At 63.2% G+C, this 56755-nt stretch carries 51 protein-coding genes and 1 pseudogene (2 of these 52 cut by a window edge); 28 read left to right on the forward strand and 24 right to left on the reverse strand.

Features of this window, described 5'->3' with window-relative positions:
• Positions 1-216, reverse strand: the 5' portion of a protein-coding gene (locus NKJ12_RS01950; protein WP_352686222.1) for an N-acetylmuramic acid 6-phosphate etherase. 744 nt of this gene lie to the left of the window's left edge; the window shows 216 of its 960 coding nt (coding positions 1-216); its start codon is at positions 214-216; its stop codon lies off the left edge, out of view.
• A 199-nt stretch (positions 217-415) separates the two neighbouring features.
• Between NKJ12_RS01950 and NKJ12_RS01955 the strand changes: the two genes are divergently transcribed.
• Genes NKJ12_RS01955 through nagA form a run of 4 tightly spaced genes read left to right on the forward strand, consistent with a single transcriptional unit; the run spans position 416 to position 4273 of the window.
• Positions 416-1297 carry a glucosamine kinase nucleotide-binding domain-containing protein gene (locus NKJ12_RS01955; protein ID WP_352476905.1) on the forward strand — a complete coding sequence of 294 codons (882 nt, stop codon included), beginning with the start codon at positions 416-418 and terminating at the stop codon, positions 1295-1297.
• Complete coding sequence (locus NKJ12_RS01960; protein ID WP_352507073.1) at positions 1294-2076, forward strand: GntR family transcriptional regulator; 783 nt, start codon at positions 1294-1296, stop codon at positions 2074-2076. Before NKJ12_RS01955 ends, NKJ12_RS01960 begins: the two co-directional genes overlap by 4 nt.
• Positions 2073-3104, forward strand: a complete 1032-nt coding sequence (locus NKJ12_RS01965; RefSeq protein ID WP_352686219.1) for an SIS domain-containing protein — start codon at positions 2073-2075, stop codon at positions 3102-3104. Before NKJ12_RS01960 ends, NKJ12_RS01965 begins: the two co-directional genes overlap by 4 nt.
• A complete protein-coding gene (gene nagA / locus NKJ12_RS01970; RefSeq protein ID WP_352701092.1) occupies positions 3101-4273 on the forward strand; it encodes an N-acetylglucosamine-6-phosphate deacetylase in 1173 nt (390 codons plus the stop codon). The genes NKJ12_RS01965 and nagA overlap by 4 nt, the downstream gene beginning before the upstream one ends.
• 2 nt (positions 4274-4275) lie before the next feature.
• Here nagA and NKJ12_RS01975 read toward each other — a convergent pair whose 3' ends face one another.
• Genes NKJ12_RS01975 through NKJ12_RS01985 form a run of 3 tightly spaced genes read right to left on the reverse strand, consistent with a single transcriptional unit; the run spans position 4276 to position 6888 of the window.
• Positions 4276-5799, reverse strand: coding sequence for a malonate--CoA ligase (locus NKJ12_RS01975; RefSeq protein WP_352701093.1), 1524 nt, complete (start codon positions 5797-5799; stop codon positions 4276-4278).
• Positions 5800-5839: 40 nt separating this feature from the next.
• Entirely contained in the window at positions 5840-6517 is a 678-nt protein-coding gene (gene rpe, locus NKJ12_RS01980; RefSeq protein ID WP_352701094.1) for a ribulose-phosphate 3-epimerase, read from the reverse strand.
• Between the two features lie 41 nt (positions 6518-6558).
• On the reverse strand, positions 6559-6888 hold the full coding sequence (locus NKJ12_RS01985; protein WP_352701095.1) for a hypothetical protein: 330 nt from the start codon (positions 6886-6888) through the stop codon (positions 6559-6561).
• 411 nt (positions 6889-7299) lie between these two features.
• Here NKJ12_RS01985 and dnaK point away from each other — a divergent pair, with 411 nt between their 5' ends.
• The 3 genes from dnaK to pmtA all read left to right on the forward strand — a co-directional run bounded on the left by dnaK (position 7300) and on the right by pmtA (position 11275).
• A complete protein-coding gene (dnaK, locus tag NKJ12_RS01990) occupies positions 7300-9216 on the forward strand; it encodes a molecular chaperone DnaK (RefSeq protein WP_023679851.1) in 1917 nt (638 codons plus the stop codon).
• A 211-nt stretch (positions 9217-9427) separates the two neighbouring features.
• On the forward strand, positions 9428-10564 hold the full coding sequence (gene dnaJ / locus NKJ12_RS01995; RefSeq protein ID WP_254815727.1) for a molecular chaperone DnaJ: 1137 nt from the start codon (positions 9428-9430) through the stop codon (positions 10562-10564).
• A 111-nt stretch (positions 10565-10675) separates the two neighbouring features.
• Positions 10676-11275, forward strand: coding sequence for a phospholipid N-methyltransferase PmtA (gene pmtA / locus NKJ12_RS02000; RefSeq protein ID WP_352476898.1), 600 nt, complete (start codon positions 10676-10678; stop codon positions 11273-11275).
• 26 nt (positions 11276-11301) lie between these two features.
• Here the strand turns inward: pmtA and NKJ12_RS02005 are convergent, their stop codons facing one another.
• Complete coding sequence (locus tag NKJ12_RS02005; protein ID WP_352701097.1) at positions 11302-12297, reverse strand: alpha/beta hydrolase; 996 nt, start codon at positions 12295-12297, stop codon at positions 11302-11304.
• A 128-nt stretch (positions 12298-12425) separates the two neighbouring features.
• On the opposite strand from NKJ12_RS02005, the gene NKJ12_RS02010 reads away from it, so the two are divergent.
• The 3 genes from NKJ12_RS02010 to NKJ12_RS02020 are packed head-to-tail and all read left to right on the forward strand — an operon-like array spanning position 12426 to position 14047.
• Positions 12426-13022 (forward strand): NADPH-dependent FMN reductase, encoded by a 597-nt coding sequence (locus NKJ12_RS02010; RefSeq protein WP_352701098.1) that lies wholly within the window; start codon positions 12426-12428, stop codon positions 13020-13022.
• Positions 13019-13732: an orotidine-5'-phosphate decarboxylase gene (gene pyrF, locus NKJ12_RS02015; protein WP_254815723.1), complete on the forward strand. Its 714-nt coding sequence runs from the start codon at positions 13019-13021 to the stop codon at positions 13730-13732. The genes NKJ12_RS02010 and pyrF overlap by 4 nt, the downstream gene beginning before the upstream one ends.
• 27 nt (positions 13733-13759) lie before the next feature.
• On the forward strand, positions 13760-14047 hold the full coding sequence (locus NKJ12_RS02020; RefSeq protein WP_254815722.1) for a DUF1330 domain-containing protein: 288 nt from the start codon (positions 13760-13762) through the stop codon (positions 14045-14047).
• Here NKJ12_RS02020 and NKJ12_RS02025 read toward each other — a convergent pair.
• The 6 genes from NKJ12_RS02025 to NKJ12_RS02050 all read right to left on the reverse strand — a co-directional run bounded on the left by NKJ12_RS02025 (position 14044) and on the right by NKJ12_RS02050 (position 20377).
• The gene (locus NKJ12_RS02025; RefSeq protein ID WP_352701099.1) at positions 14044-15102 is read right to left on the reverse strand and encodes a D-alanine--D-alanine ligase family protein; all 1059 of its coding nucleotides are present in this window, start codon (positions 15100-15102) and stop codon (positions 14044-14046) included. The genes NKJ12_RS02020 and NKJ12_RS02025 overlap by 4 nt on opposite strands.
• Before the next feature lie 106 nt (positions 15103-15208).
• On the reverse strand, positions 15209-16090 hold the full coding sequence (locus tag NKJ12_RS02030; protein WP_352701100.1) for an SMP-30/gluconolactonase/LRE family protein: 882 nt from the start codon (positions 16088-16090) through the stop codon (positions 15209-15211).
• On the reverse strand, positions 16090-16728 hold the full coding sequence (locus NKJ12_RS02035) for a 2-dehydro-3-deoxy-6-phosphogalactonate aldolase (protein WP_352701102.1): 639 nt from the start codon (positions 16726-16728) through the stop codon (positions 16090-16092). Before NKJ12_RS02035 ends, NKJ12_RS02030 begins: the two co-directional genes overlap by 1 nt.
• On the reverse strand, positions 16725-17675 hold the full coding sequence (locus NKJ12_RS02040) for a 2-dehydro-3-deoxygalactonokinase (protein ID WP_352507090.1): 951 nt from the start codon (positions 17673-17675) through the stop codon (positions 16725-16727). Before NKJ12_RS02040 ends, NKJ12_RS02035 begins: the two co-directional genes overlap by 4 nt.
• The gene (locus NKJ12_RS02045; RefSeq protein WP_352701103.1) at positions 17675-18442 is read right to left on the reverse strand and encodes an SDR family NAD(P)-dependent oxidoreductase; all 768 of its coding nucleotides are present in this window, start codon (positions 18440-18442) and stop codon (positions 17675-17677) included. The genes NKJ12_RS02040 and NKJ12_RS02045 overlap by 1 nt, the downstream gene beginning before the upstream one ends.
• Before the next feature lie 132 nt (positions 18443-18574).
• A complete protein-coding gene (locus NKJ12_RS02050; protein ID WP_352701104.1) occupies positions 18575-20377 on the reverse strand; it encodes a GtrA family protein in 1803 nt (600 codons plus the stop codon).
• Positions 20378-20506: 129 nt separating this feature from the next.
• On the opposite strand from NKJ12_RS02050, the gene NKJ12_RS02055 reads away from it, so the two are divergent.
• From NKJ12_RS02055 to NKJ12_RS02070, 4 genes are all read left to right on the forward strand, one after another.
• Positions 20507-21514, forward strand: a complete 1008-nt coding sequence (locus tag NKJ12_RS02055; protein ID WP_352701105.1) for a glycosyltransferase — start codon at positions 20507-20509, stop codon at positions 21512-21514.
• Between the two features lie 8 nt (positions 21515-21522).
• A complete protein-coding gene (locus NKJ12_RS02060) occupies positions 21523-21897 on the forward strand; it encodes a GtrA family protein (RefSeq protein ID WP_352701106.1) in 375 nt (124 codons plus the stop codon).
• A 220-nt stretch (positions 21898-22117) separates the two neighbouring features.
• On the forward strand, positions 22118-23059 hold the full coding sequence (gene gshB, locus NKJ12_RS02065; protein ID WP_352701107.1) for a glutathione synthase: 942 nt from the start codon (positions 22118-22120) through the stop codon (positions 23057-23059).
• A gap of 162 nt (positions 23060-23221) precedes the next feature.
• Complete coding sequence (locus NKJ12_RS02070; RefSeq protein WP_352686193.1) at positions 23222-24754, forward strand: YifB family Mg chelatase-like AAA ATPase; 1533 nt, start codon at positions 23222-23224, stop codon at positions 24752-24754.
• Positions 24755-24977: 223 nt separating this feature from the next.
• On the opposite strand, the gene NKJ12_RS02075 is transcribed toward NKJ12_RS02070, so the two are convergent.
• From NKJ12_RS02075 to NKJ12_RS02095, 5 genes are all read right to left on the reverse strand, one after another.
• On the reverse strand, positions 24978-27152 hold the full coding sequence (locus tag NKJ12_RS02075; RefSeq protein ID WP_352691908.1) for a malate synthase G: 2175 nt from the start codon (positions 27150-27152) through the stop codon (positions 24978-24980).
• A 254-nt stretch (positions 27153-27406) separates the two neighbouring features.
• A complete protein-coding gene (locus tag NKJ12_RS02080; protein ID WP_352691906.1) occupies positions 27407-29434 on the reverse strand; it encodes a hydantoinase/oxoprolinase N-terminal domain-containing protein in 2028 nt (675 codons plus the stop codon).
• A 254-nt stretch (positions 29435-29688) separates the two neighbouring features.
• A complete protein-coding gene (locus tag NKJ12_RS02085) occupies positions 29689-30312 on the reverse strand; it encodes a CDGSH iron-sulfur domain-containing protein (RefSeq protein WP_352701108.1) in 624 nt (207 codons plus the stop codon).
• A gap of 435 nt (positions 30313-30747) precedes the next feature.
• A complete protein-coding gene (locus tag NKJ12_RS02090; RefSeq protein ID WP_352614221.1) occupies positions 30748-31122 on the reverse strand; it encodes a hypothetical protein in 375 nt (124 codons plus the stop codon).
• A gap of 266 nt (positions 31123-31388) precedes the next feature.
• The gene (locus NKJ12_RS02095) at positions 31389-31901 is read right to left on the reverse strand and encodes a hypothetical protein (RefSeq protein ID WP_352701110.1); all 513 of its coding nucleotides are present in this window, start codon (positions 31899-31901) and stop codon (positions 31389-31391) included.
• A gap of 629 nt (positions 31902-32530) precedes the next feature.
• Here NKJ12_RS02095 and NKJ12_RS02100 point away from each other — a divergent pair.
• Both NKJ12_RS02100 and NKJ12_RS02105 read left to right on the forward strand, forming a co-directional pair.
• Positions 32531-33586, forward strand: a complete 1056-nt coding sequence (locus NKJ12_RS02100; RefSeq protein WP_352701111.1) for a DUF262 domain-containing protein — start codon at positions 32531-32533, stop codon at positions 33584-33586.
• Entirely contained in the window at positions 33583-34302 is a 720-nt protein-coding gene (locus NKJ12_RS02105; protein ID WP_352701112.1) for a RelA/SpoT-related domain-containing protein, read from the forward strand. The genes NKJ12_RS02100 and NKJ12_RS02105 overlap by 4 nt, the downstream gene beginning before the upstream one ends.
• A 227-nt stretch (positions 34303-34529) precedes the next feature.
• On the opposite strand, the gene NKJ12_RS02110 is transcribed toward NKJ12_RS02105, so the two are convergent.
• Both NKJ12_RS02110 and lepA read right to left on the reverse strand, forming a co-directional pair.
• Positions 34530-36254: an HsdM family class I SAM-dependent methyltransferase gene (locus NKJ12_RS02110; RefSeq protein WP_352701113.1), complete on the reverse strand. Its 1725-nt coding sequence runs from the start codon at positions 36252-36254 to the stop codon at positions 34530-34532.
• Between the two features lie 31 nt (positions 36255-36285).
• Positions 36286-38091: a translation elongation factor 4 gene (gene lepA / locus NKJ12_RS02115; protein WP_352701114.1), complete on the reverse strand. Its 1806-nt coding sequence runs from the start codon at positions 38089-38091 to the stop codon at positions 36286-36288.
• 159 nt (positions 38092-38250) lie between these two features.
• Here lepA and NKJ12_RS02120 point away from each other — a divergent pair, with 159 nt between their 5' ends.
• The 4 genes from NKJ12_RS02120 to msrA all read left to right on the forward strand — a co-directional run bounded on the left by NKJ12_RS02120 (position 38251) and on the right by msrA (position 41576).
• Positions 38251-39315, forward strand: a complete 1065-nt coding sequence (locus NKJ12_RS02120; RefSeq protein ID WP_352691878.1) for a TadE/TadG family type IV pilus assembly protein — start codon at positions 38251-38253, stop codon at positions 39313-39315.
• A gap of 343 nt (positions 39316-39658) precedes the next feature.
• On the forward strand, positions 39659-40369 hold the full coding sequence (locus tag NKJ12_RS02125; protein WP_352509387.1) for a DUF1223 domain-containing protein: 711 nt from the start codon (positions 39659-39661) through the stop codon (positions 40367-40369).
• A gap of 78 nt (positions 40370-40447) precedes the next feature.
• Positions 40448-40771 carry a hypothetical protein gene (locus tag NKJ12_RS02130; RefSeq protein WP_502904048.1) on the forward strand — a complete coding sequence of 108 codons (324 nt, stop codon included), beginning with the start codon at positions 40448-40450 and terminating at the stop codon, positions 40769-40771.
• A gap of 76 nt (positions 40772-40847) precedes the next feature.
• Positions 40848-41576, forward strand: coding sequence for a peptide-methionine (S)-S-oxide reductase MsrA (msrA, locus tag NKJ12_RS02135; RefSeq protein WP_352476876.1), 729 nt, complete (start codon positions 40848-40850; stop codon positions 41574-41576).
• Between the two features lie 228 nt (positions 41577-41804).
• On the opposite strand, the gene NKJ12_RS02140 is transcribed toward msrA, so the two are convergent.
• The 4 genes from NKJ12_RS02140 to NKJ12_RS02155 form a co-directional block, all read right to left on the reverse strand.
• Positions 41805-42731 carry a mechanosensitive ion channel family protein gene (locus tag NKJ12_RS02140; protein WP_352701115.1) on the reverse strand — a complete coding sequence of 309 codons (927 nt, stop codon included), beginning with the start codon at positions 42729-42731 and terminating at the stop codon, positions 41805-41807.
• 38 nt (positions 42732-42769) lie between these two features.
• Positions 42770-44311: a hypothetical protein gene (locus NKJ12_RS02145; RefSeq protein ID WP_352701116.1), complete on the reverse strand. Its 1542-nt coding sequence runs from the start codon at positions 44309-44311 to the stop codon at positions 42770-42772.
• Between the two features lie 138 nt (positions 44312-44449).
• Complete coding sequence (locus NKJ12_RS02150) at positions 44450-45454, reverse strand: cytochrome d ubiquinol oxidase subunit II (protein ID WP_352509391.1); 1005 nt, start codon at positions 45452-45454, stop codon at positions 44450-44452.
• A complete protein-coding gene (locus NKJ12_RS02155) occupies positions 45451-46824 on the reverse strand; it encodes a cytochrome ubiquinol oxidase subunit I (protein ID WP_352701117.1) in 1374 nt (457 codons plus the stop codon). The genes NKJ12_RS02150 and NKJ12_RS02155 overlap by 4 nt, the downstream gene beginning before the upstream one ends.
• Before the next feature lie 263 nt (positions 46825-47087).
• On the opposite strand from NKJ12_RS02155, the gene NKJ12_RS02160 reads away from it, so the two are divergent.
• The 4 genes and pseudogenes from NKJ12_RS02160 (at position 47088) to NKJ12_RS02175 (ending at position 50094) form a co-directional block, all read left to right on the forward strand.
• Entirely contained in the window at positions 47088-48014 is a 927-nt protein-coding gene (locus NKJ12_RS02160) for an ABC transporter ATP-binding protein (RefSeq protein ID WP_352509392.1), read from the forward strand.
• 14 nt (positions 48015-48028) lie between these two features.
• Positions 48029-48790, forward strand: a complete 762-nt coding sequence (locus NKJ12_RS02165) for an ABC transporter permease (RefSeq protein WP_352509411.1) — start codon at positions 48029-48031, stop codon at positions 48788-48790.
• A 134-nt stretch (positions 48791-48924) separates the two neighbouring features.
• A pseudogene (locus NKJ12_RS02170) lies at positions 48925-49414 on the forward strand (MarR family winged helix-turn-helix transcriptional regulator).
• Entirely contained in the window at positions 49414-50094 is a 681-nt protein-coding gene (locus tag NKJ12_RS02175) for a GNAT family N-acetyltransferase (RefSeq protein ID WP_352701118.1), read from the forward strand. The pseudogene NKJ12_RS02170 and the gene NKJ12_RS02175 overlap by 1 nt, the downstream one beginning before the upstream one ends.
• Before the next feature lie 103 nt (positions 50095-50197).
• Here NKJ12_RS02175 and NKJ12_RS02180 read toward each other — a convergent pair whose 3' ends face one another.
• The gene (locus tag NKJ12_RS02180; RefSeq protein ID WP_352701119.1) at positions 50198-52204 is read right to left on the reverse strand and encodes a PhoX family protein; all 2007 of its coding nucleotides are present in this window, start codon (positions 52202-52204) and stop codon (positions 50198-50200) included.
• Positions 52205-52406: 202 nt separating this feature from the next.
• Between NKJ12_RS02180 and NKJ12_RS02185 the strand changes: the two genes are divergently transcribed.
• The 4 genes from NKJ12_RS02185 to NKJ12_RS02200 all read left to right on the forward strand — a co-directional run bounded on the left by NKJ12_RS02185 (position 52407) and on the right by NKJ12_RS02200 (position 55937).
• Positions 52407-52745, forward strand: coding sequence for a hypothetical protein (locus NKJ12_RS02185; RefSeq protein WP_023679017.1), 339 nt, complete (start codon positions 52407-52409; stop codon positions 52743-52745).
• 14 nt (positions 52746-52759) lie between these two features.
• Positions 52760-53461, forward strand: coding sequence for a phosphatase PAP2 family protein (locus tag NKJ12_RS02190; RefSeq protein WP_254818036.1), 702 nt, complete (start codon positions 52760-52762; stop codon positions 53459-53461).
• 313 nt (positions 53462-53774) lie between these two features.
• Positions 53775-54044 carry a helix-turn-helix domain-containing protein gene (locus NKJ12_RS02195; RefSeq protein WP_292656925.1) on the forward strand — a complete coding sequence of 90 codons (270 nt, stop codon included), beginning with the start codon at positions 53775-53777 and terminating at the stop codon, positions 54042-54044.
• A 180-nt stretch (positions 54045-54224) separates the two neighbouring features.
• A complete protein-coding gene (locus NKJ12_RS02200) occupies positions 54225-55937 on the forward strand; it encodes a SulP family inorganic anion transporter (protein ID WP_352701120.1) in 1713 nt (570 codons plus the stop codon).
• A 16-nt stretch (positions 55938-55953) separates the two neighbouring features.
• On the opposite strand, the gene NKJ12_RS02205 is transcribed toward NKJ12_RS02200, so the two are convergent.
• Positions 55954-56755, reverse strand: the 3' portion of a protein-coding gene (locus NKJ12_RS02205; RefSeq protein ID WP_352701121.1) for an SMP-30/gluconolactonase/LRE family protein. It continues 59 nt past the right edge of the window; only the last 802 of its 861 coding nucleotides appear in the window; its start codon lies beyond the right edge, outside the window; the stop codon is at positions 55954-55956.

The raw sequence follows: 56755 nt of genomic DNA on the forward strand, positions 1-56755 counted from the left end.
GCCCGAGCTGCCGGCGGCCGCATAGGCGAGCTTGCCGCCGCTTTTCAGCCGGGTTGCGATAATTTCGGCGGCCGCGGCAATGGCAGGAATGGCGCCGCGTACGGCCTTGGCGGCCTCGATCTGTGCGTTGGCCAAAGAGGAAAGGATGGCGTCCGGGGCCTGGATGTCCAGTCCCTCGGCATTGCGGTGAAGCGCTTCGGTGCGCGTTTCGGCCATCCGCTGTCCTCCAATCCAGAAAACAATACCAAAAAAATACCACTTGTCCACACGCATTTATGAAATCCCTGCGTCGGGATAGGCCTGCAGACGAAATCCGCTGATTTCTCAACAAACTAGGCCTTAACTTTTTTGAAATGGAAATTAACCCTTGGCTATTGGTATTTTATTGGTATTATCCGCCCCGAGGAGAAATCGCGTGAAATTCGTGCTCGGCATCGATGGCGGCGGCACCAGCTGCAGGGCGGCCCTTGCAACGGCCGACGGCAGCGTCCTCGGCCGCGCCAAAAGCGGCGCCGCCAACATCCGCACCGATCTCACCGGCGCCAGGACGAACATCGTCGATGCGGCGCAGCAGGCCTTTGTCGCCGCGGGCAGGGATCCCGCACTGATCCCGCAAACGCCGGCCGTTCTCGGCCTGGCCGGCGCCAATGTCGGCACCTATAGGCAGCAGCTCGAAGCGATCCTGCCGTTCCGCATCAGCCGTGTCGAGACCGACGCCGAAATCGCGCTGGAAGGTGCGGTCGGCTCCGGCGACGGCGCCATGGCCATCCTCGGCACCGGCACCGCCTATATGGCGCGCAGACAAGGCAAGTCGCGCGCCATCGGCGGCTGGGGGTTCCAGGTCGGCGACCAGGGCAGCGGCGCCCGCATCGGCCGCGACCTGCTCGAGCAGACGCTGCTCGCCTATGACGGCATCCGCGAAGGCTCGCCGCTGACGCAGGCCATGCTCGCCATCTTCCGCAACAATCCCGAGGATGTGGTCGAATTCACCACCAACGCCAAGCCCGGCGATTTCGGCGGCTTCGCGCCCAAGGTGTTCGAACACGCCGAAAAAGGCGACGTCGTCGCTATCTGGATCCTCGACAAGGCGGTCGCCGATGTCGAGGCAGCGCTTGGCGTACTCGACCTGGGCGGCGACGATCCGCTCTGCCTGCTCGGCGGGCTGGCGCCGCTTTACGCGCCGCGCCTGTCGGCCCGCTACCGGGCGCTGCTGAAACCGCCGCTCGACGACGCGCTGGGCGGCGCGGTGCAGATGGCGGTTCGGATTTTCGCAAACACGGCGGAGACAGCGCGATGAGCGAGGCCGCCGACCAGATATTCACGGCGCTGAAACAATCGTCGCAAAGCGGCGCGCCGCTCTATCTGCAGCTGAGGAAGAGCATCGAGGATGCGGTCAAACGCGGGCTGATCGGACCGGGCGATGCGCTGCCTTCCGAGCGCGACATCGCCAGCAAGGCCGACATTTCGCGCGTCACCGTGCGCAAGGCGGTGCAGGACCTGGTCAAGGGCGGCATCCTCGTCCAGCGCCATGGTTCCGGCACCTTCGTTGCGCCGCGCATGGAGCGCGTCGAGCAGTCGCTGTCGATGCTGACCTCGTTTACCGAAGACATGGCGCGGCGCGGCATGGCGGTGCGTTCAGCCTGGCTCGACCGCGGCCTCTATCCGCCGTCGCCCGACGAGATGATGGTGCTCGGCCTGGCATCGAACGAATTGGTGGCGCGCGTGGCGCGCCTGCGCATTGCCAACGACACGCCGCTGGCGATCGAGCGCGCCTCGCTATCAACAAGCGTGCTGCCCGATCCGGCGGCGATCGGTTCGTCGCTCTACGCGGCGCTGGAACAGACCGGCAACAGACCGGTGCGGGCGGTGCAGCGCATTTCCGCCACCAATCTCGGCGATGGCGATGCGCATCTGCTCGAAGTGCCGCCAGGCATTGCCGGGCTGCATATCGAGCGTATCTCCTATCTGGCGAGCGGCAAGGTGATCGAGTTCACCCGCTCCATCTACAGAGGCGACGCCTATGATTTTGTCGCCGAACTCCGGCTAAGCGGGCCGGGCGAAGAGGGCCGGTCATGAGCGCAACAATTACCCATATGCGGCGCGAGATCGACGAGATCCCGGAGGCCACCGCGCGCCTGCTCGACGGCTCGGCCGCGGTGCTGACCGAGGCCGGGCGCGACATTCGCGAGCGCGACCCGAATTTCGTCGTCACCGTGGCGCGCGGTTCGTCCGACCATGCCGCGACCTTCATGAAATATGCCGTGGAGCTGACCGCCGGGCTGGCGGTTGCATCGGTCGGCCCGTCGATCGCCTCGATCTATGGCGCCAAGCTGAAGCTGGGCGGCTCGGCCTGCCTGGCGATCTCGCAGTCCGGCAAGAGCCCGGACATCGTCGCAATGGCGCAGGCGGCGCGGGCCGGCGGGTCGCTGACCGTCGCCATCACCAACACTGCCGATTCGCCGCTCGCGCGAGCCTCGGATTACGCGATCGACATCCTGGCCGGACCGGAGCGCAGCGTTGCGGCGACGAAGACCTTCGTCAATTCGGCCGTCGCAGGGCTCGCCTTGATGGCGCATTGCACCGGCGACGACAAACTTCTGGCAGCACTTGCCCGCCTGCCGGAGCATTTTCGCAAGGCGATCGCGTGCGACTGGATGGCGCTGGCTGCGGCACTCGAGACGCCGAAATCGCTGTTCATCCTTGGCCGTGGCCCGTCGGCGGCGATCGCCAACGAGGCGGCGCTGAAATTCAAGGAAACCTGCGCCATGCACGCGGAAGCCTATAGTGCCGCCGAGGTCATGCACGGCCCGCTGGCGCTGGTCGGTCCCGGCTTCCCGGTGCTGGCTCTGGCTGCTCGCGATGCGTCCGAACCGTCGGTGGCTGATGCCGCCGACAGCCTGGCCGGCAAGGGCGCCGCCGTCTTTGTGACGTCGAACAAGGCAAGGAGCGCACAGCCGCTGCCGCATGTCGCAACCGGTCATCCGCTGACCGATCCACTGACGCTGATCGTGTCGTTCTATGGTTTCGTCGAGGCTTTTGCCCGCCATCGCGGCCTCGACCCCGACACGCCGCCCAATCTGCGCAAGGTGACGGAAACGCTATGAGCGATCGCTTTGCCCTGACCGGCGCCCGGATTTTCGATGGCGACGACTGGCACGACAATGCGGCGCTTGTCGTGCGCGACGGCCTCGTCGAGGCCATCGTTGCCGCCGGGGCTATTCCACCCGGTGTTGCGCGTATCGAGACTGGTGGCGGCATGCTGGCGCCTGGCTTCGTCGATTTACAGGTCAATGGTGGCGGCGGCGTCATGCTCAACGACCATCCCGACGTCGCCACGATCGAGACCATCTGCCGGGCGCACGCACCCTTCGGCACGGCGGCGCTGTTGCCGACGCTGATCACCGACACGTCCGAGATCACCGCCGCCGCGGTTGCGGCCGGAGCCGAGGCGGCACGGAGGAAGATGCCAGGGTTCCTGGGCCTGCATCTTGAAGGGCCGCATCTTTCGATCGCCCGCAAGGGCGCGCATGACCCGGCCCTGATCCGGCCGATGCTAGGCCCCGACCAGGCGATGCTGATCGCCGCACGGAAAAACCTGCCCGTGCTGCTGACGACGGTGGCGCCCGAATCCGTCGAGCCCGACCAGGTGTCGGCACTTAGCAAAGCCGGCATTGTCGTCAGCATCGGCCATTCCGATACCGGCTATGCCACGGCTCGCGCCTTTGCCGAGGCCGGCGCAACGGTGGTCACCCATCTGTTCAATGCGATGAGCCAGATCGGCAATCGCGAGCCAGGGCTGGCGGGCGCGGCAATCGATACCGGCACATTCTATGCCGGCATCATCGCCGACGGTATCCATGTCGATCCGGCCACCATGGCCATCGCCTTGCGTGCCAAGCAGGGGCCGGGCAAGATCCTGCTCGTCACCGACGCCATGGCGACGATCGGCACCGACATGACCTCGTTCACGCTGAACGGCCGCACCATCCACCGCAAGGATGGCAGGCTGACACTTGCCGACGGCACGCTGGCGGGCGCCGATCTCGACATGATTTCCGCGGTGCGCTTCATGCACCGCGTCGTCGGTCTCGACCTCGACGAGGCCTTGCGCATGGCCTCGCTCTATCCGGCGCAAGCGATCGGCCAGTCGCACTGGCTCGGGCGTTTCGCCAAAGGCACCGCCGCCAACATCGTTTCGCTGTCGGACGATGTGGACATTAAAAGCGTGTGGATCGATGGCGCCAGGGTTTTTGCAACCAGCCCTGCTCGTTAGGGTTAGCCGGCTTTGGACGTATAGAGGTCCTTGTAGGTTTCGCGCAGCAGGTTCTTCTGCACCTTGCCCATCGTGTTGCGTGGCAGCTCGTCGACGAAGATCACCCGTTTCGGATGCTTGTACCTGGCGAGGCGCCCGGCGATGGCCTCGATGAGCCCCGCGGCGCTGATGGTCGAGCCCGGCGCCCGCACCACGACCGCGGTGACGCCTTCGCCGAAATCCGGATGGGCGACGCCGATGACAGCGCTTTCGGCAACACCAGGCAGCGCGTCGATCTCGCTCTCGACTTCCTTTGGATAGATATTGTAGCCGCCCGAAATGATCAGGTCCTTGCCGCGACCGACGATGTGGACATAGCCGTCGGCATCGATCAGCCCCAGATCGCCGGTGATGAAGAAACCATCGTCACGGAATTCGGCCCTGGTCTTTTCCGGCATGCGCCAGTAGCCGCAAAAGACGTTCGGGCCCTTGACCTCGATCATGCCGACCTCGCCCCGGGCAAGTGTTTCGCCGCCGTCGGGATCGGCGATGCGCAGGGAGACGCCGGGCAACGGGAAGCCAACCGTGCCGGCACGCCGCTCGCCCTCGTAAGGGTTCGACGTGTTCATGTTGGTCTCGGTCATGCCGTAGCGCTCGAGGATGGCGTGGCCGGTGCGCTCTCGCCAGGCTCTGTGCGTCTCGGCCAAAAGCGGCGCCGATCCGGAAATGAACAAGCGGATGTTTTTCGCCGCTTGCCGGTTCAAACCGTCCTGCTGCAGCAGGCGGACGTAGAAGGTCGGCACGCCCATCAGGACGGTGGCGCGCCGCAGCAGCGAGACGATGCGGGCCGGGTCGAATTTGGTGTCGAACAGCATCGAGGCGCCGGCCATCAGGACGACGTTGGTGGCGACGAAAAGGCCATGCGTGTGGAAAACCGGCAGCGCGTGAACCAGCACGTCTGCGGCGGTGAAGCGCCAGAGGTCGACGAGCACCCGCGCATTCGAGGCGAGGTTTTCGTGGCTGAGCATGGCGCCCTTCGAACGGCCGGTTGTGCCGGACGTGTAGAGGATCGCAGCAAGGTCGTCCGGTCCGCGCGCCACATCGTGGAAGTCCACGGCCGCCTCAGAGGCGCGATCGGTCAACGAACCCTCGCCCTTGCTGCCGAGTGTCGCGACCGCAGCGCCCGAGGCCTGCGCCAAGGCGCCGATTTCGCTCGCTCGCGTCGGGTCGCAGACGACCAGCCGCGGCTCGGCATCCCTGAAGAAATAGTCGAGCTCGGTCAGCGTGAAGGCGGTGTTGAGCGGCAGGAAGATCGCGCCGGCACGCAGGCAGGCGAGATAAAGGAAAATGGCCTCCGGGCTCTTCTCGACCTGAACGGCGACGCGGTCGCCGGCTTCGACGCCGAGCCGCGACAGCGCATGCGCCAGTTGTGCGGAGCGCGCCAGCATTTCGCCATAGCTGATCGAGCGCCCGTCCTCTGCCTCCATCAAAAGGCGTCCGGGCGCGGGCATCCGGGCACGGAAAGCATCGAACAGATGGTTGCTCATAAGTCCCCCCGAGCGGCTGACTCCGGCCGGACGGCGGCGGTCAGCCGGCCGCCTTGTCCGCCGCCGTCCTGATTGCCTCGATGTTTGCCCGGTAGGCTTCGACGCTGCCGCCCTTGAAGATGGCCGCACCGGCGACCAGCACGCTGGCGCCGGCGGCAGTGACCAGGGGCGCAGTTTCGGGCGAGATGCCGCCGTCGATCTCGATCCTGATCGGCCTGCCGCCGATCAGCGCCTTCACCCGCTTCACCTTGTCGACGATCGCCGGAATGAAGGCCTGGCCGCCGAACCCCGGATTGACCGTCATGATCAGGATCAGATCAAGCCGGTCAAGCACGTATTCGATCATCGTCTCCGGTGTCGCGGGGTTGAGTGACACGCCGGCCTTCTTGCCAAGGTTTTTGATCGTTTGCAGCGACCGGTCGAGATGTGGCCCGGCTTCGGCGTGCACCGTGATGCCGTCGCAGCCGGCGTCGGCGAAGGCGGCCAGATAAGGATCGGCCGGGGCGATCATCAGATGGCAGTCGAAGAAGGCCTTGGTGCGGTTGCGGATCGCCTTGATCACCGGCGGCCCGAAGGTGATGTTCGGGACGAAATGCCCGTCCATGACGTCGAGGTGGATCCAGTCGGCGCCGGCGGCGGCCACCGCCTCGACCTCGTCGCCGAGCTTCGAGAAATCGGAAGCCAGCACCGATGGCGCAATCAGGGTTTTTTGAGCCATGTCCGCTTCCCGTTGTTGAGCCCGCCTTCGCCGTAATCGTCTCAACGCCGCTTGTCGACAGGAATCCGGCGTCGATATCGCATCTGCGCAGAAGGAGAGAAGCGGTGGCGAGCCACTTCTCTCCTGTGCAGACGTTTCCTCTCCTCCAGTGCAAGGACTTTCCAGAGCAAGGCCTGGATTTCAGTTCGGATGAACCGCGGTCTGGCCGTCCATGACAGGAAGAGCTTGCCGTTGCCTGGTTTCACCTTCTGCAGATCGGGCTTCTTCAGCCCAGCGGCGAGCGCCAAGATCGACAATCCGCTGGCAGCCTGGATGGCGCGGCGCAAACAGCCGCCACGAGAGCGCACGAACGCCCCGTGGTCGCAAGACATGGATCTCCCCCCACAGGTCATGGGAAGGCGAAGGTCGCGCTGAGCTCCTGCTGTTCCACGAGACCATGGAGCCTCTGGATCTGTGGTCATGGGGCTTTCCTTTCCGGGGCCGCACCGCGCGGCACCTAAGCGTCTGTCGCGGGGCGAGGCGGAAAGGTTCATGGGCCGGGGCCGGGCCGGCTGGATCACCGCCGGAAAATACCGGCCTGCCGGTCCCGGATCCGATCAACCGCGATGAATGGTGAACGCCTTGCGCAGAATGCTTGCGCGCCACGCAGCCTGTTCTTATATACGCGCCAAGCCGTCCAGCGCCGAATGCCGGTTGCCGGAGCGGAATTTCTTGTGAACAGGGGCTTTCATCGGAACGCCTGTACGGGTCCTGAGAGCCTGCTTAGCGGAGAGATTAGAACAATGGCAAAAGTAATCGGTATCGATCTGGGAACAACCAACTCCTGTGTCGCCATCATGGATGGCAAGGAATCCAAGGTCATCGAGAATGCGGAAGGCGCCCGCACGACCCCTTCCATCGTCGCCATCAACAGCGACGGCGAGCGCCTCGTCGGCCAGCCGGCCAAGCGCCAGGCGGTCACCAATCCTGAAAACACCATTTTCGCGGTCAAGCGCCTGATCGGCCGCCGCTACGACGATCCGGTGACGGAGAAGGACAAGAAGCTTGTCCCCTACAAGATCGTCAAGGGCGACAATGGCGATGCCTGGGTCGAGGCCGGCGGCAAGAAGCAGTCGCCCAGCCAGATCTCGGCGATGATCCTGCAGAAGATGAAGGAAACGGCGGAGGCCTACCTCGGCGAGAAGGTCGAGAAGGCGGTCATCACCGTTCCGGCCTATTTCAACGACGCCCAGCGCCAGGCGACCAAGGATGCCGGCAAGATCGCCGGCCTCGAAGTGCTGCGCATCATCAACGAGCCGACGGCGGCCGCACTTGCCTATGGACTGGACAAGAAGGAAGGCAAGACGATTGCCGTCTATGACCTTGGCGGCGGCACGTTCGACATTTCGGTGCTCGAAATCGGCGACGGCGTGTTCGAGGTGAAGTCGACCAATGGCGACACCTTCCTCGGCGGCGAGGATTTCGACATGCGCCTGGTCGAATATCTGGCGGCCGAGTTCAAGAAGGAACAGGGCATCGACCTGCGGAACGACAAGCTCGCCCTGCAGCGCCTCAAGGAAGCGGCTGAAAAGGCCAAGATCGAGCTGTCGTCCACCACGCAGACCGAAATCAACCTGCCCTTCATCACCGCCGATGCCACCGGCCCCAAGCACCTGACGCTGAAGCTGACGCGGGCGAAGTTCGAGAGCCTGGTCGAGGATCTCGTCCAGCGGACGATCGATCCCTGCAAGGCGGCGCTTAAGGATGCCGGCCTGAAGGCCGGCGAAATCGACGAAGTCGTCCTGGTCGGCGGCATGACCCGCATGCCCAAGATCCAGGAGATCGTGAAGCAGTTCTTCGGCAAGGAGCCGCACAAGGGCGTCAACCCGGATGAAGTCGTCGCATTGGGCGCCGCCATCCAGGCCGGCGTGCTGCAGGGCGACGTCAAGGACGTGCTGTTGCTCGACGTGACGCCGCTGTCGCTCGGCATCGAGACGCTGGGCGGCGTGTTCACGCGGCTGATCGAACGCAACACGACGATCCCGACGAAGAAGAGCCAGGTGTTCTCCACGGCCGAGGATTCGCAGTCGGCGGTGACCATCCGCGTCTTCCAGGGCGAGCGTGAAATGGCCGCCGACAACAAGGCGCTCGGCCAGTTCGATCTGGTCGGCATCCCGCCTGCGCCGCGCGGCGTGCCGCAGATCGAGGTCACCTTCGACATCGACGCCAACGGCATCGTCAACGTCTCGGCCAAGGACAAGGGCACCGGCAAGGAGCACCAGATCCGCATCCAGGCGTCTGGCGGCCTTTCGGACGCCGACATCGAGAAGATGGTCAAGGACGCCGAGGCCAATGCCGAAGCGGACAAGAAGCGGCGCGCGCTGGTCGAGGCCCGCAACCAGGCCGAGGCGCTGGTGCATTCTTCGGAGAAGTCGCTGAAGGAATATGGCGAGAAGGTTTCCGAGGCCGACCGCACGGCGATTGCCGATGCGATCGCGGCATTGAAGACCGCTGCCGAAGGCGACGATGTGACCGAGATCGAGGCCAAGACGCAGACGCTCGCCGAAGTCTCGATGAAACTCGGCCAGGCCATGTACGAGGCTTCGCAGAAGGAAGCCGCCGAGGCCGACGCCAAGGCTGACGCCGCCAAGGACAGCGACGTCGTCGATGCCGATTTCGAGGAAATCGACGAGGACGACGAGAAGAAGAAGTCGGCCTGAACCGCCTGACGGTACAGGTAAGCAAAAAGCCCGGCGCGCAGCCGGGCTTTTTGCAACCCTTTGCCAGAAAAACGCGGAGCTCCCCTAAAAAATGCGGACAAAGCCTCGTAGACACTGGCATCGCGGCTCCATCACACCTAAATCGGAACAGCGTGCCGGCAAACGACGCAACGATGCTTCAAGACGTTGACTATCCGGACTGCGGGAAAACATGAAAGCTGATTTTTACGAAACGCTGGGCGTGCAAAAGGGCGCCGACGAGAAGGAGCTCAAGAGCGCTTTCCGGAAGTTGGCCATGCAGTTCCATCCCGACCGCAACCCAGGCGACCATGCCTGCGAGCACAAGTTCAAGGAAATCAACGAAGCCTACGAAACGCTGAAGGACCCGCAAAAGCGTGCCGCCTATGATCGCTTCGGCCACGCGGCCTTCGAGCACGGCGGCATGAATGGCGGGGCGCAGGGCTTTGGCGCCGGCGGCTTCGCCGACATTTTCGAAGACATTTTCGGCGACATGATGGGCGGGCGCCAGCGCCGCTCGTCCGGCGGCCGCGAGCGCGGCGCCGACCTGCGCTACAATATGGAAATCACGCTGGAGGAGGCATTTTCCGGCAAGACCGCGCAGATTCGCGTGCCGGCCTCGATCTCCTGCTCGGAATGCTCCGGCAGCGGCGCCAAGCCCGGCACCCAGCCCGTCACCTGTTCGATGTGCAACGGCCACGGCAAGGTGCGCGCCACGCAAGGCTTCTTCTCGATCGAGCGCACCTGCCCGCAATGCCAGGGGCGCGGCCAGACCATCAAGGATCCGTGCCCGAAATGCGCCGGCCAGGGCCGTGTCACCGAGGAGCGCTCGCTGTCGGTAAACATCCCTGCCGGCATCGAGGACGGCACCCGCATCCGGCTGGCCAATGAGGGCGAGGCCGGCCTACGCGGCGGCCCGTCCGGCGATCTCTACATATTCCTCGCGGTCAAGCCGCACGAATTCTTCCAGCGCGACGGCGCCGATCTTTATTGCAAGGTGCCGATCTCGATGACAACGGCAGCGCTTGGCGGCTCGTTCGAGGTGACGACACTGGACGGTACCCAGACGAAGGTGAAGGTGCCGGAAGGCACCCAGAACGGTCGCCAGTTCCGCCTCAAGGGCAAGGGCATGCCGGTGCTGCGCCAGCCCAATATTGGCGACCTCTACATCCAGACCGTGGTTGAGACGCCGCAGAACCTTTCGCGCCGCCAGCGCGAATTGCTGGAAGAATTCGAGCAGCTTTCCTCAAAGGACAATTCGCCTCAGTCGAGCGGATTTTTCGCCCGCATGAAGGACTTTTTCGAAACGTTCGGCGAGCACCGAAGCTGATCCCTGGAAAACGCTTCCCGAGCGTCATCAACACCTTATCCGGGGATTCGCCTTGTCTTGCACCTCGTAGCTGTTAAGTAGCATGCGAGGGAGCGTTGAGGAGGACTTTCGATGACGCGTAGTCCCGGACTGCGAAAGACGCTGGCGGAAAAGTTCGACGACGAGTTGAAGTTCTTCAAGGGCTGGATCGACAAGCCGAAGGCGGTCGGTTCGATCGTCCCGACCAGTTCCGTCACCGCGCGCAAGATGGCCTCGATCGTCGATCCGAAATCCGGCCTGCCGGTGCTCGAGGTCGGGCCCGGCACAGGCGTCATCACACGCGCCATTCTCGCGCAGGGCATAAAGCCTGAGAATCTCTACGCAGTCGAATATTCCACTGATTTCGTGCGCCATCTGCGTCAGCTTTATCCTGGCGTCAACGTCATCGAGGGCGACGCCTTCAATCTCGACGCGACGCTTGGCGACAAGCGCGACCTGATCTTCGATTCTGTGATATCGGGCGTGCCCCTGCTCAATTTCCCGGTTGCCCAGCGCATCGCCTATGTCGAGAGCCTGCTCGACCGTATCCCGGCGGGCCGGCCGATCGTGCAGCTGACTTACGGGCCGCTGTCGCCGATCCCGCCCGGCCGCGGCGACTATACGGTCGAGCATTTCCATTTCGTCATCCGCAACATCCCGCCGACGCAGCTTTGGATCTATCGGCGCGGCTGAACGCATATCGGAGTTCCCGATGCCGGTCATTGCGGCTGGTTGGCCAATCGGTCCAGGAATGCCGTCAGCCTTTCGAACGCCTGTTCTCCTGCCTTGCCGTCGAGATCGAACTGATATTCATGCGGCAGGGCCGGACTGTAGTCGTCCGGAAAGAACAGCCTGTCGACCGCGACGCCTTGCGCCGTGATCGCGCGCGCGATCTGACGCGACTGCGGCGCCAGCGGATCGGCATTGCCAACCGAGACGAATGCCGGCGGAAATTGCGGCGTCAGGTGCCTGTCGACTGAAAATTCGGCAATGCGCGGGTCATCGTCCAGCCGCTTCACGCCGAGATACGACCACATGACGATCCTGTTGAAGCCGGCGAAAGGCCCTTCGGGCGAGATCATCGCGGGATCGTAAATGCCGCAGAACAGTGCAACGCCTTTCAGTTGCGCGCGCTCTATGCCCGGATCAACGTCCATCGTGGCGGCATAGGCGGGATTGCTGATCGTGGCAGCCAGTTGAGCGACGATCTGCGAGCCGGCGGAGTCGCCGGCGAGAAAAAGCCTGTTGCGATCGATGCGGTAGCGGCCGGCATTGCCGGAAAGAAAGGCAAGCGCCTTGTTGGCCTGGAGGACTGGCGTCGGATAGCGGGCGCCGGGGGCGACGGAATAGCCGACCGAGACAGTGACGTAGCCCCGCCCGGCCAGTATTTTCATATATGCCGAGATGTCGGCCTTGTTTCCGGCAACGAAGCCGCCGCCATGCACCCAGACCACCGTCGGCAACGCCTTTGCCTGAGCGTCCACGGGAAAGAAGACGTCAAGGGTCTCGTCGGGGTCCTCGCCATAGCGCTCGTCGGGCAGTTCGCCGACATTGGCGGGCACGTGCTTTTCAAGCGCGCGGTTCTTTGCCACTGCATGCTTGTGAAAAGCGTAACGGATCAGAAGGACCGAAGGCCACGGGCTGAGGACGAAAGCGGCGTAGCCGGCGGCAGCAGCCACCGCGAGCGCGACAAGACCATAGCCTACCCGTTTCAATCCCACGAGGTCCGCCCTATCCGCTGGCGCCGGTCGCCAAAGCGGCCAAGGCTAAATGCGTGCCGCAATCTCGGCTATTGATTCATCCCACGCATCGCCTATAGCTGCCGCCACAGCAGGGGATTGCGATGCCGATCATCCCGAAAATTCTCGTCGTCGCCGGTTCGGTGCGCAGCGGCGCCTATAGCGGCAGGACTGCCGACGTGGCGCAGAAGGAACTTGCCATGCAGGGCGCGGAGGTGACCCGCATCTCCCTTGCCGACTACCCGTTGCCGATCCTCGACCAGGATCTGGAAAAGGACGAAGGCATTCCCGAAAACGCCGTCAGGCTCGGCCGGATGATCGCCGCCCATGACGGCCTGCTGATCGCGACGCCCGAATATAACGGCTCCATTCCGCCGCTGCTCAAGAACACCATCGACTGGGTGAGCCAACTGCGCAAGGATGGGGGCCGGACGTTCAGGCCGCTTGCCGGCAAGGTCGCCGGCCTCTGCTCGTCTTCCAGCGGACCCTTTGCAGGGATACGTTGCATCAACCATCTGCGCGCCGTGCTGGTGCGCTGCCGGATGGAGGTCGTGACACCGGAGTGTTCGGTGCCGGAGGGCGGTAGCGCCTTCGACGACGAAGGCAACTTCCGGGACGAAAGACTACGCCAATCGACGGAGCACCTATGCCGAACGCTGATCGAAACCTCGCGCATGCTGTCGACGCGGATCGAGGCATGATCCCGGACGCCGCGCGTGCCGACACAATTCAGGAAAGGCTGATCGTCGGCCTCGACCTGCCGACGCTGAGGGAAGCCGAGAAGGCGGTGCGCGAGCTCGACGGGATCGTCTCCTTCTACAAGATCGGCTACCAGCTCGCCTTTGCCGGCGGGCTCGACTTCGCCCGCGAGCTGGCCAGCGGCGGCACCAGGATCTTTCTCGACATGAAGCTGCTCGACATCGATAACACCGTTGCCAAGGGGGTCGACAACATCGTCAGGATGGGCATGAGCATGCTGACCATCCACGCCTATCCGAAGACGATGAAGGCGGCGGTCGAGGCTGCCAGGGGCAGCGACCTTTGCCTGCTCGGGGTTACCGTGCTGACCTCGATGGACGAGCAAGACGTGATCGACGCCGGCTATGAATATGACCCGCATACGCTGGTGCTGAGGCGCTCCGAGCAGGCGCTGCATGCCGGCATGGGCGGCATTGTCTGTTCGGCCGAGGAAGCGGAGGCGGTACGCCGCATCGTCGGCCCCGATCTGGCGGTAGTGACGCCGGGAATCCGACCGAAGGGCAGCGACCATGGCGACCAGAAACGCGTGGTGACGCCGGCGCAGGCGATCCGCAACGGCTCCAGCCATCTCGTCGTTGGCCGGCCGATCGTCGGCGCCACCGACAGGCGGGCGGCGGCGGAAGCCATTCTCGATGAAATGCGCTCGGCCTGACGCCAGGAATTAACCCGGAGAAATACCATGCCCAAGGGATACTGGATCGCTCGCGTCGATGTGCGCGATGCGGAAGGCTACAAAGACTATGTCGCAGCCGCCAAGCTGGCCTTCGACCGCTTCGGCGCCAAGTTCCTGGCGCGCGGCGGCGCGCATGAGAAGGCAGAGGGACCGGGCCGCGACCGCAACGTGATCATCGAATTTCCGTCGCTTGCGGTGGCGCATGACTGCTACCACTCGCCCGAATACCAGCGCGCCGTCGCGATCCGCCAGAAGGTGGCCGATGGCGAAATCGTGTTGGTCGAGGGGATTTAGGCGCGAAGCCGGTTCGCCGCTGCCTCCGCCATCGCATCGGCGAGGCTCAGGCCCCATTGCTTGCGACAGTAATCGCGAAAATCGAAGCAAGGCATGCCCGGGCAGACCTCGAACTCGATGAGATGCACGCTGTCGTCGGCTTCGACCCGGAAGTCGATGGAAAAGACGTCGCGCAGGCCAAGCCCGACCATCAGGCTTTCGGCGATGCGACGGATTCTTGCATCGGCTCGAGGCTGGCTGGCGTCAACGGGAAGCAGCAACGGCTCAGCGTAATTTCCTGTGGCTTTGGCCGCTTCGCCGGTATTGCCGTAAAGCGCCAAGCTGTCCTGCATGGTTTGGAAATCGCCGCCCGAATCGACAAAGGCGACGCCGAGCGCCTCAATGCCGGTATCCGGCTTCAGGCCGAGAAAGCTGGCCCGCACATTGCGTCCGGCGACATAGGGCTGGACGACGACATCGTCGCTATAGGCGGCGAATACCCGCCGGCTAAGCTTCAGCGCATGGCCGAGATCGTGACAGCGCGAATCCGGCCAGATGCCGATCTTGGCGCCGAGCCGGTTCGGCTTGACGAACCAGCCGGCGGGCGAGGCCGGTGGCGCGACCAGCCACGCGCCGTCACGGGCAAGGCCCGCCTGCGGCACCGGCAGGCCAAGCGCGCCGAGCACGGCGCCGGACCGGAACTTGTCTTGGCAGAGCGCGAACAACGCATCGTCGGCGCCGATCGCCTTCAGGCCATTCAGCCGTGCCAGAGCCGGTGCCGCGCCGCCACGGAAGTAGGCAATGCCATCGGTCAGCGTCCAGACAAGCGAGGTCTTCGGAACTTCGCCGGCGAGAACGCTTGCGGCGTCGTCGAGCGCCACCGGCGCAAACGACAAGCCGCGCGTTTGGCAAGCGGCGGCAAGTGCGTCGAATTCAGCAGCGATGTCGGTCGATTGCGCTAGGTAGGAGGCGATTTCGGCGGCACGCTCCGGCACGTGGTTATCGGCGACCAGCCGATCGAAGCAGGCCTGTTCCGACTCGTAGACAAGGATCAGCTTCGGCTTGCGGCTTGACATGGGTGGAACGGCTCCTGGCAGCACGATTGCCTACCATCGCACGGCGAACGTATTCGGCTCGCGAGCAACCGACGTCAGCCGGGTGCCCGCACGACAGCAACTGCCCTCAGGCAATCAACACGCGCGGCTCGAAGCGACCATTGACCGGAATGTCGAGCATAAACGTCATGCCGGCTTGCGGGTCGAGCAGGCGCTGCTTCTCGCTCTTGCCCGACCAGGCGGAGGTGACCGCGATCCGGTCGGCATTCCCGCCGACGAAAGCCGGGCAGGACGGTTGCGTGACCGGCATCGCCACCGAACGGACAAGCTTGCCGTCGGGCCCATAGGCTTCGACGACGCTGCCGCCCCAGCAGGCGTTCCACAATATGCCGTCGCGGTCGAGCACCGAACCATCGATATAGCCCTTGGCCGAACGGTGGTCGACGAAGACCTTCGGTTCGCCAACCGGCAGGCCGGTCGCCGGATCGCAGCCGACGCGCATCAACAGGCCGGTGCTGGTATCGGTGTAATAGGCGATCGACCCATCCTCGGAAAAGCAGATAGAATTGGGCACCGTGATATCCGCATAGAGCCGGCGCAGCTCGCCCTTGAAGAACCAGTAGATCGAACCGGCGGCCTTCTCCTCGCCCTTGCCCATTGTGCCGACCCAGAGGGCGCCGCAAGGATGAACGCGCGAATCGTTCGAGCGGGTGAGCGGATTGTCGGCCTCGATCGGCGTGTGCAGCGTCAGCTTGCCGGTCGCGACGTCGCGGACATGCAGGCCGGTTTCGGTGGCGATCAGCTGACGCTGGTTATCGATGACGGCAATGGCACTGGCCATCTGGCGGAGCTCGTGGATCTTGACCGCACCGCCGGACAAACGCTTTTCCAGGAGCTGGCCGTTGACGATGTCGAACCAGTAGAGCGTGTCGGTCGCAGGGTCATAGCTTGGCCCCTCGCCCAATTGGCAGACATGGTCGGAAAAAACCGAAACGATTGTCTCGCTCATCATGCCACTCCAAACGCCGCGTCCCAAGCCTGAACTGCGGCTTTCGCCCGTGCTGCCACTTCGTCGACGCTCATGCCCGGCTTGAACAGGCTGGAGCCAAGACCGAAGACGCTGACGCCGGCTGCCTTGTAGCCGGCAAAATCCTTGTCCGAAACGCCGCCGACCGCGCCGACCAGCACACTGGCCGGCAGCACCGCGCGCATGGCCGAAATGCCTGCCGCGCCAAGCACGCTTGCCGGGAAGAATTTCAGAGCCGAGGCGCCGAGCCGGATTGCCTGGAATGCCTCGGTCGGCGTGAACACGCCGGGCATTGTCACCATGCCGTACTGCTTGGCGCGGCCCATGACCTCGGCATCGATATTGGGGCTGACCAGAAGCCGCCCGCCGGCCTTGTGCAGACCGTCGACATCGGCGGCGGTGAGCACCGTGCCGGCGCCGACCAGAGCTGTTGGAGGAAGCGCTTCGACAATGCTGGCGATGGAGGCAAAGGGCTCGGGCGAGTTGAGCGGCACCTCGATCGCTTCGATGCCGGCGCCGAAGATCGTCTGGCCGATCGCCACCGCCTCGCCTGGCTTCAGGCCGCGCAGGATCGCGACCAGACCCCGCTCGAGCTTTGGAAAAGGTGCGGTTTCGGTCATGCGGCAACTCCATTTTTGGCGATCATGCCATTTTCGCGCGCGGCTTCGGCAAGGCCGGCACGCACCGCCTCGTCGGCGTCGACGGCCCTGAAAGCGAGCCCGGCAAGGCCGAGCGCCTCGGCATAGAGCGTGCCGAGTGCGCCCGACGCGATCAGCACGACGGGCACAGCGCTTGCTTCATAACGGCGATTTGCCGAAGCGATCTCGCCGCCGATCAGCAGGCCGGACAGGCAGGCGGCGGCATCTTCGGGCTTCAGGTCCTGCAACAGGCTAGCAGCGCGGATCGAGAACAAACTTGAAACGACGTCACCGCCTTCGGCCAACGCCTTCAGGCACCAGTCCCGAAAAAACGGACTTTCGGCGGCAACCGGCTGCGGCGGCTCGCCCAGCGAATGGCGCAGGATCGAGTGCGCGGCCAGCACCGAAAACAGCTCGCCGGTCGGCCAGGTGCCGAACCCGGCAACAGAGCCGTCCTCGACCAGCACCCATTTCGAATGGGTGCCGGGCATGCAGACGAGGTGACGTCCCTTTGCCGGCAAACCGGCTCCGGCAAGCTGCGTTTCCTCACCGCGCATGACGTCAGGTGCATCGGCGAGGCGCTGGGCAAGGCCGGGCACAATGCGGATATCGCGGCGCTGGCCGGGAATGCGGGCAGCTTCGGCCAGGATAGCGCCGATTGGCGTGGGAACGCTGACATAGGGCGCCTCCAGCCAGCCCTGGCGCGAGCCGGCCATGCCGCAAATGATGACCGGCAGGTTTTCGGGTGCGCCCATGGCGGCCAGATGCCCTTCGAGAATGGACGAAAACCCTTTAGCCTGAGCGGTGATCAGTCCGTCATCGCCGCGCCGCTCGGCGAGAACGTCGCCGGTGCCGTCGAGCAGCCATACTCTCATGCGGGTGGTGCCCCAGTCGACGGCTGCGACGGAAGCTGCCTTGCTCGGTGAGATCACAGGAACCCCCCGTCGACGATCAGCATCTGCGCGGTCAGCATGCGTGAAGCATCCGACGCCAGGAACAGCACGGTGCCGACAATGTCGTCCGGCTGCATCACACGCTTGATGCACTGCTTGGCGACGTGAGCGGCGAGCGCCTGTTCGGTGACCCAGAGCTTTCTCTGCCGCTCGGTGATTACCCAGCCGGGCGCGATCGCGTTGACGCGAATGCCGTCGGCACCGAGCTTGCCGGCGAGACCCTTGGTAAGGCCGACGATGCCCGCCTTGGCGGCGGTATAGGCCGGCATATCGGGATGGTTGATGAGAAACGAGGTCGAGGTGAAATTAATTATCGAGCCGCCACCGGCCCGCTTCATGCCCGGCGCCACCGCCTGTGCGCTGAAGAAATGCGGGCGCAGGTTAATGGCATGGTTGTTGTCCCAGAACTCGACCGTGACGTCTTCGACGGCATGACGGTCATCCTGAGCGGCATTGTTGACCAGCACGGTCACGTCGCCATGCGCCTCGGCGGCTTTGGCGATTGATACCCGCAATGCCTCGATGTCGCGTATGTCGGTCTTGAGATAGAACGGCCGCCGGCCGAGCTCCTTGTCCAACCGATCGGCCAGCGCCAGGCTCGGACGGTCGGCGATATCGATGAAGGCGACCTTTGCCCCCTGGCGGACAAAACCTTCGGTCAAGGCCGCACCAATGCCGGAGCCGCCGCCGGTGATCAGCACCGAAGCGCCTTCGAGGTCGGCAAAGCGTGCCGATGGCATCATGAAATTCTCTCCCGGTCCAATGATCTCGGTCGGCCGGCGCGCATCCTATCCAGCCGTGTCGGGCGGGCAAGGGCGAAAGAGTGGATTGACGCGACTTATGTCCGACAAAAGGCCGCACGCGCCGCCGATCGATCAGCCGCCCAGCCGGACGCGGTACAATTCGACGGCGGCTCCGCTGGTCCCGGCAACCGGCTCAAGCCATTCCGGCACGCTGCCGCGCATCAGCCCGGCAAGAAAGCCTGTCGGCGCCTTGGCTGCGAGGAGCTTGCTTTCGGCGCTGCCGGGGCACAGCGCGACGAGGCCGACATTATGATCCGCCACGACCGTCCTGGCATCGGCATCGGACCCAAGGAAGGCATCGAGCGCCAGCAGGTTGCCGGCGACATTGCGATGATAAGGCCCGGCGAAGACCCGGTGTCCGGAATAGGCCAGGACAGGCGATCCGAGATTGGAAATTGCCAGCACGGTGGTGCCGGGCAGGCGACCGAGTGCCGCAAAGGAGGCCTTGCGCTGGCAAGCGACGTCGGTGCCGTCGCCATTATCCGCCGTGGTGTTGCTGTGGTCGAAGGCTACCGAGGTCGCCGCGGCAGCCCCAGTCCAGACCGCATTCACCGAAACCAGCCAGACGGCAGCCATGCGCAGCGCCACACCGCGCGACGCGCTGGCCTCGGCCCGTTGACGCCATTTGGCAATCCAGGCGGCAAGCGGAATGACGGCGAAGGCGATCGAGAATGTCGAACCGCGTACCTGCCAGGCGCTGACGATGAAGGCCACGACCAGCAGCGCGCCGACAAGGCTGTCCTGCCGCCGCCAGCCACCGCGGCCAAGGCGAAGCGCCATCAGCACGAGCGCAATGAGCGGCGTGGCATAGCGCGCCACCACCTCGGCCGGATCCTCGGCGAGCAATTTGAACAGCGACTGCGCCTCGTCGATGTGATCAAGCCATAGCTCCTTGAGGCGCGGATCGAGATTGGCATAGGGCGCTGCCAGGCATTGTGGGAACAACAAGACGACGACAGCGCTCAATAGCATGGCGAGCAGGCCAAGTGAGGCGATGCGCCGTTGGCGCGTGCGGCCCGCCGGCTCGGTCGACGCTATGGTTGCAAGACCGGTTCCGGCAATCGCTGCGACGACGAACTGCACGGTCGAGAAGGCGTCGCATTGCGCCTGGTCCCAGGCGGATGGCGCAATGGTGGCGACAAAGACGAGAGCGGAAACGCCGGCAAAGCCGAGGCCGAAATCCCTGGCGATCGACCTCTCGCCATTGGCGTCGAGGGCAAACAGCATGGCGACATAGGCGCCGATGGTGGCAACGTAGGGCGCGGTTTCCATACCGATGGCCAGCATCAATCCGGCGCACAGGCCGGAGAGCAATGCCGCCGCCCTGCGCAACGGCGCTTCAAGCAAAAAGCTCAGGCTGGCTATGCTCAGCATCAGCTGGACATTGTGGTGATCGAGCGCGCCGGGCGAAAAAATGCCGAGGAAATGCAGTGCGGCGGCGCCGACGACGACAGCCGGCAGCACAGCGCCGTGACCGGCAAAGCTGCGTGCGGCGCGGGCGGTGAAAAATACGGTCAGGCAGAAGAGCAGCGCCGGCCACAGCACTTGCGCGACATTCTCGGCAAGCGCCGCGCTGCCGGTCAGGGCCGATACGGCGATGATGATGGCGGCGATCGGCGCATCGACCAGCCGCGACCAGTGCATGACGAAGCCGCCTTGCAGGCCCATCCTGTACTGGTGGAGATCGAACCAGCTTTGGCCGGCGAGCATGTCGCGAACTTCGACGAGGCGCAGCAGATTGTCGTTGTCGCCGCCGGCATTGGTCAGTTCCGGGAAGCCGGCAAGGGCATTGACGGCAAGCGCCAGCAATGTGGCAAGCAGCGCCAGCGCGATCTCGGACCTCCAACTGGAGGCGCCATCGTCGGCTGTGCTCATATCAGGACCTTTGGAAGGAATACGGGGCGGTTTAAACCTAGCCTTAACAGCTTCAATAAATAGTAAAGCCGCCCGAGCGAGGCCAGCGTTTGAGCGGTCAGGGGCCTCACAGGGCATCCGGAGACGAAAATGCCACAAGACGTGCGCCATGAGCCGAGCATCGCCGTGCTGCTGCCTTGCTACAATGAGGAGCTGACGATCGGTGAAGTGGTGCGGCGCTTTCGCGAAACGCTGCCTTCCGCCGCGATCTATGTCTACGACAACAATTCGCGCGACCTTACGGCGCTCCGAGCCCGCGCTGCCGGCGCCATCGTGGTGCGTGAGCCGCGCCAGGGCAAAGGCAATGTCGTGCGCCGCATGTTCGCCGACATCGAGGCCGACATCTACCTGATGGCCGACGGCGACGGCACCTATACGCCGGAGGACGCGCCGCAACTGATCAACACGCTGCTGACCGAGCGCTCCGACATGGTGGTGGGCACCCGGCGCGGCGTCACCGACGATGGCGGCAGGACCGGTCATGCCTTCGGCAACCGCATCTTCAACAGCCTCTACAAGCGGCTGTTCGGCTCCGACTTCACCGATATCTTCTCCGGCTACCGCGCCTTCACTCGGCGCTTCGTGAAGAGCTTTCCCGCGGTTTCCGGCGGCTTCGAGATCGAGACCGAAATGTCGGTGCACGCCTCGCAACTCAAACTGCCGGTCAGTGAGATCGGGCTCGACTATGGCCGACGGCCGGAAGGCTCCTCGTCGAAGCTATCGACCTTTCGCGACGGCGCGAAGATCCTGTGGATGTTCGCCATGCTGATGAAGGAGACGCAGCCGCTGCGTTTCTTCGGCGCTTTTTCGGTGTTCTTCCTGGCATCAAGCCTGTTTCTGATGGCGCCGGTGCTGATCGAGTTCGCCGAAACCGGGCTTGTGCCGCGCATGCCGACGTGGGTACTGTCGGTCGGGCTGCTGCTGCTGTCGATGCTGGCGGCGGTGACCGGGGTAATCCTCGATTCGGTGTCGCGCGGCCGGGCCGAGCAGAAGCGCATCTTCTATCTGTCGATGCCTTCCGGCCGCGTCGAACGTGAACGCGCAAGCGCGCTCGCGACTTTGAAGGCCGGACCGCGCAAGACGTCGCGGGCGGCTTAGATCTCTAAATGGGACGCCTCGCCCGCTTCGTTGTCGCCGGCGGCATCGGCTTCGTCGCCGACGCGGCGGCGCTTTGGCTGGTGCTGACGATAGCGCCGCTCGGACCGTTCGCGGCTCGCATCATCTCGATCGGTTTTGCCCTGTCCGTCACCTGGCTGATCAACCGCCATCTGACCTTCTCGCCTTCCAGCCGCGGCGTCGCGCAAGAGGGCGCACGCTATGGCGGCGTCGGCATTGCCACCAGCCTCGTCAATTATTTCGTCTATTGCGCCATGCTGTTCGCGCTGCCGATGGTGTCGCCGCTCATAGGTCTTGCGGTCGCCTCGCTGGTTGCCATGGCGCTGTCCTTCCTCGGCTATTCCAAGCTGGTCTTCGACCGCTGAAGGCACATCGCATTGGGGTCTGCGCCAAGCGAAGCGTACCCTCATCATGACCTTGGCCGATTGGCAGAGGCCGCCGATTTCCCTATATCGCTGTCGTCGATGCATCGGCCCGAAAAATCGGAATCGATTTTCGGAAAGCACGATGCATGGATTCAAGAATGTTGGAGCGTATTTGCGTCCAGGTGGACGCACGTCGCTTCAAGTGCGCCGGAGAGCACCCATGCCCCTGAAAGTCGCCGTCCAGATGGACCACATCTCCACCGTGTCGATTGCCGGCGATACGTCGTTTGCGCTGTCGCTGGAAGCGCAGCGGCGCGGGCACCAGTTGTTCCACTACACGCCCGACCGGCTGTCGCTGCGCGACGGCAAGGTGTTTGCCCGTATCGAGGCGATGCAGGTCCGCGACGAGAAGGGCAATCATTATTCGCTAGGCGAAGAAGTCCGCACCGACCTGTCGGAGATGGACGTCATCCTTTTGCGGCAGGATCCGCCCTTCGACATGAACTACATCACCACCACGCATATCCTCGAGCGCATCCATCCGAAGACGCTGGTGGTCAACGACCCAGCCTGGGTGCGCAACAGCCCGGAAAAGATCTTCGTCACCGAATTTCCCGACCTGATGCCGGATACGCTGATCACCAAGGATCCGCTCGAGGTCGCCGCCTTCCGCAAGGAGTTCGGCGACATCATCGTCAAGCCGCTCTACGGCAATGGCGGCGCCGGCATCTTCCACCTGCATGAGGCCGACCGCAACCTCGCCTCGCTGCTCGAAATGTTCGGCCAGATGTTCCGCGAACCCTACATCGTGCAGCGCTACCTCAAGGAGGTGCGGGCTGGCGACAAGCGCATCATCCTGATCGACGGCGAGCCTGTCGGCGCCATCAACCGCGTGCCGGCCGAGCACGATTCGCGCTCCAACATGCATGTCGGCGGCCGCGCCGAAAAGACCGAGCTGACGGAACGCGAACGCGAGATCTGCGCCCGCATCGGCCCCTCGCTGAAGGAGCGCGGCTTCATCCTCGTCGGCATCGACGTCATCGGCGACTACATGACCGAGATCAACGTGACCTCACCGACCGGCATACGCGAAGTGCAGCGCTTCGGCGGCGCCGACATCGCCAGCCTGTTCTGGAATGCGGTGGAGGAGAAGCGCAGCTAGCCTCGCTTCGCGAGCGGCCGCGTTGCAAACCATCGCAGCCGTTGCGTTCAGCCGTTCCCCAAATGTTCTTGCCTTCGCCGGAAATCTATGGTTGTCTCTGGTGACGCCGTTCGCGGCATGATCGCAAAGGCTTGGGGCAAAAGCCGCATCCGGGGTGAAGACATGGTGGCGCGGGTTCGCACGGTTGCTTTCCAAGGCATCGAGGCCGTGCCGGTCGACGTGCAGGTGATGATCGCGCCGGGCAAGGTCAACATGCACATCGTCGGGCTGGCCGACAAGGCTGTAGCCGAAAGCCGCGAGCGGGTGCAGGCAGCACTTCATGCATCCGGCCTGTCGATGCCGTCGAAGAAGGTCACCGTCAATCTGGCACCCGCCGACCTGCCGAAGGAAGGCAGCCACTACGATTTGCCGATCGCGCTCGGGCTGATGGCGGCGCTCGGCGCCATTCCGGGCGACATGCTGGCCGGCTATGTCGTGCTTGGTGAATTATCGCTCGACGGCACCATTGCCGCGGTGGCCGGCGCGCTGCCGGCGGCGATCGGCGCCAATGCCGAAGGCAAGGGCCTGATCTGCCCGTTCGCCTGCGGGCCGGAAGCGGCCTGGGCCGGCAAGGATTTCGACATATTGGCGCCGCGCAGCCTGATTGCCATCGCCAATCATTTTCGCGGCACGCAGGTTCTGTCACGGCCGGAAGCCGGCATCCATGCCGCGGCGCGCGACCTGCCCGACCTTGCCGACATCAAGGGCCAGGAGACCGCCAAGCGGGCGCTGGAGGTGGCGGCCGCCGGCGGCCACAATCTTTTGATGGTCGGGCCGCCGGGGTCGGGAAAGTCGATGCTGGCGCAGCGGCTGCCGTCGATCCTGCCGCCGCTGGCGCCCAGGGAATTGCTCGAAGTCTCGATGATCGCCTCGGTGGCCGGCGAGCTCGGGGAAGGAAAGCTCACCGACCGGCGGCCGTTCCGCGCGCCACATCATTCGGCTTCGATGGCGGCGATGGTCGGTGGCGGGTTGCGCGTGCGGCCGGGCGAGGCCTCGCTCGCCCATCACGGCGTGCTGTTCCTCGACGAGTTTCCCGAATTCTCGCCGCAGGCGCTCGATGCGCTGCGCCAGCCGCTGGAGACCGGCGACTGCATGATCGCGCGCGCCAATCATCGCGTCACCTATCCGGCGCGCATCCAGCTGGTCGCGGCGATGAACCCGTGCCGCTGCGGCATGGCCGGCGAGCCGGGCTATCGCTGCCTGCGCGGCGACCGCTGCCGCACCGACTACCAGGCGCGCATTTCCGGCCCGCTGCTCGATCGCATCGATCTCAGGATCGAGGTGCCGGCGGTCTCGGCCAGCGATCTGATCCGGCCGGACCGGGCGGAGAAGAGCGCAGCTGTGGCACTACGCGTCGCCCGCGCCCGTACGATCCAGCGTGAGCGTTTCGAACGGCTCGGCGCGACCTCCGCCACCACCAACGCGCATTGCTCGCCGTCGGTCATCGAGGAGATCGCCATGCCGGATGCCGCCGGCCTGTCGCTGCTGAGGGATGCCAGCGAAAAGCTCGGCTTTTCCGCACGAGCCTACCACCGCGTCTTGAAGGTGGCGCGGACACTGGCCGATCTTGAGGCCAGCGAGACGGTCGGCCGCATCCATCTGGCCGAGGCGATTTCCTACCGCATGAGTTCGGAGCGGATGGCACAAGCGGCGTGAGGGACGCTCCCCTCCCCCTTGAGGGGAGGGTGGCCGCGAAGCGGCCGGGTGGGGTCAGTGGTGGGACCCTCGGCCTTGCTGTATTTCGAAACCGATCCGCGTGCGGAGCGTTGCCGTGCTCTTCCCGAGGCGCATCGTCAGAATGGGCGTCAGCGCACTGCACCCAGGACCCCTCCCGGCCCTTCGGGCCACCCTCCCCTTGAGGGGAGGGGGACGCTGGCGACTATCGCTCCTGCCCTTTCGCCTTCAATTCCAACCTCCGCGCGTGCAGCACTGGCTCGGTGTAGCCGTTGGGCTGGACGCGGCCTTTGAAGACGAGATCGCAGGCGGCGAGGAAGGCGATGGACTTGTCGAATTCCGGTGCCATCGGCCGGTAGAGCGGATCGCCTTCATTCTGGCGGTCGACGATAGCCGCCATGCGCTTCATCGTCTCCATGACCTGCTCGGGCGTGCAGACGCGGTGATGCAGCCAGTTGGCGATGTGCTGAGAGGAGATGCGCAGCGTGGCGCGGTCCTCCATCAGGCCGACGTCGTTTATATCTGGTACTTTCGAACAGCCGACGCCCTGGTCGATCCAGCGCACGACATAGCCCAGAATCCCCTGCGCGTTGTTGTCGAGCTCCTTCTGGATGTCTTCCTGAGACCAGTTCGGCAGCCTTGCCACCGGTACCGACAGGATGTCGTCGAGCCTGGCCTTGGGCCGGCTCTTCAGAGCCTGCTGCACGGCGTGGACGTCGACCTTGTGGTAGTGCGTGGCATGCAGGGTTGCTGCCGTCGGCGACGGCACCCAGGCGGTGTTGGCGCCGGCCTTGGGGTGCGCGATTTTCTCGGCCAGCATTGCCGCCATCAGGTCGGGCATCGCCCACATGCCCTTGCCGATCTGGGCGCGGCCGGCCAGCCCGCATTCGAGGCCGGTATCGACGTTCCAGGCTTCGTAGGCGGCAATCCAGGCGGCCTGTTTCATGTCGCCCTTGCGGATCATCGGGCCGGCTTCCATCGAGGTGTGGATCTCATCGCCGGTGCGGTCGAGAAAGCCGGTGTTGATGAAGACGACGCGATCTTTCGCGGCGCGGATCGCCTCCTTGAGGTTGACGGTGGTGCGCCGCTCTTCGTCCATGATGCCCATCTTGATGGTGTTTTTCGCCATGCCGAGCAGCGCTTCGACGCGGTCGAAAATCTCGACCGCGAAGGCAACTTCGTCGGGCCCGTGCATCTTGGGCTTTACGATATACATTGAGCCGGCGCGAGAATTGGCGCGCCGCCCCTTCGGGCCGATGTCGTGCAGCGCGATCAGCACCGTCAGCGCCGCATCCATGATGCCTTCCGGCACCTCGTTGCCTTCGCGGTCTAATATCGCCGGATTGGTCATGAGGTGGCCGACATTCCTGACCAGCATCAGCGAGCGGCCGGACAAGGTCAGCGTGCCGCCATCCGGCGCGGTATAGGTGCGGTCGGGGTTGAGCCTGCGGACAAAGCTCTTGCCGGCCTTGGTGATCTCTTCCGCCAAGTCGCCCTTCATCAGGCCGAGCCAGTTGCGGTAGACCAGCACCTTGTCCTGCGCATCCACCGCGGCGACCGAATCCTCGCAGTCCTGGATGGTGGTCAGCGCCGATTCCAGCACGACATCGGCAATGCCGGCCGGATCGGTGCGGCCGATCTGGTTGTTGTGGTCGACAACGATTTCGATGTGCAGGCCGCTCTTGACCAGCAGGACGGCTTCGGGATTGGCGGCATCGCCGCGATAGCCGGCAAACTGCTTGAGGTCGGCAAGCGTGGTGGCGCCGGCACCCTCGCCGAGCCGCAACATGCCGTTGGCGACCGAAAGCCCGTTGACGCCGGCCCATTTGCCTGTGGTGAGCGGCGCCGCCTCGTCGAAGAAGCTTTTCACCCAGGCGACGACCTTGGCACCGCGCGCCGGATTGAATTTGTTGCCTCGCTCGGCGCCGTCCGTCTCCGGAATGGCATCGGTGCCGTAGAGCGCATCGTACAGCGAACCCCAGCGCGCATTGGCGGCGTTCAGCGCATAACGCGCGTTCATCACCGGCACCACCAGCTGCGGCCCGGCGACCGAAGCGATTTCAGGGTCGACATTTTCGGTGGTCACGCTGAACGCCGGCCCCTCGGGCAGGAGATAGCCGATCTCGCGGAGGAACGTCTTGTAGGCCTCCATGTCGACGGGCGCGCCATTGTCGCGGTACCAGCGGTCGAGCTTGTCCTGCATGGCGTCGCGCTTTTCGAGCAGCGCCCGATTTTTTGGCGAGAGATCATGGACGATGGCCGAAAAACCGTTCCAGAATGCCTCCGCCTCGATGCCGGTGCCCGGCAGCGCCTCGTTCACGACGAAATCATGAAGCTCGCGGGCAATCCGCAATCCGGCGATCTCGACGCGATCGGTCATCAGGGCTTCTCCAGACGAAGGCTAGGCCGGGCCTTTGACATGTCAGGGTGGCAGGGTCAATTCGGCTTAGGTGAAGGTAGGGCGTTTTCGCTGCCGATCTCCCCCCTCGAGGGGGAGATGGGCGCGAAGCGGCCAGAGGGGGTCGGTTCGACCGGGCTCGGCCTCCTGCGGCACAAGGAAGTCGCGCTTCATGCGAGGCGACCCCCTCTGTCGCCTTCGGCGACATCTCCCCCTCGAGGGGGGAGATTACGCGCTCACACCGCAATCCTTGGCCGTCCCGACGCGATCGCCACGACATGCGCCTCGATGAACATGCGCTGGCCCTCGACGGTCGAGACGCGGAACTCGCTTGCGATTTCGATCTCGGCGCTGTCGGTGCCGGCGTCCTTCGCGCGTCCAGCGGCAATCGCCCGCACATCTTTCTCCGCCGCCGCGATTGCCGCCGCCTCGTCGTTGAAGTCCCGCACGCTTTCGCCTGAGGCGACACGGAACAGCCCTTCCTTGGGCTGGCTGACCCGCGCCTCGGCCGAGACCCGGACCTGGCCGACGACGGCGCCGAGCGCATTCGCGACATCGGTATCCTCCGGCACCACGCATCGATTGCCGACCAGCTCAGCCAGCCCGGCATAGTGCAGCGGCGCCGAGGCGCCGAGGCCGATCACCGGACGGTCGAGCGCGACGCTGAGGCGGGCGATGCCTGGATGGGCGTCGACGGCACGCTGGACCAGCGCATGGGCGACGGTCGCCGCGCCATCCAGCCCATCCTCGGCGAAGGCGGTCTCGAGGATGACTTCGGCCGACAGGCGGGTCAGCGCGGTCAGCACCCGTTCCGAGATCGCCTCCGGCGAGGCGGCGATGAACTGGCCGCGGCCGTCGCGCCTGCGCGCGAACAGCTCGGCGCCGAGACGCGCCGCGGCCGCATCCCAATTGGCCTGCCTGCCCAGCACATGCGCGGCATCCGACGGCGTGAAGCCGGCGACATGCACCAGCCCGCGCGACACCAGCCGGTTCAAGGTGGCGTTCTGGGCATTCGAGGTCAGCAATCTGTCGAGAGCCTGCGGCACGGCACCGATCAGTTCGTAAAGCTTGGCTTCGGCACCGGTCAGTCCGGCCGCCAGCCGCTCCGGCACGCCGGTTCGAACCGCCAGGCGTCCGTCCATGCGACCAGGATTGGGAGCCCGCAGCTGGCGTTCCAGCTCTGATGCAACCGCCTCGCCATGTATCATGCCGGCCAGCGCCAGCGGCACCAGGCGGCGCGGCCCGAGCAGGATTTTCGGGTTGAGCACGCCGTCCTCCAGCGCCACTTCGGAATCGCCGCCCAGGCCAAAGGTGCGCATGGCGACCGCTTCGACCATGGTGCGGAAGCCGCCGACGGTGGCGCCTTCCGGATCGAGCCGCGGCCGACCCTTGTCGAGCACGGCGACGTCGGTGGTGGTGCCGCCGATGTCGGAGACCACGGCATCGTCGAGGCCGGTCATGTGGCGGGCGCCGACGAGGCTGGCGGCCGGGCCGGACAGGATCGTCTCGATCGGCCGCTGGCGGGCAAAGGCGGCCGAGACCAAAGCGCCGTCGCCGCGCACCACCATCAGCGGGGCGGCGATGTTGCGCGCGGCCAAAAAGCCTTCGGTTGCCGCGACCAGCCGGTCGATCATCGAGATCAGTCTGGCGTTGAGCAAGGTCGTCAGCGCCCGGCGCGGCCCGCCGAGCTTGGCCGACAGTTCGTGGCTGGCGGTGACCGGCAGGCCGGTTACGTCGCGGATCAGGTTCCGCGCGCTTAGCTCGTGCGCCGGATTGCGGGTGGCGAAATAGGCGCAGACTGCAAAGCCGGACACCGACTTTTCCCATTCCGGCAAAGCTGCCTCCAGCCCGGACAGATCGAGCTTTGCCGCATTGCCGTGGACATCGTGGCCGCCGGGGCAGAACACCACGGGATCGGTGCCAAGTGCGGCCTTCAGCCCGTCGCGGGCAAGGTCGCCCTCGGCAAAGCCGATCATCACCAGCGCGACCCGGCCGCCCTGGCCCTCGACCAGCGCGTTGGTGGCAAGCGTCGTCGACATCGACACCAGTTTTATCGCAGTCGGGTCGGTGCCGGCTTTTTGCAGCACCGCATCGACCGCGCCCGATATGCCGACGGCGAGATCGTGGCGCGTCGTCAGCGCCTTGGCCTTGGCCAGAACTTTGCCGCTTGGGCCACCGGCCTCCGACCACAGCACCGCGTCGGTGTAGGTGCCGCCGGTGTCGATGCCGAGGAACAGGGGTGAGGGTTTGGGCCTGGCGGTCATATTTGCGTCCGGAGAATTCGTCTCCGCCCCTTAGCGGATACCGGCCGATCGATAAAGCCGTGATGGCTGGGCCACGGGCGATGATCGTGGTGACGGCCAATCTCCCCCCTCGAGGGGGAGATAGCCGGCAGGCCAGAGGGGGTCGTCTCGCGTGGAGCCCCGGCATTCTCTGGCCGCCGCGTTGGCGTCAGGACGTACCGACCCCCTCTGTCGCCTTCGGCGACATCTCCCCCTCAAGGGGGGAGATCGCTAGGCTACCCCACAAACCCCACGCGCTTGTGCGAGCCATCGCAGAACGGCTTGTTGGCGGAGTGGCCGCAGCGGCAGAGGAAGGTGCGTTGCGTGCGGTCGACCGTGTGGCCGGTGCCGGTGACGATTTCGACATTGCCTTCGAGCTTGAGCGGGCCGTTGGGCGTCGGTGTGACGGTCAGCGGGCCATTCCGCACCTCCAGCGCCGGCGTGTCCTTCAGCGCCGGCTCGCCGGTGGCGGTGAAGCCCGATTTGGTGTGGCTGCCGTCGCAGAACGGCTTGTTTTCCGAGGCGCCGCAGCGGCAGAGCGTGGCGCGGTAAAACGTTTCGCCGCCCAACACGATCTCGGCATGGACGGCAAGCGGACCGTTTTCCCTTATGCGCACAATGTTGACCACCGGCGGCTGTTCCTGCGGCCCGCCATCCTTGCGAATATAGGTGATGGCGCCGGACGGGCAGGCTTCGGCGAGCGCCACGATCTTCTCGACGCTGGCCGCATCCGGATGGATCCACTGGCCGGGCGCATTGGGCACGAAGACATGCGGATCGCCGAGCACGCAGTTGCGCGAATGGATGCAACGTTTTCCCGAAAAGCCGATGTCGATCTTCTCGCCTTCGACCACTGCCATGGGTGGGTCTCCTGTCGGACTACGCTATGGCGACAGTCAGGACGACGTCAAGGCAGCATTCTCCCCTCGTGAGGGCCGACCTCGGGCGCGGCGGTAAGGGAATTCCCATTTTTTGCTCGCGGCACCACATTTTGTTCTTGCTTTGTGCCGGCAGCTATGCTACTAATTTGCGTATGGTGCTAATTGGCTCCAACGACCGCCTGCCGAGGCGGGTTTTTTGTTTCAGCTTTGAAATTCCGTTGCCGGCCTGCACTCGCGGGACGGCCCTCTCCCCCCTCGAGGCCCCTCGAGGGGGAGATGGCCGCGCAGCGGCCAGAGGGGGTCGGCACGACCGGACTCGGCCTGCTGCTGCAGAACAGGTTGGCGCTCTATGCGCGGCGACCCCCTCTGTCGCCTTTGGCGACATCTCCCCCTCAAGGAGGGAGATCTGCCACGTCACGGAACCAGATCGATTTCCTCGGTCTCGCCGCCACTGCAGGTGTAGCAGCAATCGTCGCACTTTTCCGTATTGCCGGGGCCGACGCCCCAATAGGTGTTCTCGTCGCCGTCGACCCAGGCGCCGTAGCAGATCGATTCGCCGTCACTGCAGGACAGCGGGATCGACTTGGTCTCGCCATCGTTGAGATAGTAATCCTGATTGTTGCCCGGCCAGACATGATCGCGGTCCTGGCTGTAGAGCTCGACGCGCATGGCGTTCGGATGGCTGTTCTTGATCTCGAAGGTGACATCGCCGGCATGCGCGACGGGCGCAAACAGCGTGACAATGAACAGCGACGCAGCGACGCGGCGCCCGAAAGCGTAGGACGACATGATGATTTCCCCCCGGAATGAAGCGGCCTGCCCGGCCGCGAGGGGGAACATGGCATGGCGGCGGGATGGGTGGAAGGGGGTGCGCCATTTGCACATCGCGAAAGCGCAGCGTTGCCAAGGAAGACCCCTCTCCGGTTTGTTTCGCAAACCACCTCTCCCCACTTCGTGGGGCGAGGAAATGCCAATCACCGAAGAAGACCTGGGTTGCTCGCCCCCACAAAGTGGGGAGCCGCGAAACGGCCGGAGAGGGGGCGGTCCGACCGGGCTCAACGCCCGGGCTTCAACAGCGTCCAGATCCAGCCAATGAATGTGAGCACCAGGAACGGATAGCCGGCGGCGGGCAAAGGCGACGAGGTGGGCAGCAAGGGCGCACCCCACAGGATCAGGCCCGCCGAGACGACGAACAGCACAGCCGCCACGACCGCAGTCAGCCGCATCCACAGCACGAAGGTTTTCGGCGCGCTGACCATGACCAGCGCCGCCGCCCAAAGCGAGATACCGCCGACATAGGAGGGCACGCTGGCCTCAAGCCCCGCCGCATTGCCGGAGAGCAGCAGGCTTTCGCCGGCGAGAAAGGTCAAAAATCCAGCCGCCACGCAGTCATTGCTCTGCCGCTGATATTTCATCGTCAGCAGCGCGGTCGCCACCACGAGCGCCACGCCGTCGATCGTCCAGAGCGTTTCGCGAAGCGGTGCGCTCCCGACGAAGGTGCCGGCGAGGCCCAGAGCGCCGCCGATGGCGAGGCCGATCGCGGCGACGATGTCCAAGGTGGAGCGCATTTCGGCGTCTCCCTAAAGCCGACACGAGGATACTTCAGGATAGGGCGTTCTCCAATGGCGGCAGCTGTCCCGACGGAGCGCGTCGGCCAGCGCGTATTTGATGGCGGCGGCTCGGTCAGCGCGAAGCTGCTCATCCCCGCGCCTTGCCGGAGGTGAGGCGGGCACGCACACCTGACCCCAAAGCACCAGCACGTCGCCGCCGCGCCGGTCGCGAAAGCCCTTGGCGTTGAGCTTCTCCTGGACGCAGGTGTCAAACGCCCCGCGCGCGAAGAACAGACCGAGTCCTAGGCAGCCACACACCAGCAAAGCTAGGAACAGTCCTTGCCCTGAACAGCTCGACCGCCACCGCCTGCTGCCGCTGTTCTTGACGAAGAGGCCACGTCGGCGGCGTGGACGGGGGTGGGGTGGGGTGGCGAGGAAAAGGACGCCTAATACGCAAAAGCCAAATGGTCTGGTACCTCCAGACCGAATGCCTTGTAAACGAATCGTATAGGTGTAAACGATTAGTAATTGCGTGCCACTCTCTGTCTCCAGCCGCAATAAGAAACCGACGAAAATCACTAGAGTGTGCCCGGCTAGACCCATGCACCATCTGGAATATGTTAATAATCAAAGCAGGAGCGGACGGCGTGGAACGCAGGGTATCAACTCAGGACATAACATGGTTTTTGGACCTTAATAGGTCCAAGCAACTCAATCTAGAGCCACCATATCAAAGACGCAGTGTATGGACGGCAAACGATCGACGGTTTTTCCTGGATACGATCTTCAGAAACTATCCATCGCCTGCGATTTTCCTTCACAAGGAGATCGGATCCAGTGGAACTGCGACATATCACGTTGTTGATGGCAAACAGCGACTACAGACGATTCTGCTCTTCACAGGTAACAAGATACGCGTTCCAGCTTCATTTGGCGATGAACGGCTCGATAACAAGCGCTGGAAGGACATTGCAGATCAAAGTGATCTCAAGCATCTCTTTTGGAACTACACCATAACTGTTGAAATGATTGACGTCAGAGATGGAGAGCTAGTGAACGCGGTTTTCGACCGCCTCAATAGGAATTCTCGAAAGCTCACGTCCCAAGAACTCCGCCATGCAAAGTACGACGGGTGGTTTATCACTAGGGCAGAAGCCGAAACCGAATCCGACCTCTGGAGAGTTCTAGGTGTGACAAGCCGCGCCCGCAGCAAGCGAATGATGGACGTGCAGTTCATGTCTGAGCTGATGGCTGTCGTAATCACGGGCGCGCCTCGAGGTTTTGATCAAGAATTTTTGGACGAGATTTACGCCGAGTATGATGACATTGCGGAACTCTCCGATTTTTCGGAGGATGATTTCTTGCAAAAGTTCAACAATACCAAAGACACCCTGGCCGCAATTGAGGCAGCCAATAAATCAATAAGTAAATGGGCGAAGGGTTTTGGACCTCTGTATACACTCTGGGGAGTTTTAGCATTGGCTGATGCGCTGCCCGAGATAACCGCTCTTGCCGCCGATTTTGACGCTTTCATGTCCAGGGTCCAGGAAATAGTCGAGCTGGCGCCCGGTGACGCGCCTCCAGATGGAGCGGAGTACCAGCTGGCAGCCACCTATCGCGAGAATTCGCGAGGTGCCAGCACAGAGGGTCCGCAAAGGCTTGCGCGACATAATGCTCTTAAGGAAGCGCTCAAAATCCAATGAAAATTCAGGCGTCGGTGCGCAAGATCTTTGACGATCAGTTCGAAATTAACAGCTTACTTATCTCGCACGTCGATAGCGCTATGCGAGGCCTGAAAGAGTCGAGATGGCACTATGAAAGTCGGCTAAAAGAACTTGAGAGCTTCGCTGTTAAGCTCGAGTCGGGAAGAGTGACAAATCCTCGTGCGCTAGAGGATTTCCTTGCTTGTACGTTGGTGGTGCCGACGACCGCTGATGTCAAAAGAGCGATTGCTTCCGTTCAGAAGCAATTTAATATTCGATATCGCCGTCCGAAAAAAGAGCTTGAGACAAACAAAGCTGCCGACAGTTTCCCTTTTGACGATGTTCGCCTTTACTGTGTTCGTTACAATGATGGTAGCTTGCCGCCGGAGCCTATCGACAATATTGTATTTGAGGTTCAGGTAAAAACATTTCTACAACACGCCTGGGGGATTGCGACCCATGATTTTAACTACAAAACGGATGTCGTAACATGGGGCAAAGACCGCGTTGTCGCTCACCTGAAAGCAGCGTTGGAACATGTCGAGTTATCCCTTCAGGAAGCAAATAACCTCGCATCGAGCTCCGTCGTCGCTTTAGTCAGCCCTAAAATTCGATCTATTGCTGATGTGATAGCTGTCTTGAAGAAGCATTGGAAAAGGCCCGATTTGCCGGATAACCTACGTGGGCTGGCCGAAACGATTCTCTTCGATTCTTAGCATTCTAGGAATTAACTCTGCCGATCTGGACGGCTTAATAGTCACTTTGAAGAAGAACAACAATGGTCTGCCATTGAACCTCTCCCCTTATGGAGTAGTTCTCTCGGCATTGTTTACGGCACACGCTCCGGCTTTAGATATCGCGCTATCGAACAGTTCTAAGCCGATGCTCTTGCTTACTCCGGAATTGCAGCTACCTGCCGGCTTTCCAAGCTCTCAGGCGGCGGCTAAGACAATCCGCCTCTGACTTGCGTTTTGGTGTCAAGCGTTAGTGCGTAAGCCTCTAGAACGGCTTTATCAAGATCACCTTCTATGGACAATGATTTCAAAAGGTGGGCAGGCTTTGGCAAAGGAAGTTGCCTGAGCAACTTCGTGCTAACACTTACCGTTCCAGATATTTGTCTATACATTTTGTCTACAGGATCACTGTTCAACAACTGCATTAGCATGGACAGCGGCACGTCGGTAGAGATACCCGCCTTCTTTGTTATAACTATGGTGTGGTTCTCTGTAACATAGCCGCCATATTTTTTGGCGACGCTCTCCTCAACCTCACCTACAATTAGCCTTCGCGTTTGCCGCCTATTTGTTGTGCGCTGCACAACCAAAGATGGTGTACGAATGATTGCCGAGCTTTCTGGATCGATGCGGACGAAGGACAGCGCCCCGTGAGGCGAAGCATTCCGTTCCCCCATCCGCACGTATTCATTCGCCTTGATATTCTTGGCCCATATCAACGGGACCTCACCCGGCTCTGGCTTCGTGCGGCCGGTGAGCTTTTCGCCATTTCGGTTCCAGACAAAAAAACCCGTTCTCACCAAGTATCCGTATTCCTCAAGGTTTGAAAGCCGAGAGTCGAAATAGAAGGCAGGTGCGCTAGGTTCGTCAAACCCCGGATTTGGTAAAGCCCAAACACCTTTCAGTTCAGGTGAGAATTGCGCCGCACCTTGGAGGCGTATTGCGCCTCCGATTTCTAATTCAAAGACCTGCGGCGGACCTAAATCGATCGCATCTCGCTGAATCTTCCGGCGCATATAGAGTATGCAGGCGTCTTGGATTACATCTAGAAAAGCTTCAGATCTCCTCTGAATAAGTTCGATGCGTAGAACATCGGCTTCACGCCGAATGAACATGCGTAAGTTAGAAAAGTAGGGGCCGCCGATAAAACTCGTTGGTATGATTAGTGCTATTAACCCTCCTGGCTTGGCTATCTTAATAGAAAGTGCCACAAAGAGAGCATACGTGTTAACATGCCCGTCGCTAATCACATCTGACCAGCGTTCGACAGTTTCGGCTTTGGCTCGAAAGACGCGACCATAAGGGGGGTTGCTCACTACCGCGTCGAATGACCGCGCTTTAGCCATCCCAAGCCTGAGCGCGTTTCCCCGCCTAACCACCTGTCCGGACACTGTCAATCTGTCGACGTTGAGCGTATCGGCAATTAGGGTCTCGGAGAGGCTCGCCAAACCTGGTTCAATTTCTACCCCGACAATTCTCTTTAGTATGCCTTCCGACGTTTGAAGTCCTATAGAATCTTTGGTCAGTTTATCCATGTGCTTTGCGAAAGGGACAAGAAATGCGGCTCCGCCACAGGCGGGATCAATCACACTATGTGAAAAAGGATTGAAGCCAAATTCTATAAGCTGCCTCACCACGTGATTAGAAATGGCTGGAGGAGTAAAGTAAGCTGAAAGCCGTCTCCTCCGTTTTGGAGGCATAAGTAGCGCGTAAAGCGCACCTACGATGTAGTGGCGCTCATCTTCATCGGCGCCCACGATTCTCTCGATAGTGTCGTAACTTAGCGATTCTGGAAAAATTCCTTCAAGAATGTCTCGGCATATGTTGAGACGTCGTAGAGAAACCTGGGGGTCTGAATCGCGAAGTGCCGCCGCCATTTGGCGAACGAAGCTGTGCCCATCGTTTGCCCGGCTGGTTGAGCTTTTCTGCTCCATCACGTCTCTGACCGAATAAGTGAAGCCAGGCTCAATCCCCCATCTTCAGCGCCTGGATAAACGCCTCCTGCGGGATATCCACTTTCCCGAACTGCCGCATCCGCTTCTTGCCCTCTTTCTGCTTGTCGAGCAGCTTGCGTTTGCGCGAGACGTCGCCGCCGTAGCATTTGGCGGTGACGTCCTTGCGCAGCGCCGAGATAGTCTCGCGGGCGATGACCTTGCCGCCGATCGCCGCCTGGATCGGGATCTTGAACAGATGATGCGGGATCAGCTCCTTCAGCTTCTCGCACATCTGGCGGCCGCGCTTTTCCGCCGCCGTGCGGTGGACAAGCATCGACAGCGCGTCGACCGGCTCCTCATTGACCAGGATCGACATTTTCACCAGGTCGCCTTCCTTGTAGTCGGTCAAATGATAGTCGAAGGAGGCGTAGCCCTTGGAGATCGACTTCAGCCGGTCGTAGAAGTCGAAGACGACCTCGTTGAGCGGCAGATCGTAGATCAGCATGGCGCGCTTGCCGACATAGGAGAGGTCGGCCTGAATGCCGCGCCGGTCCTGGCAGAGTTTCAGGATGCCGCCGAGATAGTCGTCGGGGGTGAGGATGGTGGCGCGGATCCACGGCTCCTCGATGGCCGATATCTTGACCACCTCGGGCATGTCGGCCGGATTGTGCAGTTCCTTGACCGTGCCGTCGTTCAACAGCAGGCGGTAGACGACCGAGGGTGCGGTGGCGATGAGGTCGAGGTTGAACTCGCGCTCCAGCCGCTCCTGGATGATTTCAAGATGCAAAAGGCCGAGGAAGCCGCAGCGATAGCCGAAGCCGAGCGCGGCGCTGGTTTCCATTTCAAAGGAGAAGGACGCGTCATTGAGGCGCAGTTTGCCGACCGCGGCGCGCAGGTCTTCGAAATCGGCGGCGTCGACCGGGAACAGGCCGCAGAACACCACCGGCTGCGCCGGCTTGAAGCCGGGCAGGGCTTGTGCCGTCGGGCGCTTGTCTTCGGTGATGGTGTCGCCGACGCGGGTGTCGGCAACCTCCTTGATCGAGCCGGTGAAGAAGCCGAACTCGCCGGGGCCGAGCTCGTCGACATTGATGCGGGCGGGCGTGAAGACGCCGGTGCGCTCGACCAGGTATCTGGCGCCGGTGCCCATCATGCGGATGGTCTGGCCCTTCTTCAGCACGCCGTCGATGATGCGCACCAGCACGATGACGCCGAGATAGGCGTCGTACCAGCTGTCGACCAGCATCGCCTTCAAGGGGGCCGCGATGTCGCCCTCGCGCGGCGGTGGCAGATCGTTGACGATCGCTTCGAGCACGTCGGGAATGCCCAGCCCGGTCTTGGCCGAGATCAGCACGGCGTTGGAGGCGTCGATGCCGATCACCTCCTCGACCTGCTCGCGGATGCGCTCGGGCTCGGCAGCGGGCAGGTCGACCTTGTTCAGCACCACGACGATCTCATGGTTGTTGTCGATCGCCTGGTAGACATTGGCCAGCGTCTGCGCCTCGACCCCTTGCGAGGCGTCGACGACCAGCAGCGAGCCCTCGCAGGCGGCAAGCGAGCGCGACACTTCATAAGCGAAGTCGACATGGCCGGGCGTGTCGATCAGGTTGAGGATATAATCCTCGCCATTGTTGGCGCGGTATTTCAACCGTACCGTCTGCGCCTTGATGGTGATGCCGCGCTCGCGCTCGATGTCCATCGAGTCCAGCACCTGCTCCTTCATGTCGCGCAGCTCCAGCCCGCCGGTCGACTGGATCAGCCGGTCGGCAAGCGTGGATTTGCCATGGTCGATATGGGCAACGATGGAGAAGTTGCGGATGTTCTTGATCGGCGTGGTCATGCGGCGCGCTTTAGCAGGGGCACGGTATATCGGCAAGCGGCGGGGCGCGGGTGCGGCGGCAAGGCGGCAAAGTCGTTAAACTTTGATCCATGAGATTAGAGCATAGTTTGCGCCCGGCGTGGTAGCCCACCGGTCTATCGCCGTTTCGGGGGGATCGGAATGCCGCTGTCAGCACGCAAATTTCTCAGATCGGTGAGCGGCTCGTTCGCGCCGATGCTCGCCATCCTGCTTATCCCGATGGTTGCCGCATTGGGCTTTTCCATCGACTATACCTCGGCGGTTTCAACCAGGGCATCGATGCAGAACGCCCTCGATGCAGCGTCGCTGTCGATCACGACGCTTGCGACGGACACCTCATTGGCGGACCGTCAGGTAAAACTGCAGGAGGTATACCTGGCCAATGGCGGGCAAGGCACGGCCAAGCTCGACAGCTTCGTCGTCGCCACCGACGGCGCCGCCAGCATCAAGGCTTCGGCCGGCTTTGCCATGCCGACGAATTTCATGCAGATCGCCAGGATCAACACGGTGCAGGTCGGCGTTGCGTCGGCAGTGACAAAGCGGCCGGCATTGGTGCAAGCCACGTTCAAGGTGACCAAGGTCTCGGGCTGGTGGGGCAAGACAATGACGCTCTACGGCACCAAATTCGGGGACACGGTGGCCAACAAGCTGATGAAGATCACCTACACATACAACGGTTATGGCGATCCGAAAGGCTATGGCACGGCGACCGTCTCCACCATCAACGGAGCGACGATCACTACGGTCCAGCAGCAGGTGTGTACGACCACCACGGTGCTCAGCTTTTATGGGCTGCCCAGCACCACGATCACCCAGACCGCTTCCAACGGCAAGAAATATGCGACCACCTGCGTCAACACCATGTACCCCGCGACCGGTGCCGGCGCGGTGATCGACGTCAGCCAGATGGACCAGCTCTACCTGCAGATGGATGTGCCGTCAGGCAATCCAACGGTGCTCAAATCGAACGATCCGGCGACATCGAACCGCCTCTACGCGGACGGCGTCGAGATCGCCAGTGGCCAAACGGTCGATATCTTTACATTGGTGCCGTGCGGCCAGACCAGCACACAAGCGTGGGAAGACGGGGGATCGCCGGTGCCGACATCTCCGACCATCACCGATTCCAACGCGGACTTTTTCTACACAGTAACCGGCAAGTGCGCCTTCAATCAGCGGGCATCGGAAACGCTGTTGACACAATAGGCCGCCGCAGCTGAGTGCGAGGGCATATCGGCCCGCTTAGGCTGCCCGTCCATCACACCGCCGCCCGGTCACACCGGGTGGCGTGTTGGTTGCGAGCGACCGTCTTCCCTTCGCCCCCTGTAGGAGAAGACGGCCGAGCAAAGCTCGGTCGGATGAGGGGTGTTCCAGGGGACGCCGACGCCTCATTTCTTCCAGCACCCCTCAACCGTCTCGGCGTTTCGCGCCGATCCACCTTCTCCCACAAGGGGAAGGGAGAGCTGCGAACGATCACGAAGCGGTGATGCTGTAACGAACCGTGTGTTGGCGGCGAAGTGTGGACATGGAACCGCACAGGAGAACAGCGATGACCGGATCGAGACGCAGCACAGCCCTGAAGGGGCTCGCCGCAATGCTGTTTTCGGCAACTGTGCTGTCGGCAACCGGCGCGGCCGCCGGCCAGACGCAGACCGTCGTCGAGCTGTTCACCAGCCAGGGCTGCTCGTCCTGCCCGCCGGCCAACGCCAATCTGATCAAGGTCAAGGACCGGCCCGGCGTGCTGGCGCTGTCCTTCAACGTCACCTACTGGGACTATCTCGGCTGGAAGGACACATTCGGCAAAGAAGAATTCACGCAGCGCCAGGTCCGCTATGAACCGTCGCTCGGCCGTTCCGGCCCGTTCACGCCGCAAGTGGTGGTCAACGGCAAGGCCGATGCGGTCGGCGCCAGGCCGGGCGAGATCGAGCAGCTGATTTCGAGCGGCGGCCACGCCGACGGACCTTCGCTGTCGCTCGCCGACGGGACGGTCAGCATCGGCGCCGGTCCGGTTCCCGGCGGCAAGGCCGACGTCTGGTTGGTGCGTTACGGCAAGGGCGTCGTCGAGGTGCCGGTGGCGCGCGGAGAAAACACCGGCCGCACGCTGCCGCACGCCAATGTCGTGCATTCGCTGACCAGGCTGGGCAATTGGACCGGCGACGCTACCGCGCTGCCGCTGCCGGCGACGACGGGCGGCCTTAGCACGGCGGTGCTGGTACAGGTGCCGGGCGGCGGGCCGATCCTTGCTGCCGCTACGAATTAGAAACCCGCGCGAAATTCCCCCAACGCGCAGCGGCGCCGCCGCATGCCGTCAACCCCTGCCAAACCCTAGGAGATCATCTTGACCAATCGCCCGACCCTGGCGGCACTCGCCTTCGCACTTTGCTCAACGGCGCTGTTCGCAGGAGGCGCGGCGCGGGCCGAAGATGCGATGAAGCCGGCGATGGCGACAAACGCTATGAAGCCGGCAACGGGCGCCATGAAGCCGGCAACGGATGCAATGAAGCCGGCCGGCGCCATGGCGGCTGACGCAATGGCCACGACCGCGATGAAGGCGACAGATCCGATGAAGGCCGACTGCATGAACAAGGCCGACGCCGAGACGGACGCCATGAAGAAGGCGGAGGCGACCAAGGCCTGCGATGCCATGGCTCCGGCCAAATAGGCGATGCGCACAGCAATGTGAGAGCCCGGCGGACCTATCCGTCGTATAATCCACACCACATCATGGGAGATCAGACATGACCGCAGCCGTGAAACGATCGTCGATTTTCGCAAAAGCAGCAGCTGCCGCGCTCATCCTCACGGCCGCCGCCGCCGTATTCTGGCAGACCCCGGCAGTCTCGGCCGAAGACGCGGTGGTGATCCCGCCGCCGGCAATGGACGAGAAGGCCACCGCCGGCACCGAAAAGGCGGTCTTCGCCGGCGGCTGCTTCTGGGGTGTGCAAGGCGTGTTCCAGCACGTCAAGGGTGTCACCAGCGCCGTCTCCGGCTATGCCGGCGGCGACAAGGACACGGCCGTCTATGAAATGGTCGGCACCAGCCGGACGGGCCATGCCGAATCCGTCGAGATCACCTACGAGCCGTCCAAGGTTACTTACGGCCAGCTGCTGCAGGTGTATTTCTCGGTGGCGCACAATCCGACGCAACTGAACTACCAGGGGCCGGACAGCGGCACACAGTACCGTTCGACGATCTTTGCCGAAAACGACACGCAGAAAAAGATCGCCGAAAGCTATATCGCCCAGCTCGACAAGGCCAAGGTGTTTCCTAAGCCGATCGTGACGACGCTGGAGACCGGCAAGAGCTTCTATCCGGCCGAGGACTACCACCAGGACTTTCTGACGCTCAACCCGACCTATCCCTATATCGTCTACAATGATTTGCCCAAGGTCGAGAATCTGAAGCGGCTGTTCCCCAACCTCTACAGCGAAAAGCCGGTGCTGGTGCTGGCCGCCAACAAGAGCTGAGCTTTTGCGCCGGCGGGCGCGACGGAGAATAAGCGTCGGCGATCCTTCGCACCCCCCTCTGTCCTGCCGGACATCTCCCCCGCAAGGGGGGAGATCGGCTATCACCTCGACCTTCGCCAAATCTCCAACGTTCAGGACGAGCGGAGCGCTGAAACTGCTAATCTCCCCCCTTGCGGGGGAGATGGCCGGCAGGCCAGAGGGGGGTGCTGTCCCGCCAACGTCTCGAAACTACCTCCCCTTTTTCCAGGGCAGGCTCCAGCGCACCTTCTCCAGCGTCGCCTTTGCCTCGGCCGAGTCCGGGTCGGGCTCTGTCTCGCGATAGTGTGCCGAGCCCTCAGGCGGGTAGGCAAGTGTGTTGTTGAGGGCGAATTTGTCGATCTGGCTGAAGTCGGGGAAAGGCAGATTTTGCGCCTCGCGCCAATCGCCGACCCTTTTCTCCGCGGCGATGCGTTTTTCGTCGTCGACCGGAAGGTCGGTGGCTCTGTATTCCAGTGACGAAGGGAAGGCGAACTGCGCGCCGGCATCATCCATGACGTTGATCATGGATAACAGGATGTCCTCGCGGACGGCTTGAAAATCGGCCACGTCGGCGGTTTTGATATAAGTGAACACGTCGATATCGAGCGAATAGGCGCCGAAGCCGGCAAAGCGCACGCGGCACGGCTCATCGATAACGCGCGGGTGGGCAATCAGCAGCTTGCGCAGCTCGGCCAGGACGTAACGCAGCTGATCGGGCGTCGTTTCGTAGCGCAGCTGCAGCGTCGTCGCGAACCGGGTGCGGTCGCGATGGGCGTAGTTCTCGATCTGCATGCCGGCGAAATCCGAGTTCGGCACCGAGATGATGGTGCGGTCGAGCGACCTGATGCGCGTCGAGCGCATGCCGATATGCTCGATCGTGCCGGACTGGTCGCCGAACTTGCAGAAGTCGCCGACGCTTACCGGCCGGTCGGCATAGAGCGTCAGGCCGGAGAGGAAGTTCTGCAGCGTCGGCTGCGCCGCCAGCGCCACCGCCAGACCGCCGATGCCGAGACCGGCGATGACGCCTTCGTAGGGGATGGCGAGCACTTCGGCCAACAGCAGGAAGGCGACGACCAGCACGGCGACGCGTGCGACGCCGGTGGACAGCGAAATCAGCGTGTCGTGATAGCCGGGCACTTGCCACAGTCCGCGATAGTGTTCGGCGACCTTGCCGATCAGACCACCGGCACGGCGCCGATCACGATCAGGCTCCAGGCGATTGCCTTGACCGGGGCGGCGACCACTTGCGGCAGACCGAGCGGGCGCAGCGTCAACAGCAGGAAGAAGCCAAGCACGATCGAGCGCACCGCCCATTCGACGATGCGGAAGAAGGCCGGGCTGTCCGTCCTTCGCACAAACAAGGAAATCAGCGCATTGGCGATGAAGCCGAAGACGATGCCGGCCAGTGCGGCAAGGCCGAGCATCCACCATTGCCAGTGCTCCATCGGGCCGGCGCGGGTGAGCAGGCCGGGGCTGATCTCGCGGGCGAGGCCACGGGCGATAAAGAACGGGTCGGTGCTGGCGAAGGCGGCGAATTCCGGCGCCACCGGCACGTCTTCGACGTCGGCGTAGAGCGCGCGGATGTGGGCGAGCGTCTCGGGCGTGAACTGCCAGATCTTGCGCTTGCCGGTGCCGTCGGGGTCAGTCTCGACCGGGCCGATGACGATGTTGCCGGCGGGATGCTCGAAATAGACGAAGGGGGTGTTGCTCTTCGGATCGTCGGGGATCTCCTGCCAATAGACGTAGCCGATGCGGTCGATGACCTTTTTGAGATAGCGCTCGAGCAGGAACGCCTCGTCGCCACGCACCGCCTGACTGTAGTTGCGCAGGTCGAGCGCCGCCTGTGCCGGATCGCCGGCTTCGGTGAGGCCGCTCAACAGCACCTTGAACGTATCGCGCGGCGAGGCGAGCCTGCTCGGATCGTCGACCATGTCTACGGCTTCGCCACGCGCTTCCTGGAATTCGGCGAGCTTGGCCTGAAGCTGGCCAAGTGGCGGCCCGACGATGAACCAGTCGCCATTCTTGCGGCGAAAAGTGACGGCGAAGGAGACCCTGGTGCCGTATTGCGGCAGCGTCGCCGTCACCTCGTCGCTGGAAATAATGTCATGCGGCAGGCTCCACAGACGGAACGTCGCGTTGTCGATGACGGTGAACAGCAGCTTGGTGTAATCGGGCATGTTGAGGCCGCCGCGGTCGGCCTCGGTGACGTCGACGAGACCCGCCGCCAGACCGGCAAGACCCATGCCGCCGCCGGTGGCGCGCGGCACGTTGTCGGCGCCGCTCTCGTTCATCGTCTGCAGGAACGAGCGCATGGTGCTCATCGGGCTCGACTGGTCGACACGCACGTCCTCGACGGCGCTGACGCGCACACCTGTCCACCATTCGGCGGTGGCGGCATCGAAGCGGCCCATGAAGCTGCCGCCGTCAGGCGATTGGACGAAGGTGAAGGCGCCCTGGCGGTCGCCTTCGAACCAGTGGCCGACAAGCTTGTCGCCTTCGGCCTTTGCCTCGATACGGCCGTTATAAAGCGGGTACACGCCCTTTACGTCGGCGCCGGTCTGCTCGAACTTGATCTGGGCGCCGCCGCCGCGCCATTTCGTGTCCCACACGCCCGTCCAGTTGGCCGCGTCCTGGGCATGCGCCTGCGGCATGGCCGGCAGCAGGCCGGCAAGCGCGAGTGCGCCGATCAGCGCGACTGTCCGGATCAGCAAAAGCAACAGCCGATCCTGTCCTGCCGCAGAAAAGGGGTTCATTCTGTTGCCCTTCTTCTTGCCGGCGATTCTGCTGGGCCGGCCAGAGAAGGTTATTCCGCTTGAAGATGAATATTCTGTTTCAGGCGGCGACGGCGATGCCGGTCAGTCATAGGTCAGATCCGTCGCCTTGCCACCGAACACGCGGTAGGCAAAGAACGAATAGAAGATGATGATCGGCAGCACGACGGCCGTGCCGACCAGGATGACGGCCAGGCTTTCGGGTGCCGAAGCAGCCTGCCAGATGGTCAGCCGGTCGGGCACCACGAAGGGGTAGAAAGACCAGGCGAGGCCGGCAAAGCCGAGCGTGAAGATCGCGGCCAATGTCAGGAACGGGAGCAGCGCGTGGCGGTCGCCGGGTTTCGGCATATGGAAGGTCTGGCGCCACAGCCACAGGAACAGCACTGCCGACAGGATCGGCAGCGGCGACAAATAGAGCATGGCCGGCCAGACGAACCATTTGTCGAAGATGCGCGCGCTGGCAAAGGGCGTGGCCAGCGATACCGCGACCATGCCGAGCGCGGTCAGCACCAGCGCCGTGCGCAGCCACAGCACCGCCTTCTTCTGCAGATCGCCTTCCGTCTTGTAGATGACCCAGGCCGCGCCCATCGCCGCGTAGGCCGCGGCAAGGCAGAGCGCCACCAGCGCGCCGAACGCCATGCCGCCAGGGCCGACGTCGAGGCCGAGCACATAGACGCCGAGCATATAGCCCTGCGCCAGCGACGCGATGACCGAGCCGAGGAAGAAGATGCGGTTCCAGCGGTGCTTCCTGCCGGCCGGCACCTTGGCGCGGAAATCGAAGGCGACGCCGCGCAGGATCAAGCCGACCAGCAGTACGAAAACCGGAATGTAGAGCGCGGTCAGGATGGTGCCGTGCGCCAGCGGGAAGGCGACCAGCAGCAGGCCGACCGCCAGCACCAGCCAGGTCTCGTTGGCGTCCCAGAACGGGCCGATGGCGGCGATCATCGTATCCTGTTCGGTGCCTTCGGCTGCGGCGAACAGGATGCCGATGCCGAGATCGAAGCCGTCGAGGATGACGTAGATCAGGATGGCGAGGCCCATCAGCCCGGCGAAGATCAGAGGCAGCAGGGTCGGCCAGTCGAAGCTCATGATGTTTCTCCTGGTTGCGCAACCGGCTGCGACAGCGGCCTGTTCATGACGCCCGGCAGCGGCGAGGTGTCTCCATCCTTCGCCGCCTTCAATGCCAGATGCACCAACACGCTGAGATAGGCGACCAAGAGCAGCACGTAGAGGATGAGGTAGACCGCGAGCGACAGCGCGACATGGCTGCCGGCGACCGGCCCGACAGCATCGGCGGTACGCAGCACGCCGGTGACCAGCCAGGGCTGGCGGCCGATCTCAGTGGTGTACCAGCCGGCCAGCGTCGCCAGCCAGCCGGACAGCGCCATAGGCACCATGACGAGCGCCAGCGGCTTGGGCAGGCTGTGGCGGCGCTTGAGGAAGAAGGCCGCCGACCAGGAGACGGCGAGCATAAGGAGGCCGGTGCCGACCATGATGCGAAAGCCCCAGAACACCGGAAATACCGGCGGATGGTTGCCGGCATAATCGTTCAGCCCCGGCACGACGCCGCCGGCGCTGTGCCTGAGGATGAGGCTGGCGCCGTCGGGAATGGTGAGCTCGAACCTGTTCTCGCTCGCCGCTTCATCGGGAAGCGCAAACAGCACCAGCGGCACGTTGGGACCGGTGTTCCAGTTGGCCTCCATGGCGGCGATCTTCTGCGGCTGGTGTTCGAGCGTGTTGAGGCCGTGCTGGTCGCCGGCGAAGATCTGGATCGGGATCAGGATCGCGGCGGTGAAGACGCCGGTGCGCAGCGCCTTCCACATCGATTCCGAACGATCGCCGTAGAGATAGCGCAGCGCCGACAGGCCGGCGATCAGGAACGAGACGGTCAGCCCCGAAGCAAGCAGCATATGGACGAGCCGGTAGGGCATGGACGGATTGAAGACAACGGCCCACCAGTCGGTGGCGTGCGCTACACCATCGCGCATCTCGAAGCCGGCCGGCGTCTGCATCCACGAATTGAGTGCTATGATCCAGAAGGCGGACAAGGTGGTGCCGCCGGCCACCAGCACCGTCGCCAGCGTATGGACGCGGTTCGAGACGCGGCGGAAGCCGAACAGCATGATGCCGAGGAACGCCGCCTCGAGGAAAAAGGCGGTCAGGATCTCGTAGGCCAGTAGCGGGCCGGCAATGTTGCCGACCGTCTCCATATAGCTCGGCCAGTTGGTGCCGAACTGAAAGCTCATGGTGACGCCGGAAACCACGCCCATGGCGAAGGACAGCGCGAATACCTTAACCCAGGTGAAATAAGCGCGCATCCAGGCCGAATCGCCTGTCGCGTTGTAGCGGAGCTTGAAGAACAGCAGCACCCAGCCGAGCGCGATGGTGATCGCCGGGAACAGGATGTGGAACGAGATGTTCGCGCCGAACTGAATGCGCGACAGAATGAGCGGGTCCATGGCGGCTCCGGCTGCTGCTTGTTTGTACAAGGATAGGCTTGATGCACCGCACGGTCAAAGCGGCGTCCCGCCGCGAGGCGGAACGCCGCAGTGCCGGTGAATGTGTTTTTGCGTGGATTTGGCTGGACGGACCTGGCAGGTGTCGCCTATTCCGGCGAACCTCGATGTCCAGAACTGTCAGGAGCGGCATTGACATCCGGGTTTGCGAACCGACATTCAGCGGATTAAATCAACACCTCTGTTTCAAGCAGCCGTTTTCAGCCATGCAGCCGATCATCTCGATTTCCGGGGTCACCAAGACCTACGCCACCGGCTTCAAGGCGCTGAAGGAGATCAATCTCGATATAGTGCGCGGCGAGATCTTTGCGCTGCTCGGTCCGAACGGCGCCGGCAAGACGACGCTGATCTCGATCGTCTGCGGCATCGTCAACCGTTCGTCGGGTTCCGTCACCGTCGACGGCCATGACATCAACCGCGACTACCGCGCGGCGCGCAGCCTGATCGGGCTGGTTCCGCAGGAACTGACCATCGACGCCTTCGAGAGCGTGTGGGCGACGGTCAATTATAGCCGCGGCCTGTTCGGCAAACCGGCGGACAAGGCGTTCGTCGAAAAAGTGCTGCGCGACCTGTCGCTCTGGGACAAGAAGGACGCCAAGGCGATCACGCTGTCCGGCGGCATGAAGCGCCGGCTGATGATTGCCAAGGCGTTGTCGCACGAGCCGCGCATCCTGTTCCTCGACGAACCGACGGCAGGCGTCGATGTCGAGCTGCGCCAGGACATGTGGGCTATGGTGCGCAGGCTGCGCGAAGACGGCGTCACCATCATCCTGACCACGCACTACATCGAAGAAGCGGAGGCGATGGCCGACCGCGTCGGCGTCATCAACCGCGGCGAGATCGTGCTGGTCGAGGACAAGGCCGAGCTGATGCGCAAGCTCGGCCGCAAGCGGCTTGTGCTGGAACTGCGCAGTCCCCTGGCCACCGTTCCCGACGCCTTTTCGCGCTACGCGCTGGAGCTTTCGCCGGATGGCGGGCAGCTGACCTATACTTATGACAACCAGAGCGAACGGCCGGGCGTCGCCTCGTTGATCCGCGAGCTCGAGGCGGCCGGCATCCAGTTCCGCGACATCGATACGGAAAACAGCTCGCTTGAGGAGATCTTCGTCAATCTGGTGAGGAAACCGGCATGAACCCGCGCGCGGTCATGAATCTTCATGCGGTATGGGCGATCTATCGGGTGGAGATGGCGCGCGCCCTTCGCACGGTGCTGCAGAGCATTGTTTCGCCGGTCATTTCCACCTCGCTCTATTTCGTCGTTTTCGGCTCGGCCATCGGCTCGCGCATCACCGAGATCGACGGCATCAGCTACGGCGCCTTCATCGTGCCGGGGCTGATCATGCTGTCGCTGCTGACGCAGTCGATCTCCAACGCTTCTTTCGCCATCTATTTTCCGAAATTCGTCGGCTCGATCTACGAATTGCTGTCGGCGCCTGTGTCCTATCTGGAGATCGTCATCGCCTATGTCGGGGGTGCGGCGACAAAGTCGATCGTGCTTGGCCTGATCATCCTGGCGACGGCCTCGCTGTTCGTGCCGCTTCACATCGAGCATCCGTTCTGGATGCTCGCCTTCCTGGTGCTGACGGCGGTGACCTTCAGCCTGTTCGGCTTCATCATCGGCATCTGGGCGAAGAGCTTCGAGCAGCTGCAGCTGGTGCCGCTGCTGATCATCACGCCGCTGACCTTCCTCGGCGGCAGCTTCTATTCGATCAACATGCTGCCGGGCATCTGGCGCACGGTGACGCTGTTCAACCCGGTCGTCTACCTGGTCAGTGGCTTCCGCTGGAGCTTCTACGGCAAATCCGACGTTTCGGTCGGCGTCAGCCTCGGCATGACGGTTGTTTTCCTGCTCGTCTGCATAGCAATCGTCGCCTGGATCTTCAGGACCGGCTACCGGCTGCGCAACTGATCGACTGGCCTGCCAGGCAAAGCAGCCTTATCAGTCAACGGAAACAGCGCTGAGTGCAGCCCTTGCGACGATGCCCTTGATCTTCATGTTTTGTTATATATCATGTTATTGTTTTTCGCGAGACGGACTGGTTTATGGAAGACATCATACGATCGCTTGGCTTCTTGTGCCTGGGCAGCAGGATGAAGCGTATAGGCGAGCAACTGCAAGCGGAGGCGCAGCGCCTGCTCGACCGGCTGGATGTCCCGGTTCAGGCGAGCCCAGTACCCGCTGCTGGCCGCGCTCGACAGGCTGGGCCCGCTGCCTGTCGGGGAACTGGCGCAATCGCTTGGCATCGCGCAGCCAGGTGTAACGCGAAGCGTCTCGCTTCTGGCCGGATTGGGATTGCTCGAGGTTAGTCCGTCGACCGATGACCAGCGGCGCAGGATTGTCGCCCTCACTCGGGACGGCCAGCGGCTGGTCGATGTCGCAAAGCGCGAGGTCTGGCCGCGCATCGAAAACGCCGTTGCGGATTTGTGCGCGGATCTTTCGGGGCCGCTTCTTGAGCAGCTGACCGCCATCGAAGATGGCCTAGCCGCGGCCCCTCTCGACCGTCGAGTGAAAAATCCGGAGGCCGCGGCGTGATGAGACACCTGCTCGACCGCCCTATCTGGAGCGCGCTTCAGACGCGACATCGGGCGTTCGCGCAAGGTAATGACCTCGCCAGGCGGTATCGGCCGTCGATCGTTCCATTCGCCGCCACTGGCGCCGACGACGCGGAAAGCCTGCGGGCGCTCGAACAGCTTGTCTCCGCGGGCGAGAGTGTCATCCTGCTTCAGTCGGACGCCATTGCTCTGCCCGCGGGGCTTTGTGCGACTTCGACCGCAGCCGGGGTTCAAATGATTGCCGAGCGGCCGTTGCAAACCGTGTCTGACAAACGTGTGCAACGTCTGACCCGAGACGATGCAGCTGAGATGCTCGCCCTGGCATTGCTCACCAAGCCTGGCCCATTCACGCTCGAAGCCCTGAGCCTGGGCGATTTTTGTGGCGTTAAAATCGAGGGCAGACTTGTGGCAATGGCCGGCGAGCGCATGAAGCAACCTGGCTATACCGAACTCAGCGGGGTGTGCTCACATCCGGAATTTCGCGGCGGTGGCCTAGGCAAGCTGCTGTCCCTGTTCGTGGCAAACCGGATAGTGGCGCGCGGCGAAGTTCCCTATCTCCATGCCTATGCCAGCAACGCCACGGCCATCAGACTATACGAGTCCATTGGCTTCAGGTTGCGAAGCACAATGAATGTGGCCGTGGTTCAGCGCACCGAATGATTAGTCGGCGCATGATGCGCAGCATGGATGCATCCCGTATCAGGAAAGGAAGGATTTCGTATGGTCGAAATCCTTCCTTGAGACTGCAAGGCCTTCTTGCGTCTCAGACCGCGATCTTGCCGCCGCCTTGCCTGGTGATGGCAATGACCGCCGGGCGCACCGGCATGTCCGCCTTGAAGTCAGGCCAGCGGGTCGACAAATCCTCATAATAGGACGGACGCCCAAAAGCCTCCCAGTCCTCGCCACCGTCGCCTGGATGCTGGACGGCAACGAAAGCAGTCTGGTCGTCCGGCGCAAACAGGGGACCACACATTTCGGCGCCGATCGGCACACGGAAGAACAGCTTTGAGGTCGCCCGCCCCGGGCCTTCCGTGTCGACCGCCCACAGGCCGTCGGTGCGGCCTGTGGCCTTCGGGCCCTGGCCGTCGGTAGCAACCCAGAGGCGGCCCGCCGAATCGACCGCGCAGTTGTCCGGCATGCCGAACCAGCCATTGGCAGTGGTTGCGGTGGAGAAGGTGGCGCCGATTTCGGCCACGGCGGGATCGCCGCATTTCAGCAGGATTTCCCACTTGCCCTTGGTCGCAGCGAAATCACCGCCATCCTCGACGATCTCAATGATATGGCCAAAGGCGTTTTCGGCGCGCGGATTGGCGGCGTCGACCTGGTCGGCCTTGCGCTTCGAATTGTTGGTCAGCATGACATAGACCTTGCCATTGGCGGCATTGGGCTGGATGTCTTCCGGGCGGTCCATCTTGGTGGCGCCAAGCAGGTCGGCGGCACGGCGCGTCTCGATCAGCACGTCGGCCTGGCTGGCAAAGCCGTTTTCCGCCCCCAGCGGCCCCTGGCCGAAGACGATCGGCAGCCATTCGATCGAACCGTCCTCGGCGAACTTGGCGACATGCAAGGTGCCGTCGTCGAGCAAATTCATGTTGGCGGCGCGATCGTCCGGATTGAACTTGCCTGTGGTGACGAACTTATAGACATAGTCGAAACGCTCGTCGTCGCCGAGGTAGAAGACGACACGGCCATCCTTGGCGACGATCGATTCTGCGCCCTCATGCTTGAAACGGCCCATGGCGGTGCGCTTCCTCGGCACCGACGTCGGATCCTGGACGTCGACCTCGACGATCCAGCCGAAGCGGTTCGGCTCGTTCGGCTCCTTGCCGATATCGAAACGGTCGTGATGCGCCGCCCATTCATAGGCGCCTTCGGGAATGCCGAGGCGCTTGTAATTGGCCGCCTCGTTATGGCCCTGCGGCAGCTCGCCCGAGAAATAGCCGTGGATGTTCTCCTCGGCCATGACATAGGTGCCCCACGGCGTGACGCCGCCGGCGCAGTTGTTGAGGGTGCCGATGACCTTCGTGCCGCTCGGGTCGGTGCTGGTCTTGACGCGGTCGTGGCCGGCGACGGGGCCAGACAGTGCCATCTCGGTATTGGAGGTGATGCGGCGGTTGAGCTTGCCGTCGCGCACGACCTGCCATTTGCCGGCTTCTTTGCGGATCTCGACAATGGTGCCGCCATGCGCGGCCATCTCGACATCGACTTGCTCCTTGCTGAGGGGCGCCTGCTTGGCTTTGCCATCGACGATGGTGACGAGGCCCGGGAACATCAGATGCGGATTGGTGTATTCGTGGTTGACGACCAGCAGGCCGTGCTCGGCCGAGCCGTCGATCGGGATATAGCCGACATAGTCGTTGTTGTAGCCGAATTGTCTGGCCTGGGCTTCCGCCGACTGTTTTGTCGGATCGAATTCCGGCGAGTCGGCGAACAGCGGATCGCCCCAGCGCAGCAGCACGTCGGCGTCGTAGCCAGGTGCGACGTGATGCTTGTCGTCGATGCCGGCCTCGAGCTCGTCGAAAGCGAAGGCGGATCCTTCGGCGGCGCGGGCGTTGTCGGCGGTGATCAGCGCCAGCGGGCTAACGGTAGCGGCTATGGCCGAGACGGCAAGCGAGCCCTTGAGGAAGCCGCGGCGCGAGAACCGCGCGGCGATGATCTCACCCATGGTGCGGTTGTCGGTGGGATTGGCTCCTGGCCCATCGTTTTCCTCGAGCAGACTGGTGCGGAAATGGGCGTCCGGGGTGCGATGTTCGGTCGAGCGCTGTTCAGTCATGGGGGCCTGCCTCTGGCTGGATGGATTGCTGGAGCGTGTTGCCTGGCCAATTCGGTATTACCGGCAGGTCACAGTTTGATGACATGCCGGCTAATTGCCACCTGCGATTTCGTATCCAACATCAGCCCCGCTTGACCGCGACCGGCGCTTCGGAAACAAGAGCTGCGGCAGGCGCGTAGAGACCGCATCGGGAGGAACAAAAGTGAGTTTCTGGGGACTTGGGCAGCTCTGCGTTTCGACGGTGATCTTTCTGCTGGCGGCGATGGCCGCAAAACAGTGGGGGCTGGCGCCGAGCCTCGGCAAGATCGTGCTGACGTTGGCGCTCTATTCGCTGGGCAATCTGATCATGCTGAGGCTGATTCGTGAATTCGGCATGTCTGTGTCGTTCAGCCTGTCGGCGGTGATCCAGCTGGTGTCGGTGAATGTGGTGGCGCTGGTCTTCTTCGGCGAGCGCGTCAATGCCTTGCAGGCAACCGGCATTGTGCTTGCCATCGCAGCTGTGGCGCTGATCACGCTCGGGCCCTATCTGCAAAGGCTGTAGCTGCGATCGGGCCGATGAAGAAGATTGCAAGCAGACTGCGCAACTGGCTGGAGTTCCCGGTTCTGCTGGCCGGGCTGGTCATTGCCGGCGGGCTGTGGGGGTTCGAAGAACTGATGGAGCTGGCGCGGGCGACCACGCCGCATGCCTTCGACACCGAAATCCTACTTGCCTTCCGCAAGGCCGGCCAGCCCGACAATCCGATCGGACCGGCGTGGCTGGAAGGAGCGATGCGCGACATCACCAGCCTCGGCAGCGCCAGCGTACTGGTGCTGATCACGGCAGCAATGATCGTCTATCTGCTCCTTATCCGCAGGCCAGGCGCGGCGCTTCTCATGTTCGTCGCGGTGGCGGGCGGCCAGCTCCTGTCAAGCGTGCTGAAATTCGATATCGACCGGCCGCGCCCCGATCTGGTCTCGCATCTCGCCGATGTGGCATCGCTTTCGTTTCCGAGCGGCCACGCCATGCTGTCGGCGGTGACGTATTTGACGCTGGGCAGCATGGCGGCACGGTTTTTGCCCGGGCGCACAACGAAGATCTATGTGCTCATGCTGGCGGTGCTGACGACGGTGGTGGTCGGCATCAGCCGCATCTATCTCGGCGTCCACTGGCCGTCCGACGTGCTGGCCGGCTGGTGCGCCGGCTTTGCCTGGGCGATGCTGTGCTGGCTGGCGGCACGATTGCTGCAGCGATGGCTAGGGCGGGCCGACGGCACCTGACGTCGGCCGGACTACTTCAAATCAGCCTGTTGATCAGGCCATGTCCGCAGCCTGCCAGCAGGAAAACCATCGACAGCACGACTGTCGAGGTCGCCAACGCTTTGAATGTCTTCACCTGCTCATCCTTTTTGAGGTCCTACTGTAAAATCGGTACCGTAATGGATGTCCCGCCAAACGATGCCGAGGTTTGTAGCATGCCAGCGCACCGGCTGGCAAAGACTGTTGCATGTTTCACATATGCAAGATGATATTTGACCCATCATCATGAAGGTATTATACGTGATACCGCAGAACTCAGACGGGGTTTTGACCGATGATCACTGCCGCGCAGATGCGTGCCGCGAGGGCGCTGGCCGGCATCGATCAGAAGACCCTCGCCGAGCGCGCCGGGGTTTCGCTTCCAACCATTCAGCGCATGGAAGCGAGCGACGGCGTGGTCCGGGGCGTGGTCGATACGCTGATGAAGGTCATCCAGGCCCTTGAAGAGGCCGGGGTCGAGCTGATCGGCGAAAACCAGGCGAGCGAGCGTGGCGGCAGGGGCGTTCGCCTCAAGCCTGTCACGCCGCAGAACCCGCAAGGCTGACGCTACTGCCGCATCGCCGAAAATCAAATTCGGTTTTCGGATAGTCCGATGCGCGGGTCAAAAGTGTTGGGGCGTATCTGTGCGCCTATTTGGACGCACGCCGCTCCAAGTCGCGACGGCGACCGCCGACAGTCCTGCCGACGATCCCGCCGCTCCTTGGTTTCATGCGGAAGGCACTCGATGGATCAGACGCAGCGGGCAGTGCATCAACCGGCGCGGCCGACATTTTCCGAACTGTTCACCCCGAAGCTGGTGACGGTGCTGCGGGAGGGCTACACGCTCACGCATTTCAAGGCGGATGCCATCGCCGGGCTGACTGTCGCCATCATTGCGCTGCCGTTGTCGATGGCAATTGCCATTGCTTCAGGCGTGACGCCGGAGCGCGGGCTCTACACCTCGATCATTGGCGGCTTCCTGGTCTCGGCGCTTGGCGGCAGCCGTTTCCAGATCGGCGGCCCGGCCGGCGCCTTCATTGTGCTTGTGGCGGCGACGGTGGCGCGGGTTGGCGTCGATGGCTTACTGCTGGCGACGATGATGGCCGGCGTGTTCCTGCTTGCCATCGGCTATCTCAGACTTGGGACCTACATCAAATTCATCCCCTACCCGGTGACCGTCGGCTTCACCGCCGGCATCGCTGTCATCATCTTCTCCGGCCAGATCGTCGAACTGTTCGGGCTGAAGCTCGCCGGCAAGGAGCCAGGGCCGCTGGTGCCGAAGCTGATGGCCATCGGCGAGGCGGCCGGAACAATCAACCTCGCCGCAACCGCGGTGGCGGCACTGACCATCATCACCATTGCGACGTTGAGGCGGTTTCGGCCGAAGTGGCCGGCTATGCTGATTGCCATCGGACTGGCATCCCTCGTCGTCGCATTGCTCGCCATGCCGGCCGAGACGATCGGCACGCGCTTCGGCGGCATCCCGCGCAGCCTGCAATGGCCGGCTTTCCCGCCGCTCAGCCTCGACAGGATAATCGACGTGCTGCCGGACGCTATCGCCTTTGCGCTGCTCGGGGCGATCGAATCGCTGCTGTCGGCCGTCGTCGCCGACGGCATGACCGGAAGGCGGCATCGCTCCAATTGCGAGTTGGTGGCGCAAGGCTTCGCCAATATCGCCTCCGCCTTGTTCGGCGGCATATGTACCACTGGCACCATTGCCCGCACCGCGACCAATGTACGGGCCGGCGCGCATGGACCGGTCTCAGGCATGATGCACTCGGCCATCCTGCTTGCTCTGATGCTGGTGGCGGCACCGCTGGCCAGCTATATCCCGCTTGCAGCACTTGCCGGCGTGCTGGCGGTGGTGTGCTGGAACATGTTCGAGAAACAGGCCTTCGCCACCTTGCTGCGCGCCTCGCGCGGCGATGCGCTGGTACTGATGGCGACGTTCCTGATCGTCATCTTCCGCGACCTGACCGAAGGCATCGTCGTCGGCTTCGCGCTAGGCTCGATCCTGTTCATCGACCGCATGGCCAAGAGCATCGCGGTGGAGGCGGACCATCAATCCCTGGTGCAGGAAGACGTCGCCGACCGAGCCAGCGCTTATGATTCCAGCGAGGCGAGCGATGCCGACACCGTCGTCTACCGGATATCGGGCGCCTTTTTCTTCGGCGCCGCCTCGACCGTCGGCACGGTGCTGGACCGCATCGCCGACCAGCGCAAGAACTTCATTCTCGACTGTTCGGCGGTGCCGTTCTTCGATTCGACGGCGGCCAATGTCATCGAGGGCGCGGCCCACAAGGCCAAGCGCGCCGGCGTTCGCTTCATTATCTCAGGCGCTTCACCGCAGACACGCCGCATGCTGATCAACCACGGTGTCAAGCGGCCGCTGGTGACTTATGCCGCATCGATCACGGATGCGCGGGCGCAGCTGAAGAAAGCCGCGCCCGCCGCCTGAGCTGGCAACTGCCGGCTTAGTCGAGGCCCAACGCTGAGACCTCGCCCTCGTTCATCAGCGGCACGAAGATTGTCGACTTGCCATCGGTGCCGATATCGGCGCTGCCCGGCTTGAACGTCGCAACCACTTGCGGCGTACCGCCGGCTTTGTAGCGGTAGAGCGTGCCGGTCATATAGGCAGTAGCGTAGATGCTGCCGCCGATGGCAACGACGCCATCGAGGTTGGCAAAGTTTTCCGCGCCAGCCAGAGGCGAAACGGCCTTGGTGGCGAGATCGACCGAGAGCAGGCCGCCCGGCTCCGCGGTGCTGAAGTCGGGCTTGATGCCCTTGCCCCACGAAGCGACGATCAGCCGGCGGCCATCGGCGAAGATGCCATTCGGCGAAGCGAGCGCCGCATCCTTGATGAACAGTTCGAGCCGGTCGCCGTCGATGCGATAGATCGTATCGGCAAGCATATCCGTGACGTAGACCTTGCCGGATGCATCAGCGGTCATGTCGTTGAGAAAGACAGCGTTCGGCACGTCGATCGTCGACGCTAGCTTGCCGCTTTGGAGATCGACGACGCGCACATGGGTGATGTCGGCGACGTAGAGTTTGCCGCCGGCAATCGCCATGCCCTTGGGCGCGTCCATGCCGTCGGTCCAGTGTTGCGTGACCAGCTTGCCGTCCATCGACAGAACCGACAGATAGCCGTTGCCGTCGGCTTCGCCGGGATTGCCGACGATGTTCGAGACGATAACGCGCTGGCCGGCGGCGTCGAACAGCGCCGATTCAGGTTGCTCGAGGCCGCCGGCGCGCCAGAGTTCAGCGGCCTGAACT

It is taken from the genome of Mesorhizobium sp. M0195, from assembly GCF_040322115.1.
GTDB lineage: Bacteria > Pseudomonadota > Alphaproteobacteria > Rhizobiales > Rhizobiaceae > Mesorhizobium.

Excerpts from the sequence above, each read along its gene's own strand:
- NKJ12_RS01960 (WP_352507073.1), top strand. The coding sequence starts at position 1,294 with ATGAGCGAGGCCGCCGACCAGATATTCACGGCGCTGAAACAATCGTCG.
- NKJ12_RS01965 (WP_352686219.1), top strand. The coding sequence starts at position 2,073 with ATGAGCGCAACAATTACCCATATGCGGCGCGAGATCGACGAGATCCCG.
- nagA (WP_352701092.1), top strand. The coding sequence starts at position 3,101 with ATGAGCGATCGCTTTGCCCTGACCGGCGCCCGGATTTTCGATGGCGAC.
- NKJ12_RS01975 (WP_352701093.1), bottom strand. The coding sequence starts at position 5,799 with ATGAGCAACCATCTGTTCGATGCTTTCCGTGCCCGGATGCCCGCGCCC.
- rpe (WP_352701094.1), bottom strand. The coding sequence starts at position 6,517 with ATGGCTCAAAAAACCCTGATTGCGCCATCGGTGCTGGCTTCCGATTTC.
- NKJ12_RS01985 (WP_352701095.1), bottom strand. The coding sequence starts at position 6,888 with ATGTCTTGCGACCACGGGGCGTTCGTGCGCTCTCGTGGCGGCTGTTTG.
- dnaK (WP_023679851.1), top strand. The coding sequence starts at position 7,300 with ATGGCAAAAGTAATCGGTATCGATCTGGGAACAACCAACTCCTGTGTC.
- dnaJ (WP_254815727.1), top strand. The coding sequence starts at position 9,428 with ATGAAAGCTGATTTTTACGAAACGCTGGGCGTGCAAAAGGGCGCCGAC.
- pmtA (WP_352476898.1), top strand. The coding sequence starts at position 10,676 with ATGACGCGTAGTCCCGGACTGCGAAAGACGCTGGCGGAAAAGTTCGAC.
- NKJ12_RS02010 (WP_352701098.1), top strand. The coding sequence starts at position 12,426 with ATGCCGATCATCCCGAAAATTCTCGTCGTCGCCGGTTCGGTGCGCAGC.
- pyrF (WP_254815723.1), top strand. The coding sequence starts at position 13,019 with ATGATCCCGGACGCCGCGCGTGCCGACACAATTCAGGAAAGGCTGATC.
- NKJ12_RS02020 (WP_254815722.1), top strand. The coding sequence starts at position 13,760 with ATGCCCAAGGGATACTGGATCGCTCGCGTCGATGTGCGCGATGCGGAA.
- NKJ12_RS02025 (WP_352701099.1), bottom strand. The coding sequence starts at position 15,102 with ATGTCAAGCCGCAAGCCGAAGCTGATCCTTGTCTACGAGTCGGAACAG.
- NKJ12_RS02030 (WP_352701100.1), bottom strand. The coding sequence starts at position 16,090 with ATGAGCGAGACAATCGTTTCGGTTTTTTCCGACCATGTCTGCCAATTG.
- NKJ12_RS02035 (WP_352701102.1), bottom strand. The coding sequence starts at position 16,728 with ATGACCGAAACCGCACCTTTTCCAAAGCTCGAGCGGGGTCTGGTCGCG.
- NKJ12_RS02045 (WP_352701103.1), bottom strand. The coding sequence starts at position 18,442 with ATGATGCCATCGGCACGCTTTGCCGACCTCGAAGGCGCTTCGGTGCTG.
- NKJ12_RS02050 (WP_352701104.1), bottom strand. The coding sequence starts at position 20,377 with ATGAGCACAGCCGACGATGGCGCCTCCAGTTGGAGGTCCGAGATCGCG.
- NKJ12_RS02055 (WP_352701105.1), top strand. The coding sequence starts at position 20,507 with ATGCCACAAGACGTGCGCCATGAGCCGAGCATCGCCGTGCTGCTGCCT.
- NKJ12_RS02060 (WP_352701106.1), top strand. The coding sequence starts at position 21,523 with ATGGGACGCCTCGCCCGCTTCGTTGTCGCCGGCGGCATCGGCTTCGTC.
- gshB (WP_352701107.1), top strand. The coding sequence starts at position 22,118 with ATGCCCCTGAAAGTCGCCGTCCAGATGGACCACATCTCCACCGTGTCG.
- NKJ12_RS02070 (WP_352686193.1), top strand. The coding sequence starts at position 23,222 with ATGGTGGCGCGGGTTCGCACGGTTGCTTTCCAAGGCATCGAGGCCGTG.
- NKJ12_RS02075 (WP_352691908.1), bottom strand. The coding sequence starts at position 27,152 with ATGACCGATCGCGTCGAGATCGCCGGATTGCGGATTGCCCGCGAGCTT.
- NKJ12_RS02080 (WP_352691906.1), bottom strand. The coding sequence starts at position 29,434 with ATGACCGCCAGGCCCAAACCCTCACCCCTGTTCCTCGGCATCGACACC.
- NKJ12_RS02085 (WP_352701108.1), bottom strand. The coding sequence starts at position 30,312 with ATGGCAGTGGTCGAAGGCGAGAAGATCGACATCGGCTTTTCGGGAAAA.
- NKJ12_RS02090 (WP_352614221.1), bottom strand. The coding sequence starts at position 31,122 with ATGTCGTCCTACGCTTTCGGGCGCCGCGTCGCTGCGTCGCTGTTCATT.
- NKJ12_RS02095 (WP_352701110.1), bottom strand. The coding sequence starts at position 31,901 with ATGCGCTCCACCTTGGACATCGTCGCCGCGATCGGCCTCGCCATCGGC.
- NKJ12_RS02105 (WP_352701112.1), top strand. The coding sequence starts at position 33,583 with ATGAAAATTCAGGCGTCGGTGCGCAAGATCTTTGACGATCAGTTCGAA.
- NKJ12_RS02110 (WP_352701113.1), bottom strand. The coding sequence starts at position 36,254 with ATGGAGCAGAAAAGCTCAACCAGCCGGGCAAACGATGGGCACAGCTTC.
- lepA (WP_352701114.1), bottom strand. The coding sequence starts at position 38,091 with ATGACCACGCCGATCAAGAACATCCGCAACTTCTCCATCGTTGCCCAT.
- NKJ12_RS02120 (WP_352691878.1), top strand. The coding sequence starts at position 38,251 with ATGCCGCTGTCAGCACGCAAATTTCTCAGATCGGTGAGCGGCTCGTTC.
- NKJ12_RS02125 (WP_352509387.1), top strand. The coding sequence starts at position 39,659 with ATGACCGGATCGAGACGCAGCACAGCCCTGAAGGGGCTCGCCGCAATG.
- msrA (WP_352476876.1), top strand. The coding sequence starts at position 40,848 with ATGACCGCAGCCGTGAAACGATCGTCGATTTTCGCAAAAGCAGCAGCT.
- NKJ12_RS02150 (WP_352509391.1), bottom strand. The coding sequence starts at position 45,454 with ATGAGCTTCGACTGGCCGACCCTGCTGCCTCTGATCTTCGCCGGGCTG.
- NKJ12_RS02155 (WP_352701117.1), bottom strand. The coding sequence starts at position 46,824 with ATGGACCCGCTCATTCTGTCGCGCATTCAGTTCGGCGCGAACATCTCG.
- NKJ12_RS02160 (WP_352509392.1), top strand. The coding sequence starts at position 47,088 with ATGCAGCCGATCATCTCGATTTCCGGGGTCACCAAGACCTACGCCACC.
- NKJ12_RS02165 (WP_352509411.1), top strand. The coding sequence starts at position 48,029 with ATGAATCTTCATGCGGTATGGGCGATCTATCGGGTGGAGATGGCGCGC.
- NKJ12_RS02175 (WP_352701118.1), top strand. The coding sequence starts at position 49,414 with ATGAGACACCTGCTCGACCGCCCTATCTGGAGCGCGCTTCAGACGCGA.
- NKJ12_RS02180 (WP_352701119.1), bottom strand. The coding sequence starts at position 52,204 with ATGACTGAACAGCGCTCGACCGAACATCGCACCCCGGACGCCCATTTC.
- NKJ12_RS02190 (WP_254818036.1), top strand. The coding sequence starts at position 52,760 with ATGAAGAAGATTGCAAGCAGACTGCGCAACTGGCTGGAGTTCCCGGTT.
- NKJ12_RS02195 (WP_292656925.1), top strand. The coding sequence starts at position 53,775 with ATGATCACTGCCGCGCAGATGCGTGCCGCGAGGGCGCTGGCCGGCATC.
- NKJ12_RS02200 (WP_352701120.1), top strand. The coding sequence starts at position 54,225 with ATGGATCAGACGCAGCGGGCAGTGCATCAACCGGCGCGGCCGACATTT.